The 55,915-nt window shown below is 71.1% G+C and carries 54 protein-coding genes and 1 pseudogene (1 of these 55 cut by a window edge); 18 read left to right on the forward strand and 37 right to left on the reverse strand.

From position 1 onward, the window contains the following. The 9 genes and pseudogenes from L942_RS25450 to L942_RS25490 all read right to left on the reverse strand — a co-directional run. A pseudogene (locus L942_RS25450) lies at positions 1-983 on the reverse strand (hypothetical protein); the annotation flags it as partial. 11 nt (positions 984-994) lie between these two features. Next, positions 995-1,429, reverse strand: a complete 435-nt coding sequence (locus L942_RS25455) for a hypothetical protein (protein ID WP_037365105.1) — start codon at positions 1,427-1,429, stop codon at positions 995-997. Positions 1,430-1,476: 47 nt separating this feature from the next. Then, positions 1,477-2,328, reverse strand: coding sequence for an ESX secretion-associated protein EspG (locus L942_RS25460; protein WP_037365107.1), 852 nt, complete (start codon positions 2,326-2,328; stop codon positions 1,477-1,479). A gap of 371 nt (positions 2,329-2,699) precedes the next feature. Further along, positions 2,700-3,386: a flavin reductase family protein gene (locus L942_RS25465; protein WP_037365110.1), complete on the reverse strand. Its 687-nt coding sequence runs from the start codon at positions 3,384-3,386 to the stop codon at positions 2,700-2,702. Between the two features lie 127 nt (positions 3,387-3,513). Further along, positions 3,514-4,329: an FAD binding domain-containing protein gene (locus L942_RS25470; RefSeq protein WP_037365112.1), complete on the reverse strand. Its 816-nt coding sequence runs from the start codon at positions 4,327-4,329 to the stop codon at positions 3,514-3,516. Continuing rightward, positions 4,326-4,793, reverse strand: a complete 468-nt coding sequence (locus L942_RS25475; protein WP_037365114.1) for a (2Fe-2S)-binding protein — start codon at positions 4,791-4,793, stop codon at positions 4,326-4,328. Before L942_RS25475 ends, L942_RS25470 begins: the two co-directional genes overlap by 4 nt. A 1-nt stretch (position 4,794) precedes the next feature. Beyond that, positions 4,795-7,047, reverse strand: a complete 2,253-nt coding sequence (locus tag L942_RS25480; RefSeq protein ID WP_037365115.1) for a xanthine dehydrogenase family protein molybdopterin-binding subunit — start codon at positions 7,045-7,047, stop codon at positions 4,795-4,797. A gap of 172 nt (positions 7,048-7,219) precedes the next feature. Beyond that, positions 7,220-7,432, reverse strand: coding sequence for a hypothetical protein (locus tag L942_RS25485; protein WP_158684539.1), 213 nt, complete (start codon positions 7,430-7,432; stop codon positions 7,220-7,222). Between the two features lie 195 nt (positions 7,433-7,627). Beyond that, on the reverse strand, positions 7,628-8,392 hold the full coding sequence (locus tag L942_RS25490) for a sulfite exporter TauE/SafE family protein (RefSeq protein WP_037365119.1): 765 nt from the start codon (positions 8,390-8,392) through the stop codon (positions 7,628-7,630). Between the two features lie 183 nt (positions 8,393-8,575). Here L942_RS25490 and L942_RS25495 point away from each other — a divergent pair, with 183 nt between their 5' ends. Next, positions 8,576-11,665 (forward strand): discoidin domain-containing protein, encoded by a 3,090-nt coding sequence (locus L942_RS25495; RefSeq protein ID WP_037365121.1) that lies wholly within the window; start codon positions 8,576-8,578, stop codon positions 11,663-11,665. Positions 11,666-12,369: 704 nt separating this feature from the next. Here L942_RS25495 and L942_RS25500 read toward each other — a convergent pair. Beyond that, positions 12,370-13,005 carry a GTP cyclohydrolase II gene (locus L942_RS25500; RefSeq protein ID WP_037365124.1) on the reverse strand — a complete coding sequence of 212 codons (636 nt, stop codon included), beginning with the start codon at positions 13,003-13,005 and terminating at the stop codon, positions 12,370-12,372. A 99-nt stretch (positions 13,006-13,104) separates the two neighbouring features. Between L942_RS25500 and L942_RS25505 the strand changes: the two genes are divergently transcribed. Further along, positions 13,105-14,253, forward strand: coding sequence for an epoxide hydrolase family protein (locus L942_RS25505; protein ID WP_037365126.1), 1,149 nt, complete (start codon positions 13,105-13,107; stop codon positions 14,251-14,253). A 30-nt stretch (positions 14,254-14,283) separates the two neighbouring features. Here the strand turns inward: L942_RS25505 and L942_RS25510 are convergent, their stop codons facing one another. The 3 genes from L942_RS25510 to L942_RS25520 all read right to left on the reverse strand — a co-directional run bounded on the left by L942_RS25510 (position 14,284) and on the right by L942_RS25520 (position 17,734). Next, positions 14,284-15,015, reverse strand: a complete 732-nt coding sequence (locus L942_RS25510) for an FHA domain-containing protein (RefSeq protein WP_037365128.1) — start codon at positions 15,013-15,015, stop codon at positions 14,284-14,286. 107 nt (positions 15,016-15,122) lie between these two features. Continuing rightward, positions 15,123-15,947 carry an FHA domain-containing protein gene (locus tag L942_RS25515; protein WP_051166237.1) on the reverse strand — a complete coding sequence of 275 codons (825 nt, stop codon included), beginning with the start codon at positions 15,945-15,947 and terminating at the stop codon, positions 15,123-15,125. After that, positions 15,944-17,734, reverse strand: a complete 1,791-nt coding sequence (locus L942_RS25520; RefSeq protein WP_037365130.1) for a serine/threonine-protein kinase — start codon at positions 17,732-17,734, stop codon at positions 15,944-15,946. The genes L942_RS25515 and L942_RS25520 overlap by 4 nt, the downstream gene beginning before the upstream one ends. Positions 17,735-17,888: 154 nt before the next feature. Between L942_RS25520 and L942_RS25525 the strand changes: the two genes are divergently transcribed. The 3 genes from L942_RS25525 (at position 17,889) to L942_RS25535 (ending at position 20,232) form a co-directional block, all read left to right on the forward strand. After that, on the forward strand, positions 17,889-18,665 hold the full coding sequence (locus tag L942_RS25525; RefSeq protein ID WP_037365132.1) for a right-handed parallel beta-helix repeat-containing protein: 777 nt from the start codon (positions 17,889-17,891) through the stop codon (positions 18,663-18,665). Between the two features lie 158 nt (positions 18,666-18,823). Next, positions 18,824-19,093: a DUF3040 domain-containing protein gene (locus L942_RS25530; RefSeq protein WP_037365134.1), complete on the forward strand. Its 270-nt coding sequence runs from the start codon at positions 18,824-18,826 to the stop codon at positions 19,091-19,093. Positions 19,094-19,170: 77 nt separating this feature from the next. Beyond that, positions 19,171-20,232, forward strand: a complete 1,062-nt coding sequence (locus tag L942_RS25535; RefSeq protein ID WP_051166238.1) for a DNA polymerase IV — start codon at positions 19,171-19,173, stop codon at positions 20,230-20,232. Between the two features lie 172 nt (positions 20,233-20,404). Here the strand turns inward: L942_RS25535 and L942_RS25540 are convergent, their stop codons facing one another. Next, a complete protein-coding gene (locus tag L942_RS25540; RefSeq protein ID WP_037365455.1) occupies positions 20,405-21,163 on the reverse strand; it encodes a methyltransferase domain-containing protein in 759 nt (252 codons plus the stop codon). Between the two features lie 105 nt (positions 21,164-21,268). On the opposite strand from L942_RS25540, the gene ahcY reads away from it, so the two are divergent. Then, the gene (gene ahcY / locus L942_RS25545) at positions 21,269-22,729 is read left to right on the forward strand and encodes an adenosylhomocysteinase (RefSeq protein WP_037365138.1); all 1,461 of its coding nucleotides are present in this window, start codon (positions 21,269-21,271) and stop codon (positions 22,727-22,729) included. Positions 22,730-22,902: 173 nt separating this feature from the next. On the opposite strand, the gene L942_RS25550 is transcribed toward ahcY, so the two are convergent. The 3 genes from L942_RS25550 to L942_RS25560 form a co-directional block, all read right to left on the reverse strand. Further along, entirely contained in the window at positions 22,903-23,109 is a 207-nt protein-coding gene (locus L942_RS25550; RefSeq protein WP_037365140.1) for a hypothetical protein, read from the reverse strand. 231 nt (positions 23,110-23,340) lie between these two features. Beyond that, positions 23,341-24,204 carry a non-homologous end joining protein Ku gene (gene ku, locus L942_RS25555; protein WP_037365456.1) on the reverse strand — a complete coding sequence of 288 codons (864 nt, stop codon included), beginning with the start codon at positions 24,202-24,204 and terminating at the stop codon, positions 23,341-23,343. A 223-nt stretch (positions 24,205-24,427) separates the two neighbouring features. After that, positions 24,428-24,793: a VOC family protein gene (locus L942_RS25560; protein ID WP_037365142.1), complete on the reverse strand. Its 366-nt coding sequence runs from the start codon at positions 24,791-24,793 to the stop codon at positions 24,428-24,430. 98 nt (positions 24,794-24,891) lie between these two features. On the opposite strand from L942_RS25560, the gene L942_RS25565 reads away from it, so the two are divergent. The 3 genes from L942_RS25565 to L942_RS25575 all read left to right on the forward strand — a co-directional run bounded on the left by L942_RS25565 (position 24,892) and on the right by L942_RS25575 (position 29,298). Then, complete coding sequence (locus L942_RS25565; RefSeq protein ID WP_037365144.1) at positions 24,892-25,518, forward strand: TetR/AcrR family transcriptional regulator; 627 nt, start codon at positions 24,892-24,894, stop codon at positions 25,516-25,518. A gap of 43 nt (positions 25,519-25,561) precedes the next feature. Further along, positions 25,562-27,295 carry an ABC transporter ATP-binding protein gene (locus L942_RS25570; protein WP_037365145.1) on the forward strand — a complete coding sequence of 578 codons (1,734 nt, stop codon included), beginning with the start codon at positions 25,562-25,564 and terminating at the stop codon, positions 27,293-27,295. A 98-nt stretch (positions 27,296-27,393) separates the two neighbouring features. After that, entirely contained in the window at positions 27,394-29,298 is a 1,905-nt protein-coding gene (locus L942_RS25575) for an ABC transporter ATP-binding protein (protein WP_235079406.1), read from the forward strand. Between the two features lie 267 nt (positions 29,299-29,565). On the opposite strand, the gene L942_RS25580 is transcribed toward L942_RS25575, so the two are convergent. Next, positions 29,566-31,314, reverse strand: coding sequence for a pyruvate dehydrogenase (locus L942_RS25580; protein WP_037365147.1), 1,749 nt, complete (start codon positions 31,312-31,314; stop codon positions 29,566-29,568). Positions 31,315-31,440: 126 nt separating this feature from the next. On the opposite strand from L942_RS25580, the gene L942_RS25585 reads away from it, so the two are divergent. Further along, entirely contained in the window at positions 31,441-32,187 is a 747-nt protein-coding gene (locus L942_RS25585) for an SRPBCC family protein (RefSeq protein ID WP_037365148.1), read from the forward strand. A 2-nt stretch (positions 32,188-32,189) separates the two neighbouring features. Here the strand turns inward: L942_RS25585 and L942_RS25590 are convergent, their stop codons facing one another. The 3 genes from L942_RS25590 to L942_RS25600 form a co-directional block, all read right to left on the reverse strand. After that, the gene (locus tag L942_RS25590) at positions 32,190-32,558 is read right to left on the reverse strand and encodes an SPW repeat protein (RefSeq protein WP_037365149.1); all 369 of its coding nucleotides are present in this window, start codon (positions 32,556-32,558) and stop codon (positions 32,190-32,192) included. 60 nt (positions 32,559-32,618) lie between these two features. Beyond that, positions 32,619-32,963, reverse strand: a complete 345-nt coding sequence (locus tag L942_RS25595) for an STAS domain-containing protein (protein ID WP_037365150.1) — start codon at positions 32,961-32,963, stop codon at positions 32,619-32,621. Positions 32,964-33,039: 76 nt separating this feature from the next. Then, positions 33,040-33,738 carry a DJ-1/PfpI family protein gene (locus L942_RS25600; RefSeq protein ID WP_037365151.1) on the reverse strand — a complete coding sequence of 233 codons (699 nt, stop codon included), beginning with the start codon at positions 33,736-33,738 and terminating at the stop codon, positions 33,040-33,042. A 98-nt stretch (positions 33,739-33,836) separates the two neighbouring features. Here L942_RS25600 and L942_RS25605 point away from each other — a divergent pair, with 98 nt between their 5' ends. The 3 genes from L942_RS25605 (at position 33,837) to L942_RS25615 (ending at position 37,020) form a co-directional block, all read left to right on the forward strand. Beyond that, on the forward strand, positions 33,837-34,814 hold the full coding sequence (locus tag L942_RS25605; protein WP_037365152.1) for a GlxA family transcriptional regulator: 978 nt from the start codon (positions 33,837-33,839) through the stop codon (positions 34,812-34,814). 59 nt (positions 34,815-34,873) lie between these two features. After that, the gene (locus L942_RS44790) at positions 34,874-36,679 is read left to right on the forward strand and encodes a YibE/F family protein (RefSeq protein ID WP_037365153.1); all 1,806 of its coding nucleotides are present in this window, start codon (positions 34,874-34,876) and stop codon (positions 36,677-36,679) included. 80 nt (positions 36,680-36,759) lie between these two features. Beyond that, complete coding sequence (locus L942_RS25615) at positions 36,760-37,020, forward strand: hypothetical protein (protein ID WP_037365154.1); 261 nt, start codon at positions 36,760-36,762, stop codon at positions 37,018-37,020. Positions 37,021-37,214: 194 nt separating this feature from the next. Here L942_RS25615 and L942_RS25620 read toward each other — a convergent pair whose 3' ends face one another. Both L942_RS25620 and L942_RS25625 read right to left on the reverse strand, forming a co-directional pair. After that, positions 37,215-37,856, reverse strand: a complete 642-nt coding sequence (locus tag L942_RS25620) for a hypothetical protein (RefSeq protein WP_037365156.1) — start codon at positions 37,854-37,856, stop codon at positions 37,215-37,217. Further along, a complete protein-coding gene (locus L942_RS25625) occupies positions 37,853-38,437 on the reverse strand; it encodes an MBL fold metallo-hydrolase (RefSeq protein WP_037365459.1) in 585 nt (194 codons plus the stop codon). The genes L942_RS25620 and L942_RS25625 overlap by 4 nt, the downstream gene beginning before the upstream one ends. Positions 38,438-38,573: 136 nt before the next feature. On the opposite strand from L942_RS25625, the gene L942_RS25630 reads away from it, so the two are divergent. Both L942_RS25630 and L942_RS25635 read left to right on the forward strand, forming a co-directional pair. Further along, positions 38,574-39,455, forward strand: a complete 882-nt coding sequence (locus L942_RS25630; protein WP_037365157.1) for a peptidylprolyl isomerase — start codon at positions 38,574-38,576, stop codon at positions 39,453-39,455. 1 nt (position 39,456) lies between these two features. Continuing rightward, positions 39,457-40,242 carry an aminotransferase class IV gene (locus L942_RS25635; protein WP_037365159.1) on the forward strand — a complete coding sequence of 262 codons (786 nt, stop codon included), beginning with the start codon at positions 39,457-39,459 and terminating at the stop codon, positions 40,240-40,242. Between the two features lie 8 nt (positions 40,243-40,250). On the opposite strand, the gene L942_RS25640 is transcribed toward L942_RS25635, so the two are convergent. The 3 genes from L942_RS25640 to L942_RS25650 are packed head-to-tail and all read right to left on the reverse strand — an operon-like array spanning position 40,251 to position 42,895. Then, on the reverse strand, positions 40,251-40,997 hold the full coding sequence (locus L942_RS25640) for a hypothetical protein (RefSeq protein ID WP_081655229.1): 747 nt from the start codon (positions 40,995-40,997) through the stop codon (positions 40,251-40,253). Positions 40,998-41,037: 40 nt separating this feature from the next. Continuing rightward, positions 41,038-41,817 carry an enoyl-CoA hydratase/isomerase family protein gene (locus L942_RS25645; RefSeq protein WP_037365162.1) on the reverse strand — a complete coding sequence of 260 codons (780 nt, stop codon included), beginning with the start codon at positions 41,815-41,817 and terminating at the stop codon, positions 41,038-41,040. A 55-nt stretch (positions 41,818-41,872) separates the two neighbouring features. After that, positions 41,873-42,895 (reverse strand): helix-turn-helix transcriptional regulator, encoded by a 1,023-nt coding sequence (locus L942_RS25650; protein ID WP_037365164.1) that lies wholly within the window; start codon positions 42,893-42,895, stop codon positions 41,873-41,875. Between the two features lie 88 nt (positions 42,896-42,983). Here L942_RS25650 and L942_RS25655 point away from each other — a divergent pair, with 88 nt between their 5' ends. Next, positions 42,984-43,433 carry a cupin domain-containing protein gene (locus L942_RS25655; protein WP_037365165.1) on the forward strand — a complete coding sequence of 150 codons (450 nt, stop codon included), beginning with the start codon at positions 42,984-42,986 and terminating at the stop codon, positions 43,431-43,433. Next, a complete protein-coding gene (locus L942_RS25660) occupies positions 43,430-43,831 on the forward strand; it encodes a DUF1304 domain-containing protein (RefSeq protein WP_037365167.1) in 402 nt (133 codons plus the stop codon). Before L942_RS25655 ends, L942_RS25660 begins: the two co-directional genes overlap by 4 nt. A 1-nt stretch (position 43,832) precedes the next feature. On the opposite strand, the gene L942_RS25665 is transcribed toward L942_RS25660, so the two are convergent. The 8 genes from L942_RS25665 to ruvC form a co-directional block, all read right to left on the reverse strand. After that, positions 43,833-46,193: a RelA/SpoT family protein gene (locus L942_RS25665; RefSeq protein WP_037365169.1), complete on the reverse strand. Its 2,361-nt coding sequence runs from the start codon at positions 46,191-46,193 to the stop codon at positions 43,833-43,835. 376 nt (positions 46,194-46,569) lie between these two features. Then, on the reverse strand, positions 46,570-47,088 hold the full coding sequence (locus tag L942_RS25670) for an adenine phosphoribosyltransferase (RefSeq protein WP_037365171.1): 519 nt from the start codon (positions 47,086-47,088) through the stop codon (positions 46,570-46,572). Positions 47,089-47,093: 5 nt separating this feature from the next. Further along, entirely contained in the window at positions 47,094-48,329 is a 1,236-nt protein-coding gene (secF, locus tag L942_RS25675) for a protein translocase subunit SecF (protein ID WP_037365173.1), read from the reverse strand. 1 nt (position 48,330) lies between these two features. Further along, entirely contained in the window at positions 48,331-50,043 is a 1,713-nt protein-coding gene (gene secD, locus L942_RS25680; RefSeq protein ID WP_037365175.1) for a protein translocase subunit SecD, read from the reverse strand. Positions 50,044-50,261: 218 nt separating this feature from the next. Continuing rightward, positions 50,262-50,693: a preprotein translocase subunit YajC gene (gene yajC, locus L942_RS25685; protein WP_037365177.1), complete on the reverse strand. Its 432-nt coding sequence runs from the start codon at positions 50,691-50,693 to the stop codon at positions 50,262-50,264. 118 nt (positions 50,694-50,811) lie between these two features. Beyond that, positions 50,812-51,900 carry a Holliday junction branch migration DNA helicase RuvB gene (gene ruvB / locus L942_RS25690; protein ID WP_051166239.1) on the reverse strand — a complete coding sequence of 363 codons (1,089 nt, stop codon included), beginning with the start codon at positions 51,898-51,900 and terminating at the stop codon, positions 50,812-50,814. Positions 51,901-51,906: 6 nt separating this feature from the next. Next, positions 51,907-52,503, reverse strand: coding sequence for a Holliday junction branch migration protein RuvA (gene ruvA / locus L942_RS25695; protein WP_037365179.1), 597 nt, complete (start codon positions 52,501-52,503; stop codon positions 51,907-51,909). After that, positions 52,500-53,102 carry a crossover junction endodeoxyribonuclease RuvC gene (ruvC, locus tag L942_RS25700; RefSeq protein WP_037365181.1) on the reverse strand — a complete coding sequence of 201 codons (603 nt, stop codon included), beginning with the start codon at positions 53,100-53,102 and terminating at the stop codon, positions 52,500-52,502. Before ruvC ends, ruvA begins: the two co-directional genes overlap by 4 nt. Positions 53,103-53,235: 133 nt before the next feature. Between ruvC and L942_RS25705 the strand changes: the two genes are divergently transcribed. After that, positions 53,236-53,685, forward strand: a complete 450-nt coding sequence (locus L942_RS25705; RefSeq protein WP_037365183.1) for a cupin domain-containing protein — start codon at positions 53,236-53,238, stop codon at positions 53,683-53,685. 5 nt (positions 53,686-53,690) lie between these two features. Here the strand turns inward: L942_RS25705 and L942_RS25710 are convergent, their stop codons facing one another. The 3 genes from L942_RS25710 to pdxT form a co-directional block, all read right to left on the reverse strand. Beyond that, positions 53,691-54,212 carry a DUF4262 domain-containing protein gene (locus L942_RS25710; protein WP_037365185.1) on the reverse strand — a complete coding sequence of 174 codons (522 nt, stop codon included), beginning with the start codon at positions 54,210-54,212 and terminating at the stop codon, positions 53,691-53,693. 316 nt (positions 54,213-54,528) lie between these two features. Beyond that, a complete protein-coding gene (locus L942_RS25715) occupies positions 54,529-55,284 on the reverse strand; it encodes a YebC/PmpR family DNA-binding transcriptional regulator (RefSeq protein WP_037365187.1) in 756 nt (251 codons plus the stop codon). A gap of 59 nt (positions 55,285-55,343) precedes the next feature. Then, positions 55,344-55,915, reverse strand: partial view of a pyridoxal 5'-phosphate synthase glutaminase subunit PdxT gene (gene pdxT / locus L942_RS25720; RefSeq protein WP_037365188.1) — the 3' portion only. Its footprint extends 64 nt past the window's final position; only the last 572 of its 636 coding nucleotides appear in the window; its start codon lies off the right edge, out of view; its stop codon occupies positions 55,344-55,346.

Below are 55,915 nucleotides of genomic sequence, written 5' to 3' on the forward strand. Positions count from 1 at the left end.
GGCCTGCCGTCGGGACCGAGCGGGCGGCCGTCCGGCCCCACCCGCGGCCCGCCGGGCGCGGCCGCGCCGCCGCCGCCCGCCGGCGTGCCCTTGACCGACCGCGAATACTGGGTCGTGGGCAGCTTCGGCGGCTCGGCGAACCGCGGCGTCGCCACCGCGCCGCCGATCGTCTGGTCGTACCGCGTCATGATCTGCGCGGCCTGTTCCCGGGCGGCCTGCTGGTCGTTGTAGGTCTTCATGGCCGAGGAGTAGGCCACGACGTACGCGGCCGGATCCTTGATCGTCATCAGGACCCGGTTGGCGTCCTGCGCCGAGAACTTCACCGGCGGGTTGGCCTGCATCGCCTTCTGCGTCTCGTTGAGCGCCTGCGAATGGACCTCCTGCTGGCGCCCGGTCAGCGTCGCGCCCTGCGCCGTGGCGCCGAGCCATTTGCCGACGTTGGCCAGGTGCACCCGCGCCGCGTCGCCGCCGGAGCCCTTCCAGTCCGAGGTGCTCGCGTTGATCGCGTCGCCGAGGTTCTTCTGGTGCGCCGCCAGCTCGTTGCCGATGCGCACCCACTCCTCCGACGACTCGGCCACCGCGGCCGGGTCCGCGTCCGAGGTGATGGCCTCGACCATCTGCTCGTGCGTCGCGTTCTTCCAGTCGGTGTGCGGCGCCGCTCCCGGGTCGCGCATCCGCAGGTCCTCGCCCAGATGCTTCTTCGACTCGTCCAGGTTCCGCTCGTACATCTTCTGGATCAGCTGGTCGCGCAGCTTCCCCTGGACGTTCGGGAGCAGCCACCCGTTGAAGATCGCGTCGACCTTCGCCGTCGCGTCCTCGCGCAGCTGGTCGCCCGAGGCCACGTCGTCCGGGCGCACCGGCCCGATGTAGTACTTCGACGAGGGGTCCAGCGTCGGGTTGTAGAGCTCCTTGTTCGACGGGTCGTAGTCCGTCGAGCTCGGATCGGAGACGGACTCGGCGGTCGGCTTCGGCTTGTCGGCCACTGGTCTCCCCTTCAGCCCTGGTTCTCGGCGGTGCTGCGGATGCGCTCGAACGTCTCGGCCGAGCTGTGCTCCCGCTCCTTGTAGTTCTTCTTCGCGAGCTTGATCGCCTCGACGTAGGTCGGGAACTCGTCGCGCGCCGCCTGCAGCTGGGTGAGCAGGCCCTGCGCGTCGCGCGCGGTCTCGGCCATGTGCTTGCTGACGAACTGCCCGGCCGGGCTCTTCGACATCGCCGGGGCCACGCCGACCTTCTCCAGCGCGTTCCAGCGCGCCTGCAGCGCGTCGACCACGCCTTCGAGCGCGGCGATCATCTTGTCGCCGGTGCTGTCGTCCACCGCGAACGATCCGCGCTCGGCCAGCGTTTTCAGCTGCCGCGCGGGAAGCAGGTCGGCCCGCGGCGCGGTCGCCGCCCTCGCTTCCGTCATCGCCATCGGTGCCTCGTCGGTCATCGGGACCTCGTTCTCCTCGTGAACTGTCGCCGCCTGCGGGGAAATGCTCAGTAAACCTCGGAAACCGCCTGCTGCACGGCCCGGACGAGATCGCGGTGCCCGGCGGGCCGGTATTCCGCGGTCAGGTCCCCGGCCTCGCCGACGGCGGATGTGATCAGGTAGCGGCCGTCGGCCGTGTCGAGCCAGCCGATCGGAGACCCGGCGCGCCGCTCGCCGTGCCGGCCCCAGCCGCTCGCGACGAGGTGCCCGCCGCCGAGCCGCGGCTGCGCCAGCACGCGCTCGAGCACCTCGACCCCGCCGGGAGCGAGGCGGGAGACCCGCGGGTCCGGGCGGCGCGGCTGCACGCGCCCGCTGACCTCGATCATCCCGAACGCGTCGGTCTCTTCCTCGTCCTCGGCCGCCTCGGCCAGCCGGCGCGCGGTCATCGCGGACACCTCGCGCTCGGCCGCCTGGCGGACGGTGTGCGCGCCGGTGCTGGCCGGGCGCGCGCGGGGCAGCACCCCGGCGATCACCTCGACGAACTCCTCGTCGTCGAAAAGGGAGAACAGCAGTTCGTCGGTCTTCGGGTCCTGGGTGATCCCGAGCGCCTGCCTGCCGTCGCTGAGCGCGACGACCGCGATGTCCGCGCCGAGTCCGTCGATCCCGCTGACCGCGACCGACACCCGGGGCTTCGCGAGCAGCTCGAAGGCGGTCCGCACGTACGGGTTCAGCTCGTCGCCGGTCGAGAGCCTGCGCTCCTCGATCGCGTCGTTCACGATCTTCGCCACCCGCACGTACCGGTCCGGCTCGGCGGGCACGGAGCCGATCCGCAGCGGGAACCGGCGGACGTTCCCGCCGGTCGCCTCCCCGATCACCAAAGCTTCGACGACGTCGAGAACGAACTCGAACCTGTCCGCCATCCCGAGGGCATCCTTCCCACAGCCGGGTCGGGCACGGCCGCCGCGGCGACCGGGAAGGGACGCCGAATTGCGTTGCCGTGCCTGGGATTCGCAATGGGGAAAGACTATCAGTCCGGCAGCGGCCGGTGATCACCAAGGGGACGGCTGCCCCAATGTACCGAGGGCCGTGTCCGAAGAGACACGACCTGCGGTTTCGCCGTGCGCGCCGCTTGACGCGCGGCGCGGAAGCGGCGGAAATTCCTTGATGAGAGAAAGTCGGCACAAGGCCGCCGCGGATCGCGGCGGCCCTTGGCCGTGCCCGGTTTTACCGAGTTGTTCTTCTGCTCTTCGCCGTCGTTTCGCCGGTTCGTTGCTCCACAGTGGACACGACGTCAGGAGACGCCGCGTGCCCGCTCGATGTCCGGCGAGCGGTACATCCGCTCCGGGATGCGCGCGAGCGTCGATTCGTGCACCTGCGGCCCGAGCCCGTACAGCTTCTGGAAGCTCATGATCAGCGGCCGCCAGGCGTCCGGGTCGATGTGGTCGTCGACGCCCGGCAGACGGATGTCGTCGTGCACGAACACCCGCTGCACGCGCACTTCCAGGCCCACGATGCCGCCGCGCTGCGCCTCGTCGTCCTCGGCGAACGGGTGCACGGATTCGAGCACCGCTTCCATCGCGACCGGGCACTCGGCGACCCGCGGCGGCGCGACCGTCTCGGACGGCACCGGCGTGAGCCCGGCGCGGCCGAACTTGTCCGCGACGTGGAAGTAGCCGCGTTCTTCCTTGCGCGGCGGCACCGGATCGGACCCGGTGGTCAGCGCCAGCCGGTCCACCGCGGCGGCCATCGCCGACGACGGGAGGTTCAGCACGCATTCTCGCGTGCGCAGGAGGTTTTGCGTGGTCTTCGAGCGAGCGCCGAGGCCGAGCATCGCGCGCCAGCCGAGCCAGAAGGCCGACGACATCGGGGCCAGGTTGGCCGAACCGTCCTCATTGGACGTCGAGAGCAGCACCACCGGGGTGCCGAAGTAGAGAATGCCGGGCTCGATCGCCGTGTGCGCGGGAAAAGTCGTGTTCACACCGCTCAGTCTGGCCACCGCGGAGGGGGCGTCGCTGGCGGAAATCGGCCATCGCTTTCCCGGTGCCGAAAGCCGTGAAGGACTCCTTGCGGGAATCGGATTCCCGCAAGGAGTCCTTCACGGACGGCTAGGCGATGCCGGCCGCGGCGAGGGCGCGTCCGGTGAGGACCCGGGCCAGGTGCTTCCGGTACTCGGCCGTGGCGTGCGGTTCTTCCGGCGGCGAAGTGTCCTCCGCGGCCAGCTTCGCCGCCTCCGCCGCGGTGGCCCCGTCGGCCAGCGCGCGTTCGGTGGCCGAGGCTCGCAGCGGGGTGCCGCCCATGTTGATCAGGCCGACCGAACGCCCGGTGACCGCGACACCCACGATCGCCCAGTCGATGGCCCGGCGGGTGAACTTCTCGAATCCCCAGCCGAGCCCGGCCTGGCTCGGCAGCCGGATCTCGGTGAGCAGTTCGTCCGGCTCCAGCGGCGTGGTGAACGGCCCGAGGAAGAACTCCGCGGCCGGGATCCGCCGCTCTCCGTTCGGCCCGCGCGCGACGAGCGTGCCGTCCGCCGCCAGGACCGCCGCGGGCAGGTCGGCCGCGGAGTCGGCGTGCACCAGCGAACCGCCGATCGTCCCGCGATGGCGCACCTGCGGGTCGCCGACCGAGCCGGACACGTGCGCGAGCAGCGGCGCGTGCTCGGCGAGCACCGGGTCGTGCTCGAGGTCGTGGTACCGCGACAGCGCCCCGATCACCACCTCGTCGCCCTCGGTCCGGACGAATTTCAGCTCCCGCAGCGGCGCGATGTCCACCACGACCTCCGGCGCGGCGAACCGGAGTTTCATCAGCGGCAGCAGGGAATGCCCGCCCGCGAGGAGCTTCGCGTCCTCGCCGTGCTCGGCCAGCAGTGCGAGCGCCTCGTCCACAGTGGACGCTCGCCGGTAGGCGAATCCGGCCGGGATCACCGCGCCACCTCCTGCCCGGACGCGTCGAGCACGGCGCTGACGATGTTGTGGTACCCGGTGCAGCGGCAGAGGTTGCCCTCCAGCCCGGCGCGGGCCTCCTCGCGCGTCGGCTTCGGGTTTTCCTTCAGCAGCGACACGGTCGCCATCATCATGCCGGGCGTGCAGAAGCCGCACTGCAGGCCGTGCTGCTCGCGGAACGCGCGCTGCACCGGGTGCAGGCCTTCGTCCGTGGCCAGACCCTCCACAGTGGTCACTTCGTGCCCGTCCGCCTGCGCGGCCAGCACCGTGCAGGATTTCACCGATTCGCCGTCGAGCAGCACCGTGCACGCCCCGCAGGACGTGGTGTCGCAGCCGATGTTCGTGCCGGTGAGGCCCGCGGTGTCCCGCAGGTAGTGCACGAGCAGGGTGCGGTCCGGCACCTCGTGCGCCACCGTCTTCCCGTTCACCTCGATCGAGACCCGCACGTCAGTTCGCCTTCCTAGCGTCGTTCAGGGCCGTCCACACCCGCAGCGGGGTGGTCGGCATGTCCAGGTGCCGCACGCCGAGGTGGGCGAGCGCGTCGACCACCGCGTTGTGCACCGCGGGCGTCGACCCGATCGTCGCCGCCTCGCCGATCCCCTTGACTCCCAGCAGGTTCCGGTTCGTCGGCGTTTCCATGTCCACCAGTTCGAAATCGGGCAGCTCGGGCGCGGTGACGAACGAGTAGTCGGCCAGCGTCGCGGTGGTCGGGTTGCCGTCCGCGTCGTAGCTCATCACCTCGAGCAGCGCCTGCGCGATGCCCTGGCCGAGTCCGCCGTGCCGCTGGCCGCGGAAGGTCAGCGGGTTCACGATCGGCCCGGCGTCGTCGAGCGCGACCAGCCGGCGCACCTGCACCTTGCCCGTTTCGGTGTCGACCTCGACGACCGCGAGGTGCGCGCCGAACGGGAACGTCGGCGCGCCGTCGCCGAACCAGACGTCGGCGGTGAACCCGTCCGCCTCGGCGGCGACGCGGGCCCAGTCGAGCGTCGTGCTGGACGGCGCGCCGCGGACCTGCCAGACGCCGCGTTCGACGTCCAGCTCCAGGTCGTCCGGCGCGGCTTCGAGCAGTTCCGCCGCGACCTCGCGGGCCTGCGCCACGACCTCCTCGGCCGCCCGCCGGATCGCCGAACCGCCGAGCTGCAGCGAGCGCGAGCCGAAGGTGCCGACAGCGCGCGGGACCTCGTCGGTGTCGCCGTGCCGGACGGTGATCTTGTCTATCGGCACGCCCAGCTGGTCCGACAGCAGCATCGCCAGCGACGTCGCCAGCCCCTGGCCGTGCGGGGAACTGCCGGTCCACGCGGTGACCGTGCCGTCCGGGTGCACGTCGACCCGGCCGCTTTCGCCCGCCGCGTCGCCGCCGGTGATCTCCACGTAGGCCGCGATGCCGAGCCCCAGCGACACCGGATCGCCGGCTTCGCGGCGCTTCTTCTGTTCCTCGCGCAGCTGCGCGTATCCCGCCGCGTCGAGCACCTTGTCGAGCGCCGCCGCGTACTCGCCGGTGTCGTACGATCCGCCGGTCGGGGTCTGGTAAGGGAATTCTTCCGGACGGATGAAGTTGACCCGCCGGACGTCGGCCGGGTCCATCCCGATTTCCGCGGCGAACAGGTCGATCGCGCGCTCGACCGCGGCCGTCGCTTCCGGACGGCCCGCGCCGCGGTAAGCCGCGATCGGCGTCGTCGTGGTGACCACGCCGCGGCTGCGCGTCTGGACCACCGGGAACCGGTAGACGCCGGGCGCCATCAACTCGGTGAGCGTCGGCAGGAACAGCGCCCGCGGGTACGCGCCGGTGTCCTGGAGGACGTCGAGCCGGTAGGCCAGCACGGTTCCGTCGCGCTTTCCGCCGATGGTGACGGTGTTGCGCTGCGCGCGGCCGTGCGTCATCGCGGTCAGGTTCTCGCTGCGCGACTCGGCCCAGCGCACCGCCCGGCCGGCGCGTTTCGCCGCCCAGGCGAGCAGCACCGCCTCCGGGTCCGCGCCGATCTTCGCGCCGAACCCGCCGCCGACGTCCGGCGTGATCACCCGCACCAGGTCCTCGCCGATCCCGAGCCCGCCGGCCACGGTGCTGCGGCCGATCTGCGCGTTCTGCGTGGAAAGCCACAGGGTGACCCGGCCGTCCTCGCCCCACGCGACGGCCGCCCCGCGCGGCTCGACCGGAGCCGGGGCCACGCGCTGGTTGAGGATTTCCTCCGTGACGACGACTTCGCAGTCGGCGAAGACGGAGTCGTCGAAGCCCTCCGGGCCGTGCGCGTGGACCACGTTCGTGCCGAGGTCCGGGAACACCAGCGTCTCCTCGGCGAGCGCGGCGTCGAAGTCCGCGACCGCGTCCAGCGGGTCGTAGTCCACATCGACCAGTTCGGCCGCGTCGGCGAGCTGGTACCGCTCCTCGGTGAGCACGAGCGCCACCGGCTCCCCGACGTACCGCACGACGTCCTTCGCCAGGAACGGCTCGGCGACCGGCCCGGCCTTGCCCGGTTCGAGATCGAGATCGGCCGCGGTGAAGACGCCGACCACGCCCGGCGCGGTGCGCGCTTCGTCCACGTCGACGCCGACGATCCGCGCGTGCGCGATCGGGCTGCGCACGAAGACCGCGTGCACGGCGCCGGCCAGCGCTTCTTCCTTGAGGTCGTCGACGTACGTTCCGCCCGCGGTGATCAGCTTCTCGTCTTCGACGCGCACCACCCGGGTGCCGACAATGCTCATCTGTCCTCCTGCTCGGGTACCCCGCCGACTATGCCCGCATGTGCCGCCCCGCGTCAGCCCGAACAGGCGTGCCGAGCCGAAAAATAGCGCACGGGCCGGCGGGGGGCTGACTGCGTTCGCTGATCAGCGGGCGGCGGGCAGCTTCCGGCCAGGGCTTCGTCGCGCCTGTGTTTCACACTGGGATTAGCTCTTCGAACCAAGCCCGGAGCGACTTCAGCGTGCCCGCGACGCTCTGGCCTGCGAGGTGCTCCAGATACTCCTTGCGCAGCGGGAGCTGTCCCCGGCGTTCACTGCTCTCCGGCGGCAGGAACTGCTCCCCGGCCCACCGGACCTCGGCGAACGTGTTGAAAATGCCCCTCTCGTCCAGCCGTAACGGGAAGCGCATCGCGCCGGCCACCTGCGTGAAATCTCTCAGCTGGTGGATCGATCGGGTCTTCCAGCCACTTGTCATGTGCGCGCTGGAGCAGGCGGAGCGCCTTGTTGGCGGTGGCGTAGTCGAATCCAGCCGGCTGAGTCATTCCGCGGCTCCCTCCGCACTGACCCCGGAGTCGCCCGGACACCCGCGCGTTACCGCGCCGCCTCAACCCGAATAAGCCTGCCACCCCAACACCACCGCCAACACAAGCCCGCCCAGTCCGATCGCGATCCGCAGCGGCGTCGCGGGCAGGTAGCGGACCAGGACCGAACCCAGCCACGAGCCGGCGATCGAGCCGAGGCACACCGCGATCGCCGCGGGCCAGAAGACCTTTCCGGTGAACGCGAAGACCAGCGCGGCGATCAGGTTCGCGGTGCCGGTCGCGATGTTCTTCGCCGCGTTCGTGCGGGCCAGCGCCTGGCTCCACACCGTGGTCAGCAGCGCGAGCATCAGCACGCCGGCTGCCGCCCCGAAATACCCGCCGTAGACGCCGACCAGGAAGGCCGCGATCCCGGTGAGCGGGCCGATTCCGCGGTGCTCGCCGTGTTCGGCCATCCTTCGCAGCTTCGGACCGGCCATCAGCACGATCGACGCGCCGCCGATCAGCCAAGGCACCACGACGGTGAACGCGTCCGGCGAGCTGACCAGCAGCACGAGCCCGCCGCACGCTCCGCCGGCCGTGGTGATCAGGCACAACGGCAGCAACCGCCGGCCTTGTCCCTTCAGCTCCGGACGCGCGCCGCCCGCCGCTCCGGCCGTCGTGCCGAGCATCGCGACCGTGTTGGTCATGTTCGCGGTCACCGGCGGCAGTCCGGCGGCCAGCAGCGCCGGGTACGACACCAGCGACGCCAGGCCCGCGGTCGCGCCGGTCAGCCCGGCGCCGACCCCGGCCAGCACGAGCAGCAGGAGTCCGCCGAGGCCGATGATCACGTTGTCATCTCAACACGTCGCTCCCGGCGCGCTCCGGCCGGGCCGAAGTCCCGCGGCGGAATGTATAGGGCGTTATACAGAATTGTCCGAAACCGGACGGGATCGGCCGGAAAGGTTGCCCGGGCGAGCGGCCGCCGCAGAGAATCCGCGCTGACAAGGTTGTCAACGTCGGGAGGACGCGGGATGGACGGGTTCACCCGGCGGCAAGCGCTCGGTCTCGCCGGCGCGGGGGCCGTCGTCCTCCTGGCCTCGGGAACCGCGCGAGCGGCGTCGCGGCCCGCTCCGGATCCGGTCGCCGCGACCTACCTGCGCGTCCTCCTCCGGCACACCCGCTGGGCCGAGCAGCAGTACGACCAGGCCGCCGGCAGCTATCCCGCCCGCGACTTCACCTTCGCGGTCGTCCTCGGCAACGCACTCCTCCTGACCCGCGACGGCTACGACGCCGCCGTCGCCGGAGTCGACCGCGAGACCCTTCGCGCGCACACCCTCGCCACCATCAAGCACTTCGCCGCTTCGAACCGGCTCACCGGCGGCACCGAATGGGGCCGGACACTGTTCTTCGACACCACGTTCCAGTCCTACTTCCAGCTCGCCGCCCGTCTCTTGTGGACAGAGCTGGACGCGGCGACGCAACGGAACGTCGAGCGCATCGCGACGGAACAGGCCGCGTACACGACCAGCCTCGGCACCGGCAACGACCCCGCCTCGGGCGACTGGACGCCCAACGGCCTGCACGGCGGCTACGTCGGCGACACGAAGCTCGAAGAGATGGGCGTCTACGCGCAATCGCTCGCCCCCGCGCTCGCCTGGGCTCCGCACGATCCGCGCGCGCCGGATTGGCGCGCGACCTTCGGTTCCTGGAGCCGCAACGAAGGCGGGCTGCCCGCGGCGGACCTGGCGAATCCCCGGCTCGTCGACGGGCAACCGATCAGCGGCAACACCGCGACCAACCTGTACGACACCTTCCTCGTCGAGAACCACGGCTCGTTCGGCCCGCACTACCAGGAAGAACTCTGGCGCACGTCCGGCCGCAACGCGATGCACTTCCTCGCCGCGGGCGTCCCGCTGCCCGAGGTGCTCACCGCCCAGCCCAACGGCGAACTGCTGTGGCGCACCATGCTCCTGATGACCAGCGACGCCGGCGAACCGCTGATGCCGATGGTCGCCGACCGCGAACACCTCTACGGCCGCGACGTCCTCCCGCTCGCCTTCCGCGCCCAGGTGCTCGGCGACCGCCACGCCGCCTACGCCGAGGCCCAGCTCGCCGCGCGGCTGGAGCCGTACCAGGCGTACCCGCCGGTCGACCGGATCACGAAGTTCTCCGGCGAACCGAAGTACGAACCGGAAGCCCGCGCCGAACTCGCCATCAGCTACCTGCTGCACGAATGGCGCGCCGAGCACGGCGGCCCGATCAGCGCGGTGCGCAAGGAAGAATTCGACGCCCACGCCGCTCGCGCCGCCGACTTCGGCACGGGCCCGGGCCTGCTGGCCCACCGCTCCCCCGGCGCATGGGCCGCGACCGTCACCAAGCCCGGCTTCGTGAAGTTCGCCTGGCAACCGAACCACGACGACTGGCTGTTCATGCTCGGCGGTACCAACCCGATGCTGCTGCCCGCCACGAACCTCCCCGTGCGCGAACGCCACGCCACGACGTACCGCAAGGTCCGCGACGGATTCGACGGCACCTTCGGCGTCCTGCGGTTCGACACCGGCTACGCCGCGCTTGCCACCCTTCCCACCGGCACCGCGATCTACGCCAGCACTGGTGTTGCTTCGGACGAAGGCGTGCTCAACGTCTACAACCTCGCCATGCCAGGCGTTCCCGGCCTCGACGGCGACCGCACGTACACCGCCGCCGAGGGATCAGTGACACTCCCGGCGCAGTCGGAGCCGACCGGTGCGCGCACGGACGACTTGACCTTCCCACCGGTGACCGCGCGGCACGTGCGAATGCTTGGCATACAACCGGATCCGCAGTACGGCTACTCGCTTTGGTCCTTCGAAGTCCACGACGGCACCGGCCCCGACCTGGCACTCGGCGGGATCGCGTCCGCGTCGTCGGCCGCGCCGGGCAAGGAGGCGAAGTACGCCACTGACGGCGATTCCGCCACCCGCTGGGCAGTGTCCACATCGGACCGTCCACGCGCGGACAGCTGGCTGGCCGTCGATCTCGGCGCGCCGCGCCAGTTCGACCGGGTGCGGCTGAGCTGGGAGGCCGCCGCCGGACGGAAGTACCGCATCGAGACCTCGCCCGACGGCGTCAGCTGGACTTCCGTCGCGACCTACCCGGTGCCCGCCTTGCACAGCACCGGCGGCTGGCTGGACCTCGACAGCCGGGCCGGAGTCGTGGTCACCAGCCCGAATCCGCTCACCGTCGCGAACGACCACGTGACACTTTCCGCCGGACCGCCCGCCCCGCTGCTGGCCGAGCTGTACCCCGGCCGGGCGGATCTGCCGAAGCTGACCAGGCGCGCTCGCGCCGCCGCTCCGGGAATCCACGCGAGTGTCACGGACGATTTCCTGGTTCTGGCAAACCTTTCCGACGCCAGCAAGACCGGAACCGCTTCTCTGCCACAGGACCGCACCGCGCTGAAGCTGTACCGGGGCACGCAGGAAGTCACCCCGTCCGGAAGCTCGTTCAGCTACGAACTGGCCGCGGCCGAAGGCCGGATCGAACCGCCGCGCTTCACCATTCGCGGCAGGCTCGGCAGCGCCGTCCCGCCCGGCCTGACCGCCGTGGTGCACGACGCGAGCCGAGTCGACCTGACCGCGCCGCCCGGACTCCTTCCGGCAGTCGTGACCGTGACCCCGGCCGACGGCCGTCCGCGCACCGTCACGCTGCCGCCGCGCCACACCGTCCCAGTCGTCTTCGCCGAAATCCGGCCGTACCCGCTGAATGACCGCGCGCTCGGAGCCGTGACCTTCCCCGCCGAACCGCTGCCGCCCGGCATGACCAGCCCGGACGCCGCCGTCGACGACAACCCGGCGACCGCCTGGCAACCCGGCCCGGGCGGCCGGCTGGTGGCAGACCTGGGCGCACCACTGCAGATCGCGACCGCCGAACTCGCCTGGACAGCGGGCCGAGTACCCGCCACAGTGATCGAGACCAGCACCGACGGCGTCACCTACACCGAAGCGGCCCGCCCCGACCGAAAACGCACCGCCTCTGTCGCCCTCGCGCAGCCGGTCCGGTACCTGGCGGTCCGCACGCTGGACTGGCGACCCGGCGACGCCAACCTCACCCGGTTCACCGCGCGCACACCGCCGAACTAACCGACCGGCCCCCGCACGGCTACGCAAAGCGTGCACCCGACACGCGTCACCACCCAGCCCGCCCAACGCCTCGCCACCCGCACCCTCAACCGGCGACCCAGCGACGCCAACCTCGCCCAGATCACCGCACACCACCGAACTAACCAGCCAACGGCCGCACAGCAATGCACGCGAGCACCGGCACGCGTCACCGCACCCAACTCGCCCGATACCTCGCCACCCGCACCCTCAACCGGCGACCCAGCGACGCCAACCTCACCCGGATCACCGCACACCGCCGAACTAACCAGCCAACGGCCGCACAGCAATGCACGCGAGCACCGGCACGCGTCACCGCACCCAGCCCACCCGATACCTCGCCACCCGCACCCCGAACCGGCGACCCAGCGCCGCCAATCTCACCCGAATCACCGCGCTCAGACCGCCGCGCCAACCGACCAACGCCCGCACAGCAACCCCAAGCGTGCACCGGGCACGCGTCACCGCACCCAACCCGCCCAGCACGCTCGGCGTGCGAGAACGCCTCGCCACCGCCCCCCGGAACCGGTAAACCGCCGACGCCCACCCCAGGATCACCGCACCCACCGAACCACCCGGCCTCCGCACGGCAACGCGAGCGAGCACCCGACACGCATCACCTCACCCAGCCCGCCCAACGCCTCGCCGCCCGCACCCTGAACCGGCGGACCCAACGACGCCGAACCTCACACAGCCGAACTAGCCGGCCAATCGTCGAACGTCAACGCGAGCGTGTGCCCCGTCTGCTCTGCCTTCGCGCGCAGGTACCGGACGTTGTTCTCGTTCGCGAAAACCCCGGTGCGGACCCGTTCGCGGACCGCGATGCCGTGCCGTGCCAGCTGGGCCGCCTTGTCCGGGTTGTTCGACAGCAGGTCCAGTTGCTGAACCCCGAGCACGGTGAGCATTTGCGCGGCGGCGGTGTAGTCCCGGGCGTCCTCGGGCAGGCCGAGCGCGGAATTCGCCGCGTAGGTGTCCAACCCGGAATCCTGCAGCGCGTACGCGTCGAGCTTGTTGTACAGCCCGATTCCGCGGCCCTCCTGGCGCAAGTAGAGCAGGTACCCGCCGGCCTGGGAAATCCGCGCGACCGCCTCCGCCAGCTGCGGGCCGCAGTCGCAGCGCGCAGAGGAGAAAACGTCGCCGGTGAGGCATTCCGAATGCAGCCGCACCAATGGCACCGGACCGGGTTCGCCCAGCACGAAGGCAAGATGCTCGAGCCCGTCGGACAGCCCGGCGAACGTGACCGCCTCGGCGTCGACCGGCGGACCGTCGCCGAACCGCAGCGGAATCCGGACGCGCGTGCGCACCTGTGGAACTGTCGTCATCGGGCGGCTCCTCTCCCCTCGCCTGATTCCGACCCTACCCAGAACCACCGACAAAACCGCGCCGCCGGCGTGCGGCCAAGGTCACGTAGGCTCGCGGGCATGGCCGACCGTCCGGAAGCGTTCGTCCCCGAAACCGATCCCGCCCAGCTCGCCGACCTGCGCGCCCGGCTGCGCGCCACCCGCTGGCCGGACGCGCCGGAAGACGGCTGGGCGTTGGGCGCCGACGTCGGCTACCTGCGCGAACTGATCGCCTACTGGGCGGACGAGTTCGACTGGCCGAAGCAGGAAGCCGCGCTCGCGCGACTGCCCCGGTACCGCGTCCGGCTCGGCGGATCGCGGATCCACTTCGTGCACGCCCGCGCGGTCGCGCCGAGCGGCCCGGCGCTGCCGCTCGTGCTGACCCACGGCTGGCCGGATTCGTTCTGGCGCTACTCGAAAGTCGTCCCGCTGCTCACCGATCCCGGCGCACACGGCGGCGATCCGGCGGACGCGTTCGACGTCATCGTCCCGGACCTCCCCGGCTACGGTTATTCCGACCGCCCTACCGGCCCCGCGCTCGATTCCGTCGCCGTCGCCGGATTGTGGGCCGAGCTGATGACCGTCCTCGGCTACCCGCGCTTCGCCGCGGCGGGCGGCGACATCGGCAGCAGCGTCAGCCGGTTCCTCGCCCTCGACCACCCGGACCGGGTCGTGGCCGTGCACCGGATGGACGCCGGGCTCCCGGCAGTGCTCCCGGACGACCTGACGCCCGAGGAACGCACCTGGCTCCAAGACGTCTCCGCCTGGGGCGCGGCCGAAGGCGCGTATTCCGCGATGCACCGCACCAAACCGCAGACCGCCGCGGTCGGGCTCACCGATTCGCCGGCCGGGCTGGCCGCCTGGATCGTGGAGAAACTCCGCGCGTGGAGCGACTGCGACGGAGACGTCGAACGCGCCTTCACCAAGGACGAGATCCTCACCAACGTCACCATCTACTGGCTGACCGGCACGATCGGCTCAGCCATGCGGATGTACCGCGCCAACGCCGCGATCCCGCCGGAACAGCACGCCCGGCGGGTCGAAGTGCCGTCCGGCTTCTCGCTGTTCCCGGCGGACCTCGCCCGCGCGCCGCGCGCCTGGCTCGACCGGATGGCCAACACCGTCCGGGTCACCGAACCGGAGCGCGGCGGGCACTTCGCGCCGTTCGAGGAACCCGAGCTGTACGCGCGCGAACTCCGCGATTTCTTCCGCCCGTTCCGGGAGCGATAGCGCCTGCGGGCGCCCGGGCCGAACGATCGCCTAGCTCCCCCACGTGGACGGCATCCACCCTTCCTCCCCCGCCCGCGGCAACTCCGGCGACAGCAACGCGAGATCCGGCGGCACCAGCACCGCCGCCGACACCAGTGCCGCCACGAGATCCTCGTCCGCGGAACCGGGCCGGAATCGGGCCCGCACCGAGTCCAGCACCGCCGTCACGACGTCCGCGGTCCACCCGCCGTTCGGGTCCAGAGCCGCCAGCCGCCGCGCGGCCAGTGCGACCGGCACCGGCCGCGGCCGTTCCTCCCGCCGCAGGAACCCGCGCGCGACCATCGCGAGCACGAGCCGTTCGTCCGGCCGCAGCCGCCCGGCCGGGATCGCCGACGGCGTCCCGTCGGCGATCCGGATCTCCAGCACGTGCTCGCGCTCCCCCGAACCGCGCGCGTACACCGGGAGATAGCCGGGCGGCAGCGGAACCGGCGCGGCCCCGGCGAACAGCAGCCGCGACCGCGGCAGCCGGAGCGGCACCTTGCCGGTGGCCCGCACCCACCATCGGCCCGCGTGCCGCTCCAGCACGCCGTGGCGGCGGCTGACCCGGCGGTCGTCCTCGCCGAGCGGCACCGTCACCTCGGCGCTGTTGCGCCCGAACGTGACCGGCCCCCGCGCCGCCGGCGGCACCAGGACTCCCCCCGCGCGTCCCAGGACCGCCAGCGTGCCCGGCGGCGACGCGAACCCGAGCGCGAGGCTCGGGTGTCCCGCGGGCAGTGTCCGCATCGCCTCCCCTGGCACGGACACCCCCTGCGGAGCCGCTGCCGGACCCCGGCCGGGCGGCCGCGACGGCCCGCCGGGGGCGCGGGGCCGGATCCGCCGCGCACCGCGAGTCAAGCAGGAGGGGCCGGGACCCCTCCCGGATCGTCCTCGGGCTCGAGCAGCGCCAGGTCCGGCGGGACCAGGGACGTCGAGAGCAGGAGTTCCTTGATCAGGTTGTCGTTGAGCGCGTTCCCCACCGGCTCGCCGACCTCTTCCCGGGTCAGCCCGGCCACGCCGGCGCGAGCCAGCCGCGCGCGCACGGCGCTCACGAGGTGTTCGACGCGTTTGCTGCTCCAGCGCGCTTCCGGTTTCAGCTCGGACAACTGCTCCGCCACCTGCCGCCACGCGAGCGGCTGCGGATACGGGTCCTGCAGCAGGTACCGCTGCGCCAGCGAAACGAGAACGAGCCGTTCGTCCGGCGTGAGCCGCCACGTCCGCGGCGGTTCGGTCATGTCCTGCGGCCGCGAATCCGGGCGGCGGCCGTCCGCGCCCGCGACGTACACCTCCAGCAAGTGCTCGCGCCCGGCCGAACCGCGCACGAACGCCGCGGTGTAGCCCTCGGCCAGGGGCACCGGTTCGTCGTCCGGGAACAGCAGCCGCGAGCCGGGCAGCCGGATCGGCAGCTTCCCGGTGTTGTGGATCCACCAGGAATCCCGGCGGCGCACCAGGACTCCCTGTTTCCGGCTGACCTTCCGGTCGTCCTCGCCGACGCACACGTGGACGTCGTCGCGGTTGCGGCCGAAGAGCACCTGCCTGCCGTCGCGCGGCGGCATCCGCACGCCGCCGGTGACGGCGAGCGCGAAAATCGTGCCCGGCGGCGAAGGCGGAACGCCGTGCGCGAGGCTTCCGTGGTCCGGGCCCAGTTCTTCCGGCGGGCCGCCGGCGAACGCGGTCATGTCTTCGGCAGCTTTCCGGCCAGCGAACCGGCCAATGTGGACACTGGAGCGCACAGCTGTTCCGAGGGCGGTTTCCCGTGCACCACGACCCGGAGCCGCTCGACCCGCGGATCCCCGTGCGCGTCGGTGTAGGACCGGTAGACGAGGACCGCCTGACAGGTGTTTTCGGCGAAATCGTCGGTCTTGAGATACGCGTCGTGCCCGCCGATCTGCACGAGCTGGCCGGTTGTGCTGTCCGGCGGCTGGTCCCGGTCGAACATGACGGTCACCGAACGATCGCTCGCCGGGCTCGTCCAGTCGCACCACCAGCCGCTGAACCCGCGTTCGATCCGGACCGGCGCGGCGACCCCGGCCGCCGAGGAGACCGCGATCGAGTCCAGCAGCGAACACGCGTCCACGTATGCCAGCGAACCCGCCGGGAACGGCTGCGCCCGCGCCGGAACCCCCGCCGCCGCCATGGCTTTCGTCGCCGAAGCGACCGCGACGTCGGCGGCCCGGCACAGGTCGAGGTTGTAGCCGTCGTCCTGCTTCGCCGTCAGTCGCACCACGAATCGGTCCGGCAGCGGGATCAGCCGTACGCACTGGTCCTTGTCCGACGCGGCGAACACGGTGAACGGCCCGGACTTCGACTGCGTGCCCTCCGGCGGCGAGCCCGGCGGATCCTCCAGTTCCGCCTGGACGTCCGCCTGGAGGTCGCCGCGGTGCAGGAGCACGTCGCAGCGGTTGAAGTTCCCGTAGTCCGCGACCACTTCCGGATCCCCGAACGGCTTCATCGGCGCGGGGTCGACGAGCCGGCACGGGTCCGCGGCGCGCGGGTCGGGACCGATCCCCAGCTTCGCCTGCGCGACCGGGGCGACCGGCGGAGCGGGACTGCGGCCGGCCGGGCGCGTCACGAAATACGTCGTGACCACAACGGCCACCGCCGCGACCGCGACCCCGGCGACCACCAGCCCGCGCCGGGAGCGCCGCCGCTTCGGCGCCTCGACCGGCAGCGCGTCGATCCCCTCGGCCAGCAACTCCGCCGCGGACACCGCGGTCGGCCGTTCGGCGGGTTCTCGCCGCATCAGCAGTTCCAGGGTCGGCGCGAGACCGTCCGCGTGCCGCGCCCGCGGGACCGTCCCCTCCGCGACCCGGCGGATGGTGGCGTATTCGTTGCCGCCGGAGAACGGCGGCGCGCCCTCGACCGCGGCGAAAAGCGTTGCCCCGAGGGAAAACACATCCGACGCCGCGGTGGGCGGATGCCCTTGCGCGACCTCCGGGGCGAGATAGTCCGGTGTGCCGCCGATGAGCGGCGAATCGGTCACCGTCTCGTCCGTGCGCACCGAGCGGGAGATGCCGAAATCGGTGAGCTTCGCGCGGCCGTCCGAGGCGATCAGCACGTTGCCCGGCTTGACGTCGCGGTGCACGATGCCGTGCGCGTGCACCGCGCCGAGCGCCGCCGCGATCTGCACCCCGAGTTCGGCGACCGTGCGCGCGGGCAGCCGTCCTTCCGCGGCGAGGATCTCGGCGAGGCTGCGCGACGGGACGTACTCCATCACCAGCCACAGCTCGTCGCCGTCGGCGGCGACATCGAAGAAGGTCACCACGTTCGGATGCAGCACCCCGGCGGCCAGCCGGGCTTCGCGGCGCAGCGTCCGCCCGCTCACCACGTCGGACAATCGGGCCTGTTTGAGCGCGACCTCGCGGCCGAGCCGGTCGTCGTGCGCCCGCCAGACGACGCCCATGCCGCCGCTGCCGACGCGTTCGAGCAGCCGGTACCGGTCCGCGATCAGCTGGTCCGCGTGCACCGACGCTCCCCTCGGCGTGGTCCGACCCCTGTGAGGTAACTCGCAGTAACGATACTGCATCACGACCGTTCGCAGAAAGCGCCCCGGGGACCCCTCCCGCCGCCCGGCCCTACCTTCGCCGCATCCCCCGTCCGAGCGAAAAGAAGGAGACCCGATGCGCGCCCCGACCCGCACCCTCGCCCTGGCTGTCACCGCCGCGGCGGCGCTCGCCCTCGCGCCGTCCGCGTACGCCGGGTCCCGGCTGCACATCACCGCCGGCGGCACGCCGGACCATCCGCGCGTGTACTCCGGCGGCGGAAGATCCGTTTCCGGCATCGACGTCGACGCCGACTGGGTCGTCGTCGACGGGTTCATCCTCGATCGGCCGTCCGCGCCCGGCGTGGAAATCCGCGGCAATCACGTGACCCTGCAGAACACCAGGATCACCGCGCCGCAAGGCGGAGACGGCGACGGCATCCGGTTCTTCGGCGACTACCTCGCCATCGAGCACAACACGATCAGCCGGACGTCGAACAGCGGCGGCGCGCACGCCGACTGCATGCAGACCTTCTCCAGCGACAGCCCGCCGAGCAATCACGTCCGGATCGAAGGGAACCGCTGCGAGAAAATCGACAACATGTGCCTGATGGCGGAAGGCCCGAACGACGGCGAGGGCGACGGGAAAGGCCACACCACGGATTTCCTGATCAAGGACAACTTTTGCGAGACACTCGTCGCCTCGCAGACGCTGATGTTCGAGGACGTCCAGCAGGCCACCGTCACCGGCAACACCTTCGCGGCCGGTCCGGACCACGCGATCGGCCTGGCCGTCCACTCGACCGGCGCGCACGTCGAAGGCAACCGCGTGGACCCGTCGATCCCATGCGAGGTCGGCATCGACGATTCGTCCCGGAAGGGCTATGCGGGCCCGGAGCCCGCTTGCGCTCCGTGACCTTTGTGGACGGCCCGGCCGACCGCGCACGGTGACCGGAATCGCCGGATTTCGCGCGCGGTTCAGGCACTCGGGTGAATCGCCGGTGACGCGGTTCACCAGGTGACCGGGCGGGTATTTCCTCTCCGACGGCACGCGGGCCGCCGAAGGAGAACTCCATGCTCAGTCACCACGAACGCGTCGAGCTGGACAAGATCGAGCGCTGGTTCGAAACCAGCGACCCGGAGCTGGCCGCTGCCCTGCGCCGCGGCAAACCGGCCCGCTCCGCCGCGCTGCTCACCGCGCTCGCGATCCTGCTGGACGTCGTCGCGTGCGGACTGCTGGCGGCCGGGATCGCCGCGTCGAACCCGGCGCTCGCGGTGTGCTCGCTGTTCGCCGCGGCGGGCGGGGTGGCCGCGCACCTCGCCCGGCGCCGCGACCGCCGGTAACGCCCTTTCCCGGGGCGCTCGGTTCGTGAGCGGCTAGGCCGGTGAGAACCCGGCCAGGCATTCGCGAGGATCTCCGGATGCGCCGCCCGCCCCGCGCATCGCACACTGGTCCGGTGTCCGACTGGGTGCTGCACGTCGATCTCGACCAGTTCATCGCCGCCGTCGAGGTCGCGCGGCGGCCGGAGCTGCGCGGGCGGCCGGTGATCGTCGGCGGGAAGGGCGATCCGGCCGAACGCGCCGTCGTGGCGACCGCGTCGTACGAGGCGCGCCAGTTCGGCGTCGATTCCGGCATGCCGCTGCGGCTGGCCGCGAAACGCTGCCCGGACGCCGTTCTCCTTCCCGTCGACGCCCCGGCGTACCAGGAAGTCTCTGACCGCGTGATGGCCCGGCTGCGGGAATTCCCGGCGGTCGTCGAAGTGCTCGGCTGGGACGAAGCGTTCCTCGGCGCGACCGTCGACGATCCCGAAAAGCTCGCCGCGGAAATCCGGCTCGGCATCGAGGAAGAAACCGGGCTCTCGTCGTCCGTCGGAATCGGCGACAACAAGCTCCGTGCCAAACTCGCCACCGGTTTCGCGAAACCGGCCGGCATTTACCGGCTCACCCAGGAAAACTGGTGGGACGTCATGGCCGAACGCCCCACCGACGCGTTGTGGGGAATCGGCCGGAAAACCGCGAAGAAACTGGCCGAAGCCGGGTACGCCACCGTTCTCGACCTCGCCGCCGCCGACCCGGACGCGCTCGCCGCGCGGTTCGGGCCGAAACTCGGCCCGTGGTACCGCCTGCTGGCCGGCGGCATCGGCGACGCCGAGGTGAGCGCGACCCCGTATGTGGCCCGTTCCCGAAGCAGGGAAACAACATTCCAGCAAGACCTCACCGACTTCGACACCATCGCCCAGGAGACCGCGACGCTCGCCGAACGCGTCGCACAGGACGTCGTCGACGAAGGACGTCCCGCCGCGCGCGTCGCGGTCAAGGTCCGGTTCGCGCCGTTCCTCACCCAGACGCACAGCGTGACGCTCGCAGCACCGTCCTCGGATCCGGCAGTGCTCGCCGCGGCGGCCCGAGACCTGTTGGACCGATTCGCTTTCGGCAAACCGGTGCGGCTGCTCGGCGTCCGCGCGGAGTTCCCGCGCGCTTGACAGGTCCGGACCGGCCTTGCCAAGGTGGGACCCGGCGCGCCCGTCCGGGCGCGGCTCCGGGCCGAGAGGCGCTGCGACGGGGTTTCCCCGCCACGCTCGGCCCGCGGGACTTCGAGCGAAGGGCGCCTCCTGGTTCAGGAGGTGCCGCGTGCCACTGGCGATCCCGGTCCGGTCAGCGCCGACGCGCGAGATGGATCGTGTGGTCGGCGACCAGCTCGACCGGGTCCGGCAAGACCTGCCGAATCCGCTGGAAAGCCTGTTCCCGCACCGAAATCGGCAACATCAGGTACGCGGAAACGGTGGAAAAGAAGCCGATGAGGTCGTCCGCGCCCACCGTCGTCCGCTCCCGCACGACGACTTGCCGGACGTCGGCGAACAACTCGGACTTCTCGAGTTCCGTGCCCGGCCACTGCAGTTCGTCCTCCGGGGGCGTGCCGTCCGGCGAAGGAACGTCCGCGGTCTGCAAGAACGGTGCCTGCGCGTCGTCGATCGCTTTCCGCACCACGGGATCCGCCGGCCGGAGCGGTCCGCCGAACGACGCGAACACCCCGGCCGGAGCGAGCAGCGCGGCGATCCGCGGCCACCGCCCGTCCGGGTCCGTCCAGTGCAGCGCCGCGGCCGAGTACACCAGCCCGTACTGCCGGTCCGGCCGCAGGTCCTCCAGCGCGCCGCGGCGCGTCTCGACCTCGGCGGGCAGGTGCTTGCGCAGTTCGGCGAGCATCGCCGGATCCGGATCGGTCGCGGTGACCGCGATCCCCCGCCCCGCGAACAGCCGGGTCGCTTTCCCTGTCCCGGCCCCGATTTCGAGGGCGCCGGCCACCGGCGCGCCCGCGTAGTCCAGCACCCGCTCGGCTAGTTCGGCGGGATATCCCGGACGGTACCGCTCGTACGCCTCCGCTACCGCTCCAAAACTCAACGCGCGCTCTGCCATGCCCGCCATTCTGGCCTGCTCGCCGCCGCGCGCGCCTCCCCTTTTCCGGGCGTCCGGAAGACGCCCGCGCTCCACTCTGCCCGAAAACCCGGAAAGGAACGGAAAATGTCGCCCACCCTGCGTACCGTCGACGCGGTGGAGTTCGCGGTCGCCGACCTGTCGCTCGCCGCGGCCGGACGCATGCAGCTCGACCTCGCCGAGCACGAAATGCCCGGCCTGATGGCGCTGCGCCGCGAGTTCGCGGATTCCCAGCCGCTCAAGGGCGCGCGCATCGCGGGTTCGCTGCACATGACCGTGCAGACCGCGGTGCTGATCGAAACGCTCGTCGCGCTCGGCGCCCAGGTGCGCTGGGTGTCCTGCAACATCTTCTCCACCCAGGACGAGGCGGCCGCGGCCGTCGTCGTCGGCCCGGACGGGACCCCGGAGCGCCCCGAGGGCACCGCGGTATTCGCGTGGAAAGGCGAAACCCTCGACGAATACTGGTGGTGCACCGACCAGCTGTTCCGTTTCCCAGGCGGCGAACCGCCGAACATGATCCTGGACGACGGCGGCGACGCCACTCTCCTCGTCCACAAGGGAGCGGAATTCGAGAAGGCCGGCGCGGTGCCCGCCGCGAGCGAGGACGACCCGGAGGACTACCGGATCCTGCTGCGCACCCTCGCGGCCAGCCTCGCCGAGGACCCGCAGCGGTTCACCCGGATCGCGGCTGCGATGCGCGGGGTCACCGAGGAGACCACGGCCGGCGTGAACCGGCTGTACCAGCTCGCGGCCGCCGGCGAACTGCTGTTCCCGGCGATGAACGTCAACGATTCGGTCACCAAGTCGAAGTTCGACAACAAGTACGGGATCCGGCATTCGCTCCCGGACGGCCTCAATCGCGGCACGGACGTGATGATCGGCGGCAAGTACGCCGTCGTGTGCGGGTACGGCGACGTCGGCAAGGGCGCGGTCGAGGCGCTGCGCGGACAGGGCGCGCGTGTCGCGGTGACTGAGATCGACCCGATCTGCGCGCTGCAGGCCGCGATGGACGGGCTGGACGTGGTCGAACTCGACGACGTAGTGGAGCGCGCCGACCTTTTCCTCACCACCACCGGGAACTTCGGCATCATCTCGGCCGCGCAGATGGCGCGGATGAAGCACCAGGCGATCGTCGCGAACGTCGGCCACTTCGACAACGAGATCGACATGGCCGGGCTGGCGAAAGTCCCGGGGATCGTCAAGACCGAGGTGAAACCGCAGGTGCACACGTGGCGTTTCCCGGACGGGCACGCGATCATCGTGCTTTCCGAGGGCAGGCTGATGAACCTCGGCAACGCGACCGGGCACCCGTCGTTCGTGATGTCCGCGTCGTTCGCGAACCAGGTGCTCGCGCAGATCGAGCTGTTCAGCAAGCCGGGCGGCTACGACAACGACGTGTACCGGCTGCCGAAGCAGCTGGACGAAAAGGTCGCGCGGCTGCACCTGGACGCGCTCGGCGTCCGGCTGACGAAGCTCAGCAAGGAACAAGCCGAGTATCTCGGCGTGGACGTGGACGGGCCGTACAAACTGGACCATTACCGCTATTGACGAACGGTCCGGCGCCGCCGGCGAGAAGGGGTCCTCCGGCTCCGAGGGGGAGGGAGAGCCGAAGGACCCCCGGTAATGTTAGCACACTGCCAAGCAGCTTGTATACGGCCGGCTACCCGATCGGGTTGCGGCGTCCCGGCGGCGCGGCGTGGCGGCCGGATCGCCGCCGAAGGTCAGGAAGCCTGCCGCAGCAGGGATTTCTCCGCTTCGGCGCAGGTGCACCCGGAGTCGACGGTGTGGCAGTCGATGATCAGGCCGTGCCGGACCCGGTCCAGGTCGACGCAGGACGGGTCGGTGCATTCGGCGAACCCGCGGTCCGGGTGGACCACCAGGGTGCCGTGACAGTGGTCGATGCCGCTCGTGCAGAACGCGCACTCCATGCTCAGCCGCCTTCCGCTCAGGTATTCGAGTCCCCGGCCCCGGTGCTCCGCGGCCGGACTCCTCCTTGGTACCACTGGAATTCTCGCGGTCGCAGAATACCCGGCGGCGTGTCGGCCCCACGGACCGGTGAAGTACGCCGCACTCGCTCACCCGGCGTGACAATCGGCATTTTCCGGACGGCAGCGTGAAATTTCCCTGTTCCGCGCCGCGGAACACCCGCCCGCGCTCGCTCAGGCGCTCTTCGGCCGCCGAGCGCGCGCGGCTGGTTTCTTCTCCGCGGCTTTGCCTTCTTTTTTCGTCTCCTTGGCGGTCCCGCGGGTTTTCTTCGCCGCCGACACGCTCGCTTCGAGCGCCGCCATCAGGTCGACGACCTCGGCCTTCTCCCCCTGCTTCGGCGCGCCGACCGTCTGCCCGCCGCCCGCCTTCGCCTCGATCATCGCTTCGAGCGCTTCCCGGTAGGAGTCCGAGTATTTCTCCGGCTCGAACACCGGCTCGGACAGCGAGTCGATCAGCGATCCGGCCATGGTCACCTCCTGCGGGCGGACCTGCGGCGGATCCTCGTGCAGGAACGGGAAATCCGGGACCCGGACCTCGTCGGCCCACAGCATTGTGGTCATCACGAGGACGTCGTCGACGACGCGCAGCAGCGCCAGGCTCTCCCGCTGGCGCACCGCGACCTTCGCGATCGCCACGTGGCTCGCCTTCTGCAGCGCGTCGCGCAGCACCACGTACGGCTTCACCGCGTTCTTCTGCGGTTCCAGGTAGTAGGTGCGGTCGAACCGGATCGGGTCGATCGACTCCAGCGGCACGAATTCGAGCACGTCGATCGAATGCTGGGTGGGCAGCGGCAGTTCGGCGAGGTCGGCGTCGGTGATCACGACCATCTCGCCGTCGGGCAGCTCGTACCCCTTGGCGATGTCGGAGTACGGCACCTCTTCGCCGTCGATCGAGCAGAACCGCTTGTACTGGATCCGCCCGCCGTCGGCGGCGTGCACCTGGCGCAGCGACACGTTCTTGTTCTCGGTCGCCGCGTACAGCTGGATCGGGATGCTGACCAGCCCGAAGGACACCGAGCCCTTCCACATCGACCGCATGCCGCGCACCTCCGCCGAGTTCGCCGGTACGTATTCACGCTCGGTGACCACCGTAGCCGCGATCGTCCGAATCCGACAGTCCGCGCACGTAGGGGGCCTGCCCGCGGCCACTGCGAGTGCGCGGGTGCCGGATACCGCACGGGCGCTCGATCGGCTCGGCCCGGTCGGTGCCGGGCAACCAACGGCTTCGCGCCGTCGACCAGGGCGGACGTCCGCGCTCGGCTCAGCTCGGAGTGCCCGGGAAATGCGGGTTCTCGATCACCCCGACCAGGTTCCCGTCCGGGGTACGCACCAGCGCGGTCCGGATTCCGCCGCCGAAGTCGGTCACCGTCGCGCGTTCGGTCGCGCCCTCCCCGACCAGCTTCGCCAGCGCGGTCTCCACGTCGGGCACTCCCCAGTACGTCACCGGCCCGTCGCCGTTCTCCGCGCGGCCGTTCGGGTCGAGCGCCAGTTCGTAGCCGTGGACGCAGTACCCGACATCGAACGGTTCGTCGAAGTACGGCGGCACCCCGAGCACCCGGGTCCACCACGCCTTGGCCGCGGCCAGGTCGTCCACCGGATACACGATCGTGCGCAATCCGTCGAACATGTGTTCATCCTGGCATAGACTGGACTTACGAGAACGAAACTTTTCGCGGTCCGCATAATTTTTCGCAACACGCAACTTTCGCTGCTACTCTCGGTCCGGTGACCTCCACCGCGCCCCTGGGCCTCCGCGAGCGCAAGAAACGAGCCGCGCGGAGGGCGCTCGCCGAAGCCGCGCTGCGGATCGCGCTCGAGCGGGGCCTCGACCAGCTGCGCGTGGAAGACATCGCGAACGAGGTGGGCGTGTCCCCGCGCACCTTCAACAACTACTTTTCCAGCAAGGAGGAAGCTGTCTGCGCCTTCATCGTCGACCGGCAGGAGCGCGTGCGCGAAGCGCTCCTGGCGAGGCCCGCTGACGAGCCGCTGTGGGACGCGGTCGTCAACGCCTCGCTCAGCCGGTTCGCCGAGGACGACCGCCCGAACCGCGAGGACGTGCGGCGGGTGCGCGCAATGATGCGGGACGGCGGGCTGTTCGCCGAGATGCTGCGCGCGTACGCCACCGTCGAGCGCGTGCTGGCCGACGCCATCGCCGAGCGGGCGGGCGAGCACGCAAATCCGTTGCACGCCCGGCTGATGGCGAGCATTGTGCAGAACGCTTCGCGCATCGCCTTCGAGACCTGGCTCAATTCGGACTCCGACGACGAAGAGTTCGTATCGGCCTTCACCGGCCTCCTCCGGGAGGCCGCCGCCGGGATGCCGGCACTGGCCGCGCCCGGCGCGGCCCGCTAGACCCGAACCGACGCCATTCACTTCTTTGGGGGAGAGCCCGACCGTGCTGGTCAAACTGTTGCGCAGCTACCTGCGCCCGTACCGGGCCGCTTTGTGGCTCGTCGTCGCGCTGCAACTGGTGCAGACGATCGCCGCGCTGTACCTGCCCACGCTCAACGCCGACATCATCGACGGCGGCCTGGTCAAGGGCGACACCGGCTACATCCTGAAGATCGGCGGCGTGATGCTGCTGGTCACGCTGGTGCAGATCGCCGGGTCGATCGGGGCCGTCTACCACGGCTCCCGCGTTTCCGCGGCCGTCGGCCGCGACATCCGCGCCGGCGTCTTCCATCGCGTGCAGGATTTCTCCGCCCGCGAGATCGGCAGATTCGGCACGCCGTCGCTGATCACCCGCACCACCAACGACGTCCAGCAGATCCAGCTGCTCGCCGGGCTCACCTTCACGCTGATGGTGTCCGCGCCGATCATGTGCGTCGGCGGCATCGTCCTCGCGCTGCAGCAGGACGTTCCGCTGTCCGCGCTGCTCGTGGTCATCGTGCCGGTGCTGGGCGTCGCGATCGGCCTCATCGTGATGCGGATGCGCCCGGCGTTCCGGCTCATGCAGAAGCGGCTCGACCGGATCAACCAGGTGCTGCGCGAGCAGATCATGGGCATCCGGGTGATCCGCGCGTTCGTGCGCGACCAGCACGAGCGCGAGCGCTTCGGCCGCGCCAACGACGAGCTGTTCACCGTTTCGCTGCGGGTCGGCAGGCTGATCGCGCTGATGTTCCCCACCGTGATGCTGGTGGTGAACGTGTCGAGCGTCGCCGTGCTGTGGTTCGGCGGGCAGCGCGTCGACAGCGGAGCGATGCAGATCGGCGCGCTCACCGCGTTCCTGGCCTACCTCCTGCAGATCCTGATGGCGGTCATGATGGCCACCTTCATGTTCATGATGGTGCCGCGCGCGGAGGTCAGCGCCGAGCGGATCACCGAGGTGCTGGACACCGAGTCGAGCGTGCACCCGCCGGAGCGGCCGCTGCCGGCCGGGACCGAGCGCGGGCGCCTCGACCTCGCCGGCGTCGGATTCCGGTACCCCGGCGCGGAAAAGCCGGTGCTGCAGGACGTGTCGCTGCTCGCCCGGCCCGGGGAGACCACCGCGATCATCGGCAGCACCGGCAGCGGGAAGACGACGCTGCTCAACCTGATCCCGCGGCTGATGGACGCGACCGAGGGAACTGTGCGGGTGGACGGCGTGGACGTGCGCCAGCTCGACCCGGACGTGCTCTCGTCGGTGGTCGGCATGGTGCCGCAGAAGCCGTACCTGTTCGCCGGGACGGTCGCCAGCAACCTCCGCTACGGCAATCCGGACGCAACGGACGAGGAACTCTGGCACGCGCTGGAAGTCGCGCAGGGCAAGGACTTCGTGGAACGGATGGAACAGGGCCTCGACTCCCCCATCGCCCAGGGCGGCACGAACGTCTCGGGCGGGCAGCGGCAGCGGCTGGCGATCGCGCGGATGCTGGTGCACCGGCCGGAGATCTACCTGTTCGACGACTCGTTCAGCGCGCTCGACTACGCCACCGACGCCGCGCTGCGCCGCGCGCTCGCCGAGGAAACCCGCGACGCGACCGTCGTCATCGTCGCGCAGCGGGTCAGCACGATCCGCGGCGCGGACCGGATCATCGTGCTCGACGACGGCCGCGTCGTCGGCACCGGAACCCACCACGAGCTGATGGACGCCAACGAAACGTACCGGGAAATCGTGCTTTCGCAGCTGACCGAGCAGGAGGCGGCGTGAGCGAGGAAACGAGAACCGCCGTCGCGCCCGGCGCCGACGAACCGGCCGCCGCCGCTCGCGACAAGACCCGGCCGCAGCCCACCGCGGGTCCCGGCCGGATGATGGCCGCCGGCATGCCCGCCGAGAAAGCGCTCGACTTCAAGGGTTCGCTGCTGCGGCTGCTCCGGTTGCTGCGCCCGCAACGGGCGGCGCTGGCCGGGGTGCTGGTGCTCGGGGCGATCGGCGTCACGCTGACCGTGCTCGGGCCGAAGGTGCTGGCCCGGGCGACCGACCTGATCTTCGCCGGCGTGATCAGCAAGAACCTGCCGCCGGGTGCGACCAAGGACCAGGTGATCGAGGGCCTGCGGGCGCGCGGGCAGACCACGCTGGCCGACATGTTCACCAGCGTCGATCTGCGGCCCGGCCACGGCGTCGATTTCACCGCGGTCGGCCAGGTGCTGATGATCGTGCTGGCGCTGTATGTCTTCGCGGCGTTCCTGGGTGTCATCCAGGCGCGGCTCACCACGAATCTCGTGCAGGGCGCGGTGTTCCGGCTGCGCCAGGACGTCGAGGCGAAGTTCGCGCGGCTGCCGCTGCGCTATTTCGACCGCCAGCCGCGCGGCGAGGTGCTGAGCCGCGTCACCAACGACATCGACAACCTGGCGCAGTCGCTGCAGCAGACGTTGTCGCAGATCGTCACATCGCTGTTCACCGTGCTCGGCGTGCTGGTGATGATGTTCGTGATCTCGCCGCTGCTGGGCGTGATCGTGCTGCTGACGGTGCCGCTGTCGGTGTTCGTCGCGGCCAAGATCGGCAAACGCGCGCAGCCGCAGTTCATCCGGCAGTGGGGGACGACCGGCAAGCTCAACGCGCACATCGAGGAGATGTACTCGGGCCACTCGCTGGTGCACGTCTTCGGCCGCCGCAAGGAGGCCGAGGAGGTCTTCCGGCAGCAGAACGAGGCGCTGTACGAGGCGAGCTTCAAGGCGGCCTTCATCTCCGGCACGATCCAGCCGGGGATGATGTTCATCGGCAACCTGAGCTACGTGCTGGTCGCGGTCGTCGGCGCGCTGCGGGTCGCCTCGGGCAGCCTGACCCTGGGCGACGTGCAGGCGTTCATCCAGTACTCGCGCCAGTTCAGCCAGCCGGTCACGCAGATCGCGAGCATGGCGAACCTGCTGCAGTCCGGCGTCGCCTCGGCCGAGCGGGTGTTCGCGCTGCTGGACGCCAAGGAGCAGGAACCGGAGCCGGAGCACCCGCGGCGCCCGGAGGTCGTGCGCGGCCAGGTCGAGTTCGAGCACGTGTCGTTCCGCTACCTCGAGGACACGCCGCTGATCGAAGACCTGTCGCTGTCGGTCGAACCGGGCCACACCGTCGCGATCGTCGGCCCGACCGGCGCGGGGAAAACGACGCTGGTCAACCTCCTGATGCGGTTCTACGAAATCGACGGCGGCCGGATCACCTTGGACGGCGTCGACATCAAGGCGATGGACCGCGAAGAACTGCGCTCGAAGACGGGCATGGTCCTGCAGGACGCGTGGCTGTTCGGAGGAACGATCGCGGAAAACATCGCGTACGGCGCGGACAACGTCACCCGCGAACAGGTCGTCGAAGCCGCGAAGGCAACCTACGTGGACCGCTTCGTCCGCACCCTCCCGGACGGCTACGACACAGTCCTGGACGACGAGGGCGGCACCGTCAGCACCGGCGAGAAACAGCTGATCACCGTCGCCCGGGCGTTCCTGGCCAAGCCCGCGATCCTCATCCTGGACGAGGCCACCAGCTCGGTCGACACCCGCACCGAGGTGCTGATCCAGCACGCCATGAACTCCCTGCGCACCGGCCGCACGAGCTTCGTGATCGCCCACCGCCTCTCCACCATCCGGGACGCGGACGTCATCCTGGTGATGGAAAACGGCAACATCGTGGAACAAGGAAACCACGAAACGCTCATCAACGCCGGCGGCGCCTACTCCCGCCTGTACGCCGCCCAATTCGCGGAAGCCATGGCAGAAACGGAATAACCCACCAAGAACACCCTGAGGGAATCTGATTCCCTCAGGGCTTCCCTCACGCGCGAAAGACCGCAGCCAGCACACCCAACAATCGAGGCACCCAGCCCCCGCCCCGCACCCCGATACGAAGCCTCCCTGCGGTTCGGGGGTGCTTGACAAGGCACGCTTTCCCGCCTTGACAAGCACCCCCGAACCGTCAGCACAATCAGGCTTCGGGGTGCCCCACGCACGCCGGAGGGCGCAATGTCGCCGCCAGGCGACGAGCCGCCCCCGCCATCAAGGCCGAGGAATATTCCGCAAATTAGACTTAGCCAACTCCAGCATCTTCCCCACTCCCCCACTCAACACAGTCTTACTGGCCGCCAACGCAAACCCCTTAACCTGCGCCGCAGTAATATTAGGCGGAATAGACAACGCATTAGGATCGGTAACCACATCCAGCACCGCCGGCCCGTCATGCGCCAAAATATCCCGGATCCCGTCCCGAACCTCCCCAGGCTTCTCCACCCGCCGCGCATGCAACCCGGCCGCCCGCGCGATCCCCGCGAAATCGACCTGATCGTGGTCGGTGCCGAACTCCGGCAGCCCGTCCACGAGCATCTCCAGCTTCACCATCCCGAGCGACGAGTTGTTGAACACCACCGCCTTGACCGGCAGGGAATGCGTCTTGAGCGTCAGCAGCTCCCCCATCAGCATCGCCAGCCCGCCGTCCCCGCACATCGCCACTACCTGCCGCCCGGGAGCGGCGGCCTGCGCCCCGATCGCGTGCGGCAACGCGTTGGCCATGCTCCCGTGCACGAACGACCCGAGGATCCGCCGTCGCCCGTTGGGCGTGACATACCGGGCAGCCCACACGTTGCACATCCCAGTGTCCACAGTGAACACCGCGTCGTCGGAAGCTTCCTCGTCCAGCACATCCGCCACATACTCCGGATGCAGCGGAATATGCTTGGACACCTCGTTCGTGTAAGCGTCGACCACGCGCTGCAGCCCGCGTTCGTGCTTGCGCAGCATCGCATGCAGGAACGACCGATCGCCGCGTTCGCGCAGCCGCGGCAGCACCGCCCGGATCGTGGCCCCGACGTCGCCCTGCACGCCGAATTCCAGCACCGACCGCCGTCCCATCCGAGCCGGGTCGATGTCCACCTGCACGGTGTTGCGCTGCGGCAGGAAGTTGTCGTACGGGAAGTCCGTGCCCAGCAGCAGCACGAGGTCGGCCTCGTGCATGGCGTCGTAGCAGGCGCCGTATCCGAGCAGCCCGCTCATCCCGACGTCGAACGGGTTGTCGTACTGCACGAACTCCTTGCCCCGCAACGAATGCCCGACCGGAGCCCCGACCGCCTCGGCGAGCGCGAGCACCTCGTCGTGCGCGTCCCGGCACCCCGCGCCGGCCATGATCATCACCTTTTCGGCCCGGTCGATCCGGTCGGCGAGGCGAGCGATGTCCGCTTCGGCGGGCACCACCGCGGGCGGGCTGCCCAGCGACGCGGACTCCCCGGTCGCGTGCGCGGCGGGTTCGTGCGACACGTCCCCGGGCAGCACCAGCACGGCAGCCCCGCGCCGCCCGACCGCGTTCTGCACCGCGATCCGCGCGAGCCGCGGCATCTGCTCCGGCGAACTCACCATCTCGCAGTAGTGCGAGCACTCGGCGAACAGCTGCTGCGGATGCGTCTCCTGGAAGAACCCGGTGCCGATCTGCGTCGACGGGATGTGCGAGGCGATCGCGAGCACCGGCGCGCCGGAGCGGTGCGCGTCGTAAACCCCTTGCAGCAGATGCAGGTTTCCCGGTCCGCAGCTGCCCGCGCACACCGCGAGCCGCCCGGTGAGCTGCGCCTCGGCCGCGGCGGCGAACGCGCCGGCCTCCTCGTTGCGCACGTGCACCCAGTCGATCCCGCCCCGCGCCGAACCGCCGGTGCGGCGCACCGCGTCCACCACCGGGTTGAGGCTGTCGCCCACCACCCCGTAGATCCGGTGCACGCCGGATTGCACCAGAACGTCGATCAACTGGTCGGCCACGGTTGCCATGCGTCTGCGTCCCTTCGTGAGAGTCCCTTCGCAGTCTGGCGCCGATCGGGCGAACCGCCACCGCATTGACAAGTATTGTTGTCAATGGCACGGTGATCACGACCGACCCGAGGAGGAACGCCGCAGATGCCACGCGAGTTCGAGGTGCGCAAAGAGGTTCGGCTGCCGGCGGAGCCCGAGGCCGTGTGGAAGGCAGTCGCGTCCGGGCCCGGCATCGATTCGTGGTTCATGGGCAGGCACGAGGTCGACGCCGCGGCGAAGCGGATCCGGTTCCGCCTCGGCGAGATGCGCACCGAGGCGGAGATCACCGCGTGGGATCCCCCGCGGAGGTTCGCCTACCGGGGCGAGGCGGGCGAGGACGGCACGTTCGACGCCATGGAGTTCCTCGTGGAAGCGGCCGAGGGCGGCACGTCGGTGCTGCGGTTCGTGCACCGGGGCTTCGTCCAGGACGGCTGGGACGACGAGTACCACGAGTCGTTCGCGGTCGGCTGGGAGATGTACCTGCACACGCTCGCCGAACTCCTCGCCCACTTCCCCGGCCGCTTCGCGACATACGTGTTCGCGGACGGCCCGGCCTCGTCGGCAAGCCGGGACGCCTGGCCGAAACTGCTGGCCGCGCTCGGCCTGCCCGCGGAGCCGTCAGTCGGCCAGCCGGTCCGATTCGGCGTCGGAGACCGCACGGTAGAAGGCGTCCTCGACTACTCGACCCCGAATTACGCCGGGGTCCGCACCGAGGACGCCCTCTACCGCTTCCACGAACGGTCCCTGCTCGGCATGCCGGTCGCGGTCGGACATCACCTGTTCCGTCCGGACGTCGACGAAACGGCCGAAAGCGCGACGTGGCGCCGTTGGCTCGCCGACGCGCTCGGCTGACGTCAGCGGCGGCGCAGGAGCAACGCCGCGCCGCTGGCCGCGACGACGACCCCGGCGACCACGTTGCCAGTCACCGCACCGGCCGACGGCACGGTTTCGTCGCCGTAGCGGAGCACGAACGGGGACACCGCCGTCCACGCCCCGAGTACCGGAAGCACCCAGGTCAGCGCCTGTGCGCCGGAATCCCGAGCCCGCATGGCGGCGAAGACGACGATCGCGAGCCCGGCGACGGTGTTGCTCACCGCGAGTTCGGCGGCCCCGCCGAAGCGCAGCAGCCAGGGCGCGGCGATCAGGTACAGCCCGGCCAGCACAGCGAGGCCCGCTGCACCCCCGGAGACCGCGGTCTTGCCGGACATCGTGCTGGTGGACATCTGGGATCACCTCAGCAGCTCTCGGTTGCCTTCCCCGGGTACCCAGATTCCGGCCGGGATTCACGCCCCCGCGGCGGCACACGCCTCGCGCAGGCCGCTGCGGACCGGCGCGTCGATCCCGGACACCGCGAAAACCCGCAGCACGAGCGGGCGGGTCGCCACGATCGAGAGCGCCGGCCGGACGCGGCGGGTCTCTTCGAGCGCGCGCAGCCCGGCGCAGCTGAGATATCCGACCCGGGACAGGTCCACCACCAGTTTGCCGCCGGCCCCGGAGGCGGCCGACAACGCGGAGCGGAACCGCCCCACCGACGCGATGTCGATCTCTCCCGCCGCCGTGACCAGCACGATGTCGCCGTCTCTCCGGCTGGTGAGGACGGTGAGACCGGCCGCCCCGCGAGCACCCATTGGCGGAACGGTACGCGTCCGCGCGGCCCGGGCAAACCGGCCCTGCCTCAGGTGGGTGGGGCAGTTCACCGGAATGTCACTGGCGCGCCAGGAGTTTCTCGCGCAGCTCCGGCTGATCGGCAAGACCTTCCCGGACCGTGCGTTCCACGAACGGCCGCAGGTGCTCGTGCGGGGCGAGCGACCACTCGAGCGGGCCGAGCGGCGGTTGCGGGTCGTATTCGATGCCGAACTGCACGAGCCGGGCGGCATCCGTTCCGCTCATCCGCTCGACCAGGTGCAACGCCAGGTCGATGCCCGCCGACACGCCGGCGGCGGTGATCACCGGCCCGGCGTCCGCCCAGCGCCGCCGGACCGGCTTGGCCCCGAACGCGCGCAGCGCCTCCAGGAACGTCCAGTGCGTGGTCGCCTCCCGGCCTTCGAGCAGCCCGGCCCGGCCGAGCAGCAGAGACCCGGTGCACACGGACGTCATCAGCTCGGCGGACGTCGCGGCCCGGCGGAGATATCCGATGAGCGTCTCGTCGCCGAGCGCGCGCAGCGTCGGCGCGGCGCCGCCGGGGACCAGCACCCAGGCCGGGTCCGGCACCTGAGCGAAAGTGTGGCTCGGCGCGATCCGCAGCGGCGTGTCGGTGTCGGTGGTTTCCAGCGTTTCGCCCACCACGGCCACGCGGACCGAGGGGTCGGCCGCCGCGAAGGAGGTGAGCACTTGCAGCGGGCCGACCAGGTCCAGGACTGTCAGGCCGGGGTACACGACGAACGCGAAGGTTTTCTGGGGCATGCCGCCACCGTGGCGGGTTCGCGGGCGGGCCGGGACACGTTTGTCCGAAATCCTGCGAACCTGGTCGTTCCGGCCGGGCGAGCTGCTACGGTGCGGCCATGCCGAGTACCGCCCGGCAGGTCGTGATCCTCGGGTACCCCGACGCCGAACTGCTCGACATCGCCTGCGTCTCCGACGTTTTCGACGCCGCCACCCGGCTCGGCGCGGCCCGGCCGTACGAGGTCCGGCTCGCCAGCGTCGACGGGCGTCCCTTCGCCTGCCAATCCGGGCTCACGCTCACTCCGCACGTGCGGATCGACCAGGTCCGCGGCCCGCTGGACACGTTCGTCGTCTCCGGCGGGCTGGGGCACCACGCCGCCGCCAAGGACGAACGGCTGCTGGCGCACGTGCGGCGGCTGTCGCCGCAAAGCAAGCGCACCGCGTCGGTCTGCACCGGGGCGACCGTGCTCGCCGCCGCCGGGCTGCTGAGCGGTCGTCGCGCGACCACGCACTGGTCGCACGCGGCACGGCTCGCCGAGCAGTATCCGTCGGTGACCGTGGACCCGGTGCCGCTGTTCGTGCGCCACGGCGACGTCTACACCTCCGCGGGCGTCACCAGCGGGCTCGACCTCACGCTCGCCTTCGTCGAGGAGGACCACGGCCCGACGCTCGCCCGCGAGGTCGCCCGGTCGCTGGTCACCTACCTGCAGCGGCCCGGGAACCAGGCGCAGGTCAGCATGTTCCTCGCCGGTCCGCCGCCGGAGCACCGGCAGGTCCGCGACCTCACCGCGTACGTCGCCGAGCACCTCGCCGACGACCTCGGCGTCCACGCGCTGGCGAACCAGGCCGGCATCAGCGCCCGCCAGCTGACCCGGCTTTTCGACGCCCACCTCGGCACCACGCCGGGCAAATACGTGCGGACCGTCCGCGCGGAACACGCCGCCCGGCTGCTGTCCGGCACCGAACTCCCGCTCGCCGCGATCGCGCGACGCTGCGGTTTCGGCTCCACCGAAACGCTCCGGCAAGCGTTTCTGGACCATTTCGACACGCCGCCCTCGGCGTATCGAAGGGTGCACCTGCGTTCTGCGCACGCCTGAACGAAACGCCCGCTTCCTCCCCCACCCGGTACGGGTGAACCGGGCGCCGGGAGGGCAGGATGTCCGCCGTGGCACCGCACGACTACCCCGACCAGGACCCCGACGACATCGGCCCGCCGCCGCGGGTGCCGGGCGAATCCGCGTCCCCGTCCCCCGCCGTGCCGCCGCCCGTCCGGCCGGACGGACCGCGCCGGGTGCGCCGCGCCGAATCCGGACGACCGGCCGCTCCCGAACCGGGGCGGCCCGTTCCGCGCTCCGGCGATTCCGAACGCACCGGCGAACCCGGACGCGCCGCGGGGCGTTCCGGCTACCCCGAACGCACCGGCGAGCCCGGGCGAGCAGCCGGGCGCTCCGGCGAACCGGGCCGGCGAGCCGAGCGGCCCGGAGAAGCCCGCCGTCCGCGAGCCACCGCGCCGCGGCCCCCTCAACCCGGCGCCCCGCGCTCGGCCCAACCGGGCCAGCCGCGGTCCGCCGATCCCCGCGGCGGCGCCCAGTCCGGCGAACCGCGCCTTCCCCGCCGCGCAGGCGACACCCCGCCGCCGGCTGCCCGTCGCCGTCCGCCGGCCCGCCCGCCACAGTCCGAAAAGGACACTCCGCGCCCCGCCGCGGCCGAGGAGACTCCGCCGCCCGCCGGGCACGGCCACGGGCACGGGCACGGCCCGGCCGCCCCGGCGTCGCAGCGAGTCCGCAAACTCCTGATCTGGCTGCTGGCCCCGCTGGCCCTGGCGACCGTCGTCGGCATGATCGTGCTGTACCCGTGGGGCAGTTCGCTGCCGAAAAGCGCGGTACCGCAAGGCACGCCGGTGCAGGCGGCGATCACGACCGCGACGTCCGGCCCGTGCTTGCAGCCCGGCCAGGTGCAGGTCGGCTCGCAGCCGGACCCGAACGCGAAACCCTGCCTCACGGTCGACCTGCAGATGTCCGACGGCCCGGCGGCCGGGAAGCCGGTGCGGCTCACCGTCCCGATCGAGCCGAGCACGCCGAGGTTCACCGCGGGCGACAAGGTCGTGCTCGCCTACAACGGCGGCGATCCGCTCGATCCGCAGTCGTTCACCCTCGTCGATTTCCAGCGCGGCACGCCGCTGGTGCTGCTCGCCGCGCTGTTCGCGATCGCCGTGCTCGTGCTCGGCCGCTGGCAGGGGCTGGCCGCGCTGGTCGCGCTGGTGCTGAGCTTCGTGGTGATCGTGCTGTTCGTGCTGCCCGCGATCCTCGCCGGGGAGAACCCGCTGCTGGTGGCGATCGCCGGGGCGGGCGCGATCATGTTCCTCGCGCTGTATCTGACGCACGGGCTCTCCGCGAGAACCTCGGTCGCCGTGCTGGGAACGCTGGTCAGTCTCGCGCTGATCGGGATCCTGTCGGCGATCTTCTCCGCCGCCGCGTCGCTCACCGGCCTGGACGACAGCACCACGACGCTGATCGCGTCGCTCGGCCACGGCATCGACGCGCGCGGCCTGCTCCTGGCCGGGATCGTGATCGGCGCGCTCGGCGTGCTCGACGACGTGACCATCACCCAGACCAGCGCGGTGTGGGAACTGCGCCGCGCGAACCCCGCGCTCAGCTGGCGCGAGCTGTACCGTTCCGGCCTGCGGATCGGCCGCGACCACGTCGGCTCCGCGGTGAACACGCTGGTGATGGCCTACGCCGGGGCGGCACTGCCGGTGATGCTCTACTCGGCGATCTCCGGCGTCGGCCTCGGTTCGCTGCTCGGCAGCGAGGACATCGCCGGGGAGATCATCCGGACGCTGGCCGGTTCGGTCGGCATCGTCGCGGCCGTGCCGGTGACCACGGTCCTGGCCGCTCTCATCGCCGCGCGCGAGCCGGTTGCGCACCTCATCAGCACCACGAAACCCGCTGAATCACACTAGCCACACCCCGGCTGACCCGGTCGGACGCGGGCGTCGCGGATGAGGTACGAAGACCGCGACCCCGCACCCGAGGAGGGGCTGTGTTCTCAGCCGTCCTGGCCGGACCCCGAGTCACCGTGCACCTGATCCGCCGGCTGTTCGCGTCGGCGCTCGAAGCGGCCGAAACGGTCCCGCGGATCGCCACCGCCCTCGACGAGGTCCGCGCCACCCTGCGCCACCTCGAACGGCTGCTCGCCTACGTCGCCGAAGAACTCCCCGAACTCGCCGACCAGCTGGACCGCATCCGCGCCCGCGTAGACGGCCTCGAAGAACGCCCCCGCGAACCGGCCACCCAAGACTGAGCCCCACTCTCCTCGCCCAGCTCTCTCCCCCCAACCCGACCACCACGCGGGATCGCGCCGGCGTTTGGGCTGAGCGGTGGGACAGGCCGCCAGGCCCCTCCCGCCGCTCAGCCCAAACGCCGGCTTAAAAGCGATCCCGCCGCGGCGGCGGAGCCGACGCCATCAAACACAGCTTGGCGACATTTCCCGCCAACTCAACCCAACATCGCGACGAATCGACTCACCGCTTCCATCGGAAACCGCTGCAGGTACTTCCCGGCCGGAGCCGCCGAAGCCAGCCGGTACAGCGGCCGTTCCGCCACCGCGTCCCCGCGCGCCTCCGCCCGCAACTCCGCCACCAGCAGCTCCGAGAACACGAGCCCGTTCGCTTCGGTGTTGTTCAGCACCGCGTCCGCCAGCCGCCGCAGCTGCAGCGCCCCCAGCTCGCGGCCGCCGGTCCCGGAGAAGACCGCCAGGTCCAGCTTCACCGCCCGCCGCCGGGGCCCGGCGTGCACCAGCAACGCGACCGTCCGGGTCCCGCGCACGTCGCTGATCACCACGTCCAGCCGCGGCGCCCGCAGAAGATCCACGCGCCGGACGCCCCAGGTGCGCACCACCAGCGTCGTGCCCTCCAGCCAGATCCGGCGGCGATAGGCGTAGAGCACCACGTAAAGCAACGGCAGCGCGACGACCGCGGCCACGATCAGCCCGGGCAGCTGCCCGCCGATCAGCCCGGCGATTCCGCCGAACGCCGCGGCCAGGATCAGCACGCCGAAGACGCCCGACCACGCGCGGCGGCGCCGCAGCCTCGGCTCGTCGGCGAACAGCGGCAGGCGTTCCGCCGGTTTCTCGGTCACTGCGCCGCTCCCGGCACGAAGGGGTTGGCGGCGCGCTCGCGGCCGATGGTCGTGGCCGGTCCGTGGCCGGGCAGCACGACGGTGTCGTCGGCGAGCGTGAGCAGTGTGCGCAACGAATTCTCCAGATCGGAGCCGGATCCGCCGGTGCGCCCGACAGATCCGGCGAAGAGCGTGTCCCCGGTGAACACCAGCCTGCCACCCTCGCCGGTCTCGACGGTGAACGCCACCGAACCCGGCGTGTGCCCGGGCAGCGGGAGCACTCCGACGACCAGCCCGGCGGCCTCGAACTCCCCCGGGGCGAGCGGTTCGAACGGCCCGTCGTACCACTCGGCGTCGCCCGGGTGCAGCCGCAGCGGCGCTCCGTGCGCCCGCGACAGCCCGGCGGCGGCGCCGACGTGGTCCGGATGGCCGTGCGTGGCGAGCAGCGCGACCGGCGTCAGCTCGTGCTCCGCCAGCGCTTCGGCCAGCGGCTCGGCGGCTCCCTCGCCCGGGTCGACGACGAGGCACGGACCCCCGGCGGCGGGGGCCAGCAGATAGCAATTCGAGCGCAGCGGACCCGCGGCGAACCCGGCGACGAGCACCGAACCCTCCTCCCCGGAAGCGGCCTTGATCACGACCCGGTGAAGACTAGCCGCCCCTGTACGGAGTCCTCACAGGCTGTGCCCATACACTGCCGCTACCTCAGACGTGTGACTTCGAGCGGAAACTGGAGGGCGGGTGGCGACCAACCAGCAGCGCCGTGAAGCCGCGAAGCGCAAACTCGAGCGGCAGCTCGTGCGCCGGGCGGAACAGGCGAAGCGACGCAAGATCGTGGGCGCTGGAGTGGTCGGCGGTGTGGTCCTCATCGTCGCCGGTCTCGTGGTGTGGATCGTGAACAGCGGCGGCAGCGGCGACCAGCAGGCCGCGACGCCGCCGTCGAGTTCCGCGCCGCCGGTCCCGAGCGTCACGAACATCCCCACCGAGCGCACCGCGCTCCCCAAGCGTCCCAAGGCGCTGCCGAACCCGACGACGTGCTCGTACCCGGCCGATCCCAGCGGCAAGCCGCCGTCGGGCAAGAAGGCCACCGCGCCGGACGGCAAGAACGTGTCGTCGTCGGGGACGGTGAACATCACGATGAAGACCACCCAGGGCGACATCCCGATGACGCTCGACCGCTCGCTCGCGCCGTGCACCGTGCAGGCGTTCGAGAGCCTCGCGAAGCAGGGCTTCTTCACCGACACGATCTGCCACCGCCTCGGCGTCACCGACCTGCAGATGCTGCAGTGCGGCGACCCGGACGCCAAGGGCGACGTGATGACCGACGGCCGCGGCGGCCCCGGTTTCACCGTGCCGGACGAGTTCATCGACACCGCGAAGTACGGCCGCGGCATCCTCGCGATGGCCAACACCGGCCAGCCGAACAGCGGCGGCAGCCAGTTCTTCATGGTCTACGGCAACGCGCCGCTGCCGCCGCAGTACACGATCTTCGGCAGCATCTCCGACGACGGTCTGAAGGTGCTCGACAAGATCGCGAAGAACGGCATCGGCGCGGTCGGCCAGGACGGGTCGACCGGCGAGCCCAAGCAGCAGGTCAAGTTCACCGCGGTCACGGTTTCCTGAGTTGACCACGCGAGTCGAGATCGGCGGCGCCGCTGCGGGCGCCGCCGATCTCGCCGCCGCGGCCACCAGCTACGGCCATTTCACCGCGATGCAGGTCCGCGACGGGCGCGTGCGCGGCCTCCGCTACCACCTGGACCGGCTCGCGGCGAGCACCCGCGAAGTGTTCGGCAGCGAGCTGGACACCGATCTGGTCCGCCGTTACGTCCGGCGGCTCGTCGCCGGGCAAGGCGACCTGTCGGTGCGGGTGATCATTTTCTCCCGCTCTTCGCCGCACGACCCGGTGATGACGCCCGAAATCCTGGTGCGCACCGCTCCGCCCGCCTACCCGGTCGGCACACCGATGCGGCTGCGCTCCGTTGCGTACCAACGGGATCTGCCGTACGTGAAGCATTTCGGCGGCTTCGGCCTCACGCACCATTCGCGCGCGGCGGTCCTCGCCGGTTACGACGACGCGGTCTTCCTCGCCGCCGACGGCCGGATCAGCGAGGCGACGATCTGGAACGTCGGCTTCCTGCGCGACGGGACGATCGTGTGGCCGGACGCCCCGGTGCTGCCCGGGATCACGTACCTGGTGCTCAAGGCACAGCTGCGCGCGGCCGGGGTGCCGCAGGAGACTCGTCCGGTGTATCCGGCGGAACTGCCGGACTTCGACGCGATGTTCCTGACCAACTCCGCGACGATCGGCCGTCCGGTCGTCGCGGTCGACGACGTGCCGCTGCGCGCCTCGCCCGCCGCGACGGAGATGCTGACCACGGCTTACGAAGCCGCGCCCTGGGACGAGATCTGACGCGGGCCTCAAGGCCTGCGGTGCTCCACCCAGACGTTGGGCTCGACGTAGACCGCCGAGTCCTGCGCCACCGACACCAGCACCGGGCTGAGCGCACCTTCCACGAGCACCGGCCCGTCGGCGTCGAACGGCAGCCCGGTCCACTCCCGCCACTGCGCGAGCGTGCCGGGGATGGTCATCGACACCGGGCATACCTTTACGATCCGCCCGCCCGCGCGCGCATGCACTCGCAGCCACGCGTCGTACGGCAGGCCGTCGTCGCGCACCCGGAAGGCGTACTCGCTCATCGGAGTCTCGGGTTCGTCTGCCTTCTGCGACGGCCGCACCGGCGCGTAGAGCACGGCATGACCGAGCCGGAAAGCGTTGTCCCGCAGCGCATTCACCATTGCCGACGCGAGGCCGGTGCCCTGCCGTTCCTTGCGGACGACGATCTCCAGCGCGGTCGCCGCGTTGCGGTCGCGGCCGGCCAGCCGGTCGGCGTGCTGCCACCGGATCACCTCGTCCCACCCGCTGTCGGGCAGTTCCTCTCGTCCGGGGCCGCCGAACGCGAACGGCGCCGAGTAGGCCTTGGCGACCGGCTCGTCGCCGTCGGTCGCGAGCAGCACGTAGTCGGCGACGGGGTCGAGTTCGCCGTAGTACAGGCGCCCGGTCGGGTTGTGCTGCATGAAGACCGGCCACGACCGGTCGAAGTCGGCGTGGTCGACCGTCCGGAAGAGCTCCGGCTCCTGGCTGCGGCGATGGATTTTCAGCGGCACAGACGTCAGTCTCGCCGGACCGTCAATCGGTTATCGCCGGTCAGCGGTAGGTGAACTTCGGCGCGCGCCGGTTCAGGAACGCGTCCACGCCCTCCGCGTAGTCCTCCCCGTGCAGCGCGGCGAGCCGGATCTCCTCCACTTCGTCGTCGGTCTTCTCCTGCCCCGCGACGATCTTCTCGATGATCCGGTTCATCCCGCGGACGGAGGCCTGCGAGCGCCCGCACAGCGTCTCGGCGAACCGGGCCGTCGCGGCTTCCAGGTCCGCGGCCGGGAAGACGTCGTTGACCAGCCCGATCTCGCGCGCCCGGGCCGCGTCGACGAGCTCGCCGGACAGCAGGAAGTACTTGGCGTGCGCCGGGCCGACCAGCGACACCAGCTGCCGCGTCGAGGCGAAGTGGTAGACGATGCCGAGTTTGGCCGGGGTGATGCCGAAGCGCGCGTCGCCGGCGGCGAAGCGGAAATCGCAGGCGACCGAGAGCTGGCAGCCGCCGCCGATGCAGTTGCCCTGGACCATCGCGACCGTCGGCTTGCGCATCGCGGTCAGCGCGGCGACCGCGCGGTCCACGGCCTCGTCGTACTTCGCGGCGGCTTCGGCGGTCGAGCGCAGCTCGCGGAACTCGCCGATGTCCGCGCCCGCGGAGAAGTGCCGGCCGGCCCCGGTCAGCACGAGCACCTTCAGCTCGGGATCGGCCTCGACCTCGGCCGCCACGCCCGGGATCGCCGCCCACATGCCGTGGGTGATCGCGTTCATCTTCTCCGGGCGCGAGAACGTCAGCCGGGCCACGGCGCCTTCGCGGGTGAACTCGAGTCCGTCCGTCATGCCCAGCACCCTAATGCGCGCCCGCCGTGCTCCCGTTGTGGGACAGCTCACCGGCCTAGCCGGACAGCCGCGCCGTCAGCTCGCCCCGGCTGCGCACGCCGACCTTGCCGAACACCGATTTCAGGTGGTCCTGCACCGTGTTCGCGGAGATCCCCAGCCGCGCCGCGATGTCCGAAGTAGACAGTCCGGAGAGGACTTCCCGGCAGACCTCGCGTTCGCGCGCGGTCAGCCGGTAGGCGGCGAGCAGCACGTCCCGCAGTTCCCCGCCGGAGGCGCGCCGGATCGTCACGGCGATCTCCCGGGCGTCGTCGTCGAAGACCAATCGGCTGGCCTGCAACACGATCCAGCCGCCGCGCGCGTCCCGGACCCGGGCGCGGAACGTCCCGCTCGCCGCCGACTGCGCCCCGGCCGCAACGGCGCGCAGCAGGACCGCGAACCGGCCGTCGGCGATCGAGTCCAATTCGGACTCCCACGCGCCCGCCCCCTCGGTCGCCCCGCGCCGGCGGCCGTCCGCACCGACCACGACGATCGCCGGTTCCGCCGCCGGCGCCGCGCCCCGGGTCAGCGCGGCCAGCCGGGTGGCCGCCGCCAAGGTCGGCCCGATCGAGGTCAGGAACTCCGCCTCGCGGTCGCTGAACTCGCCGCGGCGCACGAGACCCGCCGCGGCCCAGCAAACGCCGTCCGCGCGGAACCCGACCCGCAGTTCGCTCTCCAGCCCGAGCGGCCGCCACACCCGCGCCCACCGGCCGCTGCGCTCGCGTTCGCGGCGCGGCAGGTCGGAAAGCCGCGCCACCGGCACCGGACGCCGGGCTAGCTGCGCGAAGGTGTGCGGCTCCGCGCCGTCGTACTCGTACGTCGCGAGCAGCGGCTCGTACTCCCCCGGGATCCGGGCCCGGCCGCTGGTCATCGAGCTGATCACGGCGGTGTCCGGATCCAGCGACGCCCAGCAGGTCAGCTCCGCGGGCACGATCCGGTCGACCAGTTCGATCGCCGCCGTGTGCAGTTCCGCGACGCCGCAGCCGGCCGTGGCGAGAGCCGCCAGCTCCCGCCGCACGCTCCGCGCCCGGCCTTCCCACACCCGAGGAAGTATGCGCGTGCCTTTCCCGCGCCGGTATCCCTGATTTCCGGGATAGTCCCGGGCCCGCGGCGTTTCTACCTTCGGCGCCATGACCATTCATCTCAGCCCCGCGGGCACCGGCCCGGAACTGGACACGAAAGACGCGATCGCGACGGTGAAAGCGTCCGCCGCGGACACCGGCGGCTACGAGCTGTTCGAGATCGACGCCGCCCGCGGCCCCGCCGTCCCGCCGCACACCGACCCGTGGACGAAGGGCTTCTACGTCCTGTGCGGCCGGCTGACCGTCTGCCTCGACGGCGAACTCCACGACCTCGGCCCAGGTTCCTTCGTGCACATCCCGGCGGGCACTCCCAACACCTTCACCGTGCACACGCCGCACGCGAAATTCCTCGTGCTCACCCCGGACGACGCGATGGGCCGGTTCTTCCGCGAAATCGACGCGACCGTCCCGGCCGATGCCCGGTGGCCGGACGCGGTGCCGCTGCTCGGCGACCTCGCCGCCCGGCACGGGGTCTCGTTCGAGGAGCCAGCGTCGTGAACGCCGTCGCGCAGATCCTCGCCGGGATCGCCGTTCTGGTGCACCTGCTGGCCTTCGCGTGGGAGGTCCTGCTGTTCGAGCGTCCGCGCGTGCACGCGGGCATTTTCCGGATCCCCGCCGAGGACCTGCCCGCCACGCGGCTCTGGTCGTTCAACGTCGGCTGGTACAACCTGTTCCTCGCCGCCGGACCGGTGACCGGCCTGGTGCTGCTGCACACCGGCGGCACCGCGGCCGGACGCGTGCTCGTGCTCTACAGCTGCGCGTTCATGACGCTCGCCGGGGTCGCGCTGGGCGTGTCCGACCTGCTCGCGCTGAGCCGCCCGCGCGGCGCGGGCCGTGCCGGGGCGCTCGCCCAGGCACTCCCGCCGCTGGCCGCGCTGGTCGCGACGGCGTTCTGAACTACGAAGCCGAGGTCACCCGGTACACGTCGTACACGCCCTCGACCCCGCGCACGACCTTCAGCACGTGCCCGAGGTGCTTCGGATCGCCCATCTCGAACGAGAACCGGCTCACCGCCACCCGGTCCCGCGACGTCGTCACCGACGCCGACAAGATGTTGACCTTCTCGTCCGCCAGCACCTTCGTGACGTCGGACAGCAGCCGGTGCCGGTCGAGCGCCTCGACCTGGATCGCCACCAGGAACACCGAGGACGACGACGGCGCCCACTCCACCTCGACCAGCCGCTCCGGCTGGGTCCGCAGGTCGTCGGCGTTCGTGCAGTCCGTCCGGTGCACGCTCACGCCGCCGCCGCGCGTCACGAAGCCGAGGATCTCGTCGCCCGGCACCGGCGTGCAGCAGCGCGCCAGTTTCGCCCAGACGTCGCTCGCGCCCTTGACGATGACGCCGACGTCGTTCGAGCCGCGGCGGCGCGTGACCGTGGACGGCGTGGCCCGCTCGGCCAGCTCCTCCTCGGCCTCCTCGACGCCGCCGATCAGCGCGACCAGCCGCTGCACCACGTGCTTCGCGCTGGTGTGGCCCTCGCCGACAGCCGCGTACAGCGAGGAAATGTCGCCGTGCCGCAGTTCGGTGGCGACCGAGCCCATCGACTCCGCCGACACGAGCCGCTGGATCGGCAGCCCGACCTTGCGGATTTCCTTGGTGATCGCTTCCTTGCCCGCGTCGATCGCCTCGTCGCGGCGCTCCTTCGCGAACCACTGCCGGATCTTCGCGCGCGCCTTCGGCGAACCGGCGAACTGCAGCCAGTCGCGGCTCGGCCCGGCGCTTTCCGCCTTGGACGTGAAGATCTCGACGACCTCGCCGTTTTCGAGCTTCCGCTCGAGCGCGACCAGCCGGCCGTTCACGCGGGCGCCGATGCAGCGGTGGCCGACCTCGGTGTGCACCGCGTACGCGAAGTCCACCGGCGTCGAATCCGCGGGCAGCGTGATCACGTCGCCCTTCGGCGTGAACACGAAGATCTCGCGCGCGGCCAGTTCGTAGCGCAGCGATTCGAGGAAGTCGCCCGGGTCCGCGGCCTCGCGCTGCCAGTCGAGCAGCTGCCGCATCCACGCGATCTCGTCCAGCTCCATCGCGTTGTTGCTGGCGTGCGTGCCCTTGGTTTCCTTGTACCGCCAGTGCGCGGCGATGCCGTACTCGGCGGTGCGGTGCATGTCGTAGGTGCGGATCTGCACCTCGAGCGGCTTGCCGTCCGGCCCGATCACCGTGGTGTGCAGCGACTGGTACACGCCGAACCGCGGCTGCGCGATGTAGTCCTTGAACCGGCCCGGAACCGGCTGCCACAGCGCGTGCACCACGCCCATCGCCGCGTAGCAGTCGCGCACGTCCTCGACCAGGATCCGCACGCCGACCAGGTCGTGGATGTCGTCCAGGTCGCGACCGCGGACGATCATCTTCTGGTGGATCGAGTAGTAGTGCTTCGGGCGGCCCTCGACCTTCGCGGTGATCCGCGACGACACCAGGTTGTTCGTCAGGTCCGCGATCACCTTGCGCAGATAGGTGTCGCGCGAGGGCGCGCGGTCGGCGACCAGCCGCACGATCTCGTCGTACTTCTTCGGCTGCAGGATCGCGAACGCGAGGTCTTCCAGCTCCCACTTCACCGTGGCCATGCCGAGCCGGTGCGCCAGCGGAGCCAGCACCTCGAGCGTCTCGCGGGCCTTGCGGGCCTGCTTTTCCGGCGGCAGGAAACGCATCGTGCGCATGTTGTGCAGCCGGTCGGCGAGCTTGATGACCAGGACGCGCGGGTCCTTCGCCATCGCGATCACCATCTTGCGGATCGTCTCCGCCTCGGCCGAGGTGCCGAGCTTGACCTTGTCCAGCTTCGTGACGCCGTCGACCAGCTCGCCGACCTTGTCGCCGAAATCGGCCTTCAGCTGGTCCAGGGAGTAGCCGGTGTCCTCCACCGTGTCGTGCAGCAGCGCCGCGACGAGGGTGGTGGTGTCCATGCCCAGCTCGGCCAGGATGGTGGCGACCGCGAGCGGGTGGGTGATGTACGGATCGCCGGACTTCCGCCGCTGGTCGCGGTGGAGTTCTTCGGCCACGTCGTAGGCGCGCTGCAGCTGGCCCAGGTCGGCGTTCGGGTGCAGCTCGCGGTGGATGACCGCGAGGGGTTCGAGGACCTGCTTGACCGGGGCGGCGCGCTGGGCGGTGATGCGGCGCGCCAGGCGCGCGCGGACGCGGCGGGTCGCGGAGGGGCTGGGCGCGGCTCCGTTGGCCCGGACCCCGGCGTCGGCGGCGGTGGTACCGCCCTTGACGGGGGTGGCACCGCCTTTGGCGGGGGTAGTGGCGTCGAGCTCTTGGCTCACCCGCACCTCCAGCTGCTCGTGCGGCCTCGAACCTTCAGGGTAACCGGTTGGTCTTTTGGCTGGGTTGGTGACGTGGGGTTGCGGTGTGTTGTCTGCGGCTCGTCGCCTGGCGGCGACATTGCCTCCGGGGGTGGCGCGGGGCACCCCGAAGCCTGAGTGTGCTGACGGTCGGTGGGTGCTTGTCAAGGCGGGAAAGATGCCTTGACAAGCACCCACCGACCGCAGAGAAGGCTTCGTATCGGGGTGCAGGGCGGGGGCTGGCTGCCTCGAACCGTTGGGTGCATCGGCGGCGGTTTGCGGCTGGGGTGCCTGGTGGCTGGTCGTGAGGGGGACCCTGAGGGAATCTGATTCCCTCAGGGTTCCCCCTCACGGACGATCAGGCGGTGCGGAGGGCGTGGACTGTGCGGCCGTCCAGGGCGGAGCGGCCGCTGAGGGCGGCCAGTTCCAGCACTACCGAAACGCCGGTCACTGTCGCGCCCGCGTCTTCGAGGAGTTTCGCGGTCGCGGCGACGGTGCCTCCGGTGGCCAGGACGTCGTCCAGGATCGCGATTCGCTGGCCTGGGTTGACTACGCCTGCGGGGAGTTCGACGCTCGCGGTGCCGTATTCCAGGGAGTAGTCCACGCGGCCGGCGACCTTGGGGAGCTTGCCTGGTTTCCGGACCAGCACCACCCCCATGCCGCGCGCGTAGCCGACCGCCGCGGCCAGGAGGAAGCCGCGGGCCTCGACTCCGGCGACCAGGTCGGTCGCCGGGTCGAGGGTTTCCGCCAGGGCGTCGGCGACCGCGGCGAAGCCGGGGCCGTCGGCGAACAGCGGGCTGAGATCGCGGAACAGGACGCCGGGTTCCGGGAAGTCCGGGACCTCGGCGATCAGGTCCAGTGCCTCGTCGAGCTTCATCGCGGTCAGCGCTTCTTCTTCCCCGACGGACGCTGCTTCGGGTGCCGCGCCGGGACCCCGGCCGCGGCCGCCATCGCCTTTTCCTTGCGGAGTTCGGCGGCCAGCTGCTCTTCGTCATTGGCGTCGAAGTCGTCGTCGGTGGCTTCGCGCTTCGCGGCCTTCGCCCGGCGGGCCGCCACGCGCTCGGCCTGCTGGCGGTACTTCGGGTCGCGCATCTTGAAGTCGACCAGCAGCGGCGTCGCCAGCGCGACCGACGACAGGACGCCGACCAAGGTGCCGGTCAGCTGCACCAGCGCCAGGTCCTGCAGCGTGCCCGAGCCCAGCAGCAGGTAGCCGACGATCAGCAGGCCCAGGATCGGCAGCAGCGCGATGAACGCGGTGTTGAACGACCGCATCAGCGTCTGGTTCAGCGCCAGGTTCGCGGCCTCCGCGTACGTGCGCCGCGACAGGCCGAGCAGGCCGCGGGTGTTCTCCCGGACCTTGTCGAACACCACCACGGTGTCATACAGCGAGAACCCGAGGATCGTCAGCAGGCCGATCACCGTCGCGGGCGTGACCTCGAAGCCCACGAGCGAGTACACGCCCGCGGTCACCACGATGTCGTGCAGCAGCGAGATCAGCGCCGCGAACGCCATCCGGGTGTCGAAGTAGATCGCCAGGAAGACCACGACGGCGACCAGGAACACCGCGAGCGCGATCAGGGCCTGGCGCGAGATCTCGTCGCCCCACGACGCGCTCACCGCGCTGTCGCTGATCGCCTGCTCGCTCGACTTGCCGTTGCTGCCGATCGGGCCCAGGTCCTCGAAGATCTGCTTCTTGACCTTCGCCACCTGGTCCGCGGTGAGCGTCTCGGAGCGGGTCTGGATGGTCGACGCGTTGCCGGTGCCGACCGTCTGCGTCTCCGCGGGGGCCTCGCCGAGCGCGGTGTTGAACGACTTGATCACCTGGTCCTGGGTGATCTGGCCGTGTGTGCCGTGCGCGGGCAGCTGGATCTGCGTGCCGCCCTCGAACTCGATGCCCACGTTGAAGCCGCGGAAGATCATCGAGCCGATGCACACCAGCAGCAGCAGCGCGAAGAAGACGTACCAGCGCTTGCGCGCGCCGACGATGTCGACCGCGCCGGTGCCGACGTAAAGCCGGTGGAAGAAGCTTTCCTTCTTGCCGGGTTCGGCCGCGGTGCTGGCGGTGCCGTTCGAGCCTTCGGGGCTGTCCGACGGGACGCCTGCGGTTTCGTCGCTCACGTCAGGCCTCCTTCACGTTCGCGCGACGGCCGGGAGCGGGGCGCGTGGACTTGCGCTGCGAGCCGAGCTTCTGGACCGCGCCGAGGCCGAGATTCCGGGGATTGGACAGGAACTTCGACTTCGAGGTCGACACCATCGCCACGAGCGGATGCGTGACCAGGTAGACGACCACCAGGTCGAGCACCGTCGACATGCCGAGGGTGAACGCGAAGCCCTGCACGTCGCCGACCGCGATGATGTACAGGATCGCAGCGGCGAGGAAGCTGACCGCGTCCGAGGCCAGGATCGTGCGCCGCGCCCGCGCCCAGCCGCGCGGCACCGCGGACCGGAAGGTCCGGCCCTCCCGGATCTCGTCCTTCAAGCGTTCGAAGTAGATGACGAACGAGTCCGCCGTGATGCCGATCGCGATGATCAGGCCGGCCACGCCCGCGAGGTCGAGCGTGTACCCGATCCAGCGGCCGAGCAGCACCAGCACCGCGTACACGAGCAGGCCGGACAGCACCAGCGACCAGATCGTGAGGATGCCGAGCAGCCGGTAGTAGAACAGGCAGTAGACGAACACGACGGCGAGGCCGATCGCGCCGGCGATCAGGCCGGCCTGCAGCGACGCGTAGCCGAGCGTCGCGGACACCGTGGTGGCGTCCGACGAATCGAACGACAGCGGCAGCGAACCGTACTTGAGGATGTCCGCCAGGTTCTTCGCGTCGGTCTGGGTGAACTTGCCGGTGATCTGCGTGTTGCCGCCGAGGATGGCGTTCTGCACGGTCGGCGCGGACACCACGTCGGTGTCGAGCACGAACGCCGCCTGCTTGCCGACGTTGGCCGACGTGAAGTCGCCCCAGGTCTTGCCGCCCGCGCTCTTGAAGCTCAGGTCGACGATCCACTGGCCGCGCTGCTGGTCGTAGCCGGAGTTGGCGTTCGCGATCTCGGTGCCGGGGATGATCTCCGGCCCGAGGACGTACTTGGTGGCGTCCTTGTCGCCGCAGGTGACCAGCGGCTGGTTCGGCAGGTCGTTGCCCTCCAGCGGGTCCGCGACGTTCGGCGCGCAGGTGAGCGCGGCGAGCGCCTTCTGCTGCGCGGCCTGCGCGGCGGCGGTCTCCTGCTGGTTCTTCGGGTCCTTCGGCATCAGCGCGGGAGCCTGGCGCACGGCGCGGGCTTCCTCGATCGGGTTCTTGCCCGCGTTCTGGCCGCCGGCCGGGGCCGAGGGGGTCGGGCTCGGCGGCTGCTGCGCCGGGGCGCCCGCCGCTCCCCCGCCGCCGGCGGGCTTGCTCGGCGCGGTCGCCGGGACGCTCGGGGCTCCGGAAGCGGGAGCCGACGGCGGCGCGGCCGGGGTGTTCGGGACCGAGGTGATCACCTCGCGGATCCCGAGCTTGGCGGTCCGGCCCAGGTTCTTCGCCTCGTCGCCCTGCTCGCCCGGCACGGTGATCACGATGTTGTTGCCGTCGAGCACCACCTCGGTGCCGCCGACGCCGATCCCGTTGACGCGGGTCTCGATGATCTGGCGCGCCTGGTTCAGCGAATCGCGGGTGGGCTGGCCCCCGTCGGGCGTGCGCGCGGTGAGCGTGACCCGGGTGCCGCCCTGCAGGTCGATGCCGAGTTTCGGCGTCGCTTTGCCGCTGCCGGTGAAGAACACCAAGGCGTACAGCACGACCACGATCAGGGCGAAGAAGGCGAGATAGCGTCCCGGGCGGAGATGCCCGGCCGATGGTGCCACTGTGCTTCGGTCTCCTCGAACTGGCACGGACTGGATGGACCCCAAGTGGTTCGGGTGCGCGAGCCGGAAGGGGGTCCCCCGGACGCGGCTGGGCGTGAACTATGACGGCGGACACGCACGCAGCACCGAGACAGTACTCGGTGCTGCGTGAGCCCGGCGTTCGCCCGTACCGACTTTCGTCGGCTGTGGGCGGATCACTGCCCGGTGAAGCGCGGAGGCTACTTCTTCCCGTGCTCGAGCGGGGGCGCCACCTGCGCACCGGAGGTCTGCTTCTCCTCGGCGGAGATCGACTCCTGGGCCGGGGCCTCCGAAGAAGACGCCGCCGGGGCCGACTCGACGCCCGCGACCTCGGTCTCGGCCGAGTCCTCGTTCTCCTCGCCCTCGACGACCGGCTCGACCTTCTCGCGCACCGCGAGCCGCAGCCAGGTGGTGACGACGCCCGGCGCGATCTCGATGTCGATCGTGGTGTCGCTGCTCGTGTCGGCGACCGTGCCGTACAGGCCCGACGTGGTCATCACGCGGTCGCCCGGGGCGATGCTGTTCTGCATCTCCTGCTGAGCCGCCTGCTGCTTCTTCTGCTTGCGGGTGCCCATGACGAGCGGCACGGCCACCACGAGCAGCAGCAGCAACGGCAGCAGTAACTGGTTCATGACTCTCCTCGACGGACGCCTCTCTCGGCTGCCCGCGTCCGGTTTCGACGGATGTGCTGTGTTCGAGTGTGCCAGGTACCGGCGGAAACGCCACCACCCGGGCCGCTGTCCGCCCTTGTCAGGCCTGGTCGAACAGCGTGGGACCGCCCTGCTCGGACCGTCCCGCCTCCGGGGGCGGCACGAGCCCGAGGTGCTGCCACGCGGCCGCGGTCGCGACCCGGCCGCGCGGAGTGCGGGCGAGCATACCGGCCCGGACCAGGTAGGGCTCGCACACCTCCTCGACCGTCGTGGCCTCCTCGCCGACGGCGACCGCGAGCGTCGAAATGCCCACCGGTCCCCCGCCGAACGAGCGGGTCAGCGCGCCGAGCACGGCCCGGTCCAGCCGGTCCAGGCCCAGCTCGTCGACGTCGTAGACCTTGAGCGCGGCCTGCGCGACCTCCAGGGTCACCTTGCCGTCGGCGCGCACCTCGGCGTAGTCGCGGACCCGCCGCAGCAGCCGGTTGGCGATGCGCGGGGTGCCGCGCGACCGGCCGGCGATCTCGGCGCAGCCGTCCCGGTCGATCTCGATGCCGAGGATCGTCGCGGCGCGGCGGACGACCAGTTCCAGTTCGGCCGCGGAGTAGAACTCCATCTGCCCGGTGAAGCCGAACCGGTCGCGCAGCGGCCCGGTCAGCGCTCCGGACCGGGTGGTGGCCCCGACCAGGGTGAACGGCGCGATCTCCAGCGGGATGCTGGTCGCCCCCGGGCCCTTGCCGACGACGACGTCGACCCGGAAGTCCTCCATCGCGAGGTACAGCATTTCCTCGGCGGGCCGGGCGATCCGGTGGATCTCGTCGATGAACAGGACGTCGCCGGGCGCGAGGTTGGACAGCATCGCGGCCAGGTCGCCGGCGCGTTCCAGGGCGGGCCCGGAGGTGATCCGGATGGCCGCGCCCAGTTCGGCGGCGACGATCATCGCCATGCTCGTCTTGCCGAGGCCGGGCGGGCCGGACAGCAGCACGTGGTCCGGCGGCACGTCGCGCCGCCGGGCGCTCTCCAGCACCAGCTCCAGCTGCTCGCGGACGCGTTCCTGGCCGACGAACTCGTCGAGTTTGCGCGGCCGCAGCGACGTTTCCAGGTCGCGCTCGCCGGTCTGCGCGAGCGCGGACAGCGTTTCGTCGCCCGGCTCGTACCCGCCGGTGTCGAACTCGGTCACTTCGTGGTTCATCGGCGGCTACCGCTTGCGGCCCAGCAGCGCCAGCGCCGAGCGCAGCACCGACGACGTGGTGTGCCCTTCGCCTTCGGACAGCACCCGGTCCACCGCCTGTTCGGCCTGCTTGGCCGGGAAGCCCAGCCCGGCCAGCGCTTCCACGACCTCGCCGCGCAGCGCGCCGGGCGCGGCCACCACCGGGGCGTCGCTTGCCCCGCCGAGCGCGGTGACCTTGTCGCGCAGTTCGAGGCTGAGCCGCTCGGCCCCCTTGCGGCCGATGCCGGGCACCTGGGTGAGCACGGTGATGTTGCCTTCGACCAGCGCCGCGCGGAGCTTGTCCGGCTCCAGCACGGCCAGGGTCGCCAGCGCGAGCCGCGGCCCGATCCCGGACACCGTCTGGAGCAGGCCGAACAGCTCGCGCGCGTCCTCCTCGGCGAACCCGAAGAGGGTCAGCGAGTCCTCGCGCACGACCAGCGCGGTGTGCAGCCGCGTCTGCTCGCCGCGGCGCAGCGTGGCCAGCGTCGCCGGGGTGGCCTGCACGGCGAGGCCGACGCCGCCGACCTCGACCACCACGTGGTCGAGCCCGACGGACAGCACTTCGCCGCGTACCGAGGAGATCATCGTCGTGCTCCTGTTTCGTTCTGCTTCGTGGTGGTTCCGGCCGCCTTGGCCGCGGCCGCCAGCCGGGCCTTGTGGGCGCGGACCAGTTCCGCCGCGCGGGCCTCGGCCTCGGCGAGCCGGATCCGCATCGGCTCGCGCCACAGGTGGCAGATGGCGAGCGCGAGCGCGTCGGCCGCGTCCGCCGGATGCGGTTTGACCTCGAGCCCGAGCAGCCGCATCACCATTGTGGTGACCTGTGCTTTGTCCGCGCGGCCGGACCCGGTGACGGCGGCCTTGACCTCGCTGGGCGTGTGGAAGACGACCGGCAGCCCGCGCCGCGCCGCCGCCAGCGCGACGACCCCGCCCGCCTGCGCGGTGCCCATCGCGGTGCGGACGTTGTGCTGGGCGAACACCCGCTCGACGGCCACCGCTTCCGGCCGGTACCGGTCGAGCCAGCGCTCCACCTCGTCGGCGACGCCGAGCAGCCGCTGCGCGAGCTCCTGGTCGGCGGGCGTGCGCACGACCCCGACCGCGACCGGGCGCACCGACCGGCCCTTGCCGCCGTCGACCACGCCGAGGCCGCACCTGGTCAGACCGGGGTCGACCCCGAGCACCCGCACCGTTTCTCCTCCGCCCGCGCGAACATCCGTTCGACGTGCAGGCTAACGGTCGCGACGCGCCGTCCGGCGGACGGACACGCCTTAACGGCGGCCGGCGTGGACGGCCGTCCCGCTTCGCGAGCAGGATGGAGGCATGCCGGGACCGGAGGACTTCGTCGCGCACCTGGGCCTGGAGCCGCTGCCGGCGGAGGGCGGCCGGTTCGCGCGGAGCTGGCGCGCGGACGAGGGTTCGGCGATCTATTACCTGCTCACCGCGCCGGAGATCTCCGCGCCGCACCGCCTCGACCGGGTCGAGGTGTTCGTGCACCACGCCGGTGCGCCCGCCCGGATGCTCTTGCTGCGTCCCGACGGCGAGGTGACGCGCCCGGTGCTGGGCAGCGACGTGGCCGCCGGACAGCGCCCGCAGGTGGTCGTGCCCGCCGGAACGTGGCAGGCGACGGTGCCGCTGGGCGCGTGGAGCCTGCTCGGCACCGTGGTGGTGCCGCCTTACACCGACGACTGCGTGGAGTTCGCGGACCCGGCGACGCTGGCCGCGCGGTTTCCGGACGCCGCCGCCGATCTGGCCGCGCTAGGCCCCGGTTAGCCGGGTCAGGGGCCGTCGACGCCGGGCGTCCAGCTCTCCGGGTCGCCGCTCTCGGTAAGCACCGGCTGCCATTCGGCGAAGCCCTCGGGCGCGTCGGCGTGCCACGGGAAGTGCCCGTCCGGCGTCGCGACGATCATCTGCAGCGCCGGGAAGTCGCCGTCCGGGTAGACGAGGAACGCGGACCCGAAGTACTCCGGGTAGTGCCCTTTCGCGACGCGTTCGAAGACCACCGGCGCACCGTCGAAGAAATCCTCGTAGCGCTTGCCGACCTCGAAGATCTCGCCGTTGGCGGAACGGTCGACGTACGCGTCGAGCAGCACCGGGGCCATGTGGTCGGGCAGCCCGATCACGACGGCCTCCGGCACGTTGTGCAACGCCCACGCGCACGCGGTGAAGCAGTAGCCGGCCCCTTGGTCGTCGGCGGGCACGGCGATGACCGCGTTGCCCCGTTCCCGTGCCTGGGTTTCGATCCAGGCGATGAGGCTCTGCTCTTGCTCGGTGAGGGCGGAGGTCGTCACGGCGGACATTCTGCCCCACCCGCGCGCTCGAGCCCAGTCCCCGCGCCGGTCATTTTTCCCGCCGCCCCAAGGATTTTCCCGGTTTCCCTTGTGCGGCAAGGGGAAACGCGGACGAAAAAGGCCGCGCCCCGGAGCGCCGGGACGCGGCCGTGTCGCGCGATTGGATCAGTCCACTGCGGCCATGACCTCGTCGGACACGCGGAATCCGGCACCGCGCGCAGACGTCGCCGATCCCACCGCCGAAATCAGTCCACCGCGGCCATGACCTCGTCGGAGACGTGGAATCCGCCACCGCGCGTAGACGTTGCCGATCCCACCGCCGAAATCAGTCCACTGCGGCCATGACCTCGTCGGACACGTCGAAGTTGGCGTAGACGTTCTGCACGTCGTCGCAGTCCTCGAGCGCGTCGATCAGCTTGAAGACCTTTTTCGCGCCCTCGACGTCGAGCGGCACGCTCACCGACGGGAGGAAGGTCAGCTCGGCGGATTCGTACTCGAACCCGGCCTCCTGCAGCGCCTTGCGCACCGGGACGAGGTCGGTGCCCTCGCAGACGATCTCGAAGTTGTCGTCGAGGTCGTTGACCTCCTCGGCCCCCGCGTCGAGGACGGCCATCAGGACGTCGTCCTCGGTCGCGTCCGCCTTGGGCATGAGCACGACGCCCTTGCGGTTGAACATGTACGCGACCGAACCCGGGTCGGCGAGCGAGCCGTTGTTGCGCGTGAGCGCGGTGCGGACCTCCATCGCGGCGCGGTTCTTGTTGTCGGTGAGGCACTCGATCAGCACCGCGACGCCGTTGGGGCCGTAGCCCTCGTACGTGATGGTCTGCCAGTCGGCGCCGCCCGCCTCCTCGCCGGCGCCGCGCTTGCGCGCGCGCTCGATGTTGTCCTGCGGGACGGAGTTCTTCTTCGCCTTCTGGATGGCGTCGTACAGCGTGGGGTTGCCGTCCGGGTCCCCCCCGCCGGTCCCGGTGCGGGCGGCGACCTCGATGTTCTTGATCAGCCGCGCGAAGAGCTTGCCCCGCTTGGCGTCGAGGTTCGCCTTCTTGTGCTTCGTCGTGGCCCACTTGGAGTGGCCGCTCATCTTTCCTCCATCTGTTCCCGCGGCCGCGTGCCTCCCGGCGCGGCCGCCGCAATCCTTGCTCAGGCTTTCCGCACGAGCTCGACGAACAGCCGGTGCACGCGCTCGTCCCGGGTGATCTCCGGGTGGAACGCCGTGGCCACCACCGCCCCCTGCCGGACGGCGACGATCCTATCCGCCCTCGGCCCGTCGGGCGGGTCGTCCGGGTCGGGCACGGTGGCCAGCACCTCGACGCCGTCTCCGGCCTTCTCGACCCACGGGGCCCGGATGAACACCGCGTGCAGCGGCCCGCCGCCCACGCCGGCGAACGGGAGGTCGGCCTCGAAGGAGTCGACCTGCCTGCCGAACGCGTTGCGCCGCACGACCACGTCGAGCCCGCCGAGCTGCTGCTGGTCCGGGCGCCCGTCGAGCACCTGGCGGGCCAGCAGGATCATCCCGGCGCACGAGCCGAACGCCGGCAGGCCGCCGGCGATCCGCTCGCGCAGCGGTTCGAGCAGCTCGAAGGTCTCGAGCAGCCGCGACATCGTGGTGGACTCCCCGCCGGGCAGCACCAGGCCGTCCACTTCGGACAGCTCGGAGGGGCGGCGCACCGGAACCGCGCGAGCCCCCGCGCTCTCCAGCATCGCGACGTGCT

Origin of the sequence: Amycolatopsis orientalis DSM 43388 (genome assembly GCF_000411975.1) — a bacterium.
GTDB lineage: Bacteria > Actinomycetota > Actinomycetes > Mycobacteriales > Pseudonocardiaceae > Amycolatopsis > Amycolatopsis orientalis_D.

What these genes read in the sequence shown, in the direction of transcription:
- L942_RS25585 (WP_037365148.1), top strand. Translation starts at nt 31,441, where the DNA reads ATGCCACGCGAGTTCGAGGTGCGCAAAGAGGTTCGGCTGCCGGCGGAG.
- L942_RS25645 (WP_037365162.1), bottom strand. Translation starts at nt 41,817, where the DNA reads ATGACGGACGGACTCGAGTTCACCCGCGAAGGCGCCGTGGCCCGGCTG.
- L942_RS25455 (WP_037365105.1), bottom strand. Translation starts at nt 1,429, where the DNA reads ATGACCGACGAGGCACCGATGGCGATGACGGAAGCGAGGGCGGCGACC.
- L942_RS25600 (WP_037365151.1), bottom strand. Translation starts at nt 33,738, where the DNA reads ATGCCCCAGAAAACCTTCGCGTTCGTCGTGTACCCCGGCCTGACAGTC.
- L942_RS25515 (WP_051166237.1), bottom strand. Translation starts at nt 15,947, where the DNA reads ATGACCGCGTTCGCCGGCGGCCCGCCGGAAGAACTGGGCCCGGACCAC.
- L942_RS25575 (WP_235079406.1), top strand. Translation starts at nt 27,394, where the DNA reads ATGATGGCCGCCGGCATGCCCGCCGAGAAAGCGCTCGACTTCAAGGGT.
- ku (WP_037365456.1), bottom strand. Translation starts at nt 24,204, where the DNA reads ATGCGGTCGATGTGGAAGGGCTCGGTGTCCTTCGGGCTGGTCAGCATC.
- L942_RS25540 (WP_037365455.1), bottom strand. Translation starts at nt 21,163, where the DNA reads ATGGCAGAGCGCGCGTTGAGTTTTGGAGCGGTAGCGGAGGCGTACGAG.
- L942_RS25505 (WP_037365126.1), top strand. Translation starts at nt 13,105, where the DNA reads ATGGCCGACCGTCCGGAAGCGTTCGTCCCCGAAACCGATCCCGCCCAG.
- ruvB (WP_051166239.1), bottom strand. Translation starts at nt 51,900, where the DNA reads ATGAACCACGAAGTGACCGAGTTCGACACCGGCGGGTACGAGCCGGGC.
- L942_RS25715 (WP_037365187.1), bottom strand. Translation starts at nt 55,284, where the DNA reads ATGAGCGGCCACTCCAAGTGGGCCACGACGAAGCACAAGAAGGCGAAC.
- L942_RS25485 (WP_158684539.1), bottom strand. Translation starts at nt 7,432, where the DNA reads ATGCGCTTCCCGTTACGGCTGGACGAGAGGGGCATTTTCAACACGTTC.
- L942_RS25590 (WP_037365149.1), bottom strand. Translation starts at nt 32,558, where the DNA reads ATGTCCACCAGCACGATGTCCGGCAAGACCGCGGTCTCCGGGGGTGCA.
- L942_RS25605 (WP_037365152.1), top strand. Translation starts at nt 33,837, where the DNA reads ATGCCGAGTACCGCCCGGCAGGTCGTGATCCTCGGGTACCCCGACGCC.
- L942_RS25670 (WP_037365171.1), bottom strand. Translation starts at nt 47,088, where the DNA reads ATGAAGCTCGACGAGGCACTGGACCTGATCGCCGAGGTCCCGGACTTC.
- L942_RS25705 (WP_037365183.1), top strand. Translation starts at nt 53,236, where the DNA reads ATGCCGGGACCGGAGGACTTCGTCGCGCACCTGGGCCTGGAGCCGCTG.
- L942_RS25500 (WP_037365124.1), bottom strand. Translation starts at nt 13,005, where the DNA reads ATGACGACAGTTCCACAGGTGCGCACGCGCGTCCGGATTCCGCTGCGG.
- L942_RS25535 (WP_051166238.1), top strand. Translation starts at nt 19,171, where the DNA reads ATGCGCCGCCCGCCCCGCGCATCGCACACTGGTCCGGTGTCCGACTGG.
- L942_RS25710 (WP_037365185.1), bottom strand. Translation starts at nt 54,212, where the DNA reads ATGTCCGCCGTGACGACCTCCGCCCTCACCGAGCAAGAGCAGAGCCTC.
- L942_RS25580 (WP_037365147.1), bottom strand. Translation starts at nt 31,314, where the DNA reads ATGGCAACCGTGGCCGACCAGTTGATCGACGTTCTGGTGCAATCCGGC.
- L942_RS44790 (WP_037365153.1), top strand. Translation starts at nt 34,874, where the DNA reads ATGTCCGCCGTGGCACCGCACGACTACCCCGACCAGGACCCCGACGAC.
- L942_RS25510 (WP_037365128.1), bottom strand. Translation starts at nt 15,015, where the DNA reads ATGCGGACACTGCCCGCGGGACACCCGAGCCTCGCGCTCGGGTTCGCG.
- ahcY (WP_037365138.1), top strand. Translation starts at nt 21,269, where the DNA reads ATGTCGCCCACCCTGCGTACCGTCGACGCGGTGGAGTTCGCGGTCGCC.
- L942_RS25530 (WP_037365134.1), top strand. Translation starts at nt 18,824, where the DNA reads ATGCTCAGTCACCACGAACGCGTCGAGCTGGACAAGATCGAGCGCTGG.
- L942_RS25595 (WP_037365150.1), bottom strand. Translation starts at nt 32,963, where the DNA reads ATGGGTGCTCGCGGGGCGGCCGGTCTCACCGTCCTCACCAGCCGGAGA.
- yajC (WP_037365177.1), bottom strand. Translation starts at nt 50,693, where the DNA reads ATGAACCAGTTACTGCTGCCGTTGCTGCTGCTGCTCGTGGTGGCCGTG.
- ruvA (WP_037365179.1), bottom strand. Translation starts at nt 52,503, where the DNA reads ATGATCTCCTCGGTACGCGGCGAAGTGCTGTCCGTCGGGCTCGACCAC.
- L942_RS25550 (WP_037365140.1), bottom strand. Translation starts at nt 23,109, where the DNA reads ATGGAGTGCGCGTTCTGCACGAGCGGCATCGACCACTGTCACGGCACC.
- L942_RS25480 (WP_037365115.1), bottom strand. Translation starts at nt 7,047, where the DNA reads ATGAGCATTGTCGGCACCCGGGTGGTGCGCGTCGAAGACGAGAAGCTG.
- L942_RS25460 (WP_037365107.1), bottom strand. Translation starts at nt 2,328, where the DNA reads ATGGCGGACAGGTTCGAGTTCGTTCTCGACGTCGTCGAAGCTTTGGTG.
- L942_RS25525 (WP_037365132.1), top strand. Translation starts at nt 17,889, where the DNA reads ATGCGCGCCCCGACCCGCACCCTCGCCCTGGCTGTCACCGCCGCGGCG.
- L942_RS25495 (WP_037365121.1), top strand. Translation starts at nt 8,576, where the DNA reads ATGGACGGGTTCACCCGGCGGCAAGCGCTCGGTCTCGCCGGCGCGGGG.
- L942_RS25655 (WP_037365165.1), top strand. Translation starts at nt 42,984, where the DNA reads ATGACCATTCATCTCAGCCCCGCGGGCACCGGCCCGGAACTGGACACG.
- L942_RS25560 (WP_037365142.1), bottom strand. Translation starts at nt 24,793, where the DNA reads ATGTTCGACGGATTGCGCACGATCGTGTATCCGGTGGACGACCTGGCC.